Origin of the sequence: Nocardia sp. NPDC050408 (assembly GCF_044458905.1) — a bacterium.
Classification (GTDB): Bacteria; Actinomycetota; Actinomycetes; order Mycobacteriales; family Mycobacteriaceae; genus Nocardia.
The window spans coordinates 575,844-633,514 of the sequence record NZ_JBITIL010000005.1 but is presented as its reverse complement, the minus strand read 5'-3'; the positions used below and the strand labels follow the sequence as shown (position 1 = coordinate 633,514).

At 66.4% G+C, this 57,671-nt stretch carries 48 protein-coding genes (1 of these 48 only partly in view); 24 read left to right on the top strand and 24 right to left on the bottom strand.

Annotated elements, in window-relative coordinates:
- Positions 1-825, bottom strand: the 5' portion of a protein-coding gene (locus ACIBJI_RS19330) for a 5-(carboxyamino)imidazole ribonucleotide synthase (RefSeq protein ID WP_364355353.1). 351 nt of this gene lie to the left of the window's left edge; only the first 825 of its 1,176 coding nucleotides appear in the window; the start codon lies at positions 823-825; the stop codon falls past the left edge of the window.
- 90 nt (positions 826-915) lie between these two features.
- Between ACIBJI_RS19330 and ACIBJI_RS19325 the strand changes: the two genes are divergently transcribed.
- Positions 916-1,458, top strand: coding sequence for a GtrA family protein (locus ACIBJI_RS19325; protein ID WP_364355215.1), 543 nt, complete (start codon positions 916-918; stop codon positions 1,456-1,458).
- On the opposite strand, the gene ACIBJI_RS19320 is transcribed toward ACIBJI_RS19325, so the two are convergent.
- Genes ACIBJI_RS19320 through ACIBJI_RS19310 form a run of 3 tightly spaced genes read right to left on the bottom strand, consistent with a single transcriptional unit; the run spans position 1,455 to position 3,988 of the window.
- Complete coding sequence (locus ACIBJI_RS19320; protein ID WP_364355218.1) at positions 1,455-2,768, bottom strand: HAMP domain-containing sensor histidine kinase; 1,314 nt, start codon at positions 2,766-2,768, stop codon at positions 1,455-1,457. The genes ACIBJI_RS19325 and ACIBJI_RS19320 overlap by 4 nt on opposite strands.
- Positions 2,769-2,786: 18 nt before the next feature.
- Positions 2,787-3,464 (bottom strand): response regulator transcription factor, encoded by a 678-nt coding sequence (locus tag ACIBJI_RS19315; RefSeq protein ID WP_364355221.1) that lies wholly within the window; start codon positions 3,462-3,464, stop codon positions 2,787-2,789.
- Positions 3,461-3,988 carry a PH domain-containing protein gene (locus tag ACIBJI_RS19310; RefSeq protein ID WP_364355224.1) on the bottom strand — a complete coding sequence of 176 codons (528 nt, stop codon included), beginning with the start codon at positions 3,986-3,988 and terminating at the stop codon, positions 3,461-3,463. Before ACIBJI_RS19310 ends, ACIBJI_RS19315 begins: the two co-directional genes overlap by 4 nt.
- A gap of 269 nt (positions 3,989-4,257) precedes the next feature.
- Here ACIBJI_RS19310 and ACIBJI_RS19305 point away from each other — a divergent pair, with 269 nt between their 5' ends.
- Positions 4,258-5,211, top strand: coding sequence for an acyl-ACP desaturase (locus tag ACIBJI_RS19305; RefSeq protein ID WP_396957551.1), 954 nt, complete (start codon positions 4,258-4,260; stop codon positions 5,209-5,211).
- A gap of 54 nt (positions 5,212-5,265) precedes the next feature.
- On the opposite strand, the gene ACIBJI_RS19300 is transcribed toward ACIBJI_RS19305, so the two are convergent.
- Positions 5,266-6,066, bottom strand: coding sequence for a biotin--[acetyl-CoA-carboxylase] ligase (locus ACIBJI_RS19300; protein WP_364355230.1), 801 nt, complete (start codon positions 6,064-6,066; stop codon positions 5,266-5,268).
- 9 nt (positions 6,067-6,075) lie between these two features.
- Complete coding sequence (locus tag ACIBJI_RS19295; protein ID WP_364355233.1) at positions 6,076-6,255, bottom strand: hypothetical protein; 180 nt, start codon at positions 6,253-6,255, stop codon at positions 6,076-6,078.
- 270 nt (positions 6,256-6,525) lie between these two features.
- Here ACIBJI_RS19295 and ACIBJI_RS19290 point away from each other — a divergent pair, with 270 nt between their 5' ends.
- The 3 genes from ACIBJI_RS19290 to ACIBJI_RS19280 all read left to right on the top strand — a co-directional run bounded on the left by ACIBJI_RS19290 (position 6,526) and on the right by ACIBJI_RS19280 (position 9,273).
- Positions 6,526-8,166 (top strand): acyl-CoA carboxylase subunit beta, encoded by a 1,641-nt coding sequence (locus tag ACIBJI_RS19290; protein ID WP_364355236.1) that lies wholly within the window; start codon positions 6,526-6,528, stop codon positions 8,164-8,166.
- Between the two features lie 146 nt (positions 8,167-8,312).
- The gene (locus ACIBJI_RS19285; protein ID WP_364355239.1) at positions 8,313-8,633 is read left to right on the top strand and encodes an acyl-CoA carboxylase subunit epsilon; all 321 of its coding nucleotides are present in this window, start codon (positions 8,313-8,315) and stop codon (positions 8,631-8,633) included.
- A gap of 4 nt (positions 8,634-8,637) precedes the next feature.
- A complete protein-coding gene (locus ACIBJI_RS19280; RefSeq protein ID WP_364355242.1) occupies positions 8,638-9,273 on the top strand; it encodes a nucleoside triphosphate pyrophosphatase in 636 nt (211 codons plus the stop codon).
- Here the strand turns inward: ACIBJI_RS19280 and ACIBJI_RS19275 are convergent.
- Positions 9,199-9,987: a transcriptional regulator gene (locus ACIBJI_RS19275; protein ID WP_364355245.1), complete on the bottom strand. Its 789-nt coding sequence runs from the start codon at positions 9,985-9,987 to the stop codon at positions 9,199-9,201. The genes ACIBJI_RS19280 and ACIBJI_RS19275 overlap by 75 nt on opposite strands.
- A gap of 167 nt (positions 9,988-10,154) precedes the next feature.
- Between ACIBJI_RS19275 and ACIBJI_RS19270 the strand changes: the two genes are divergently transcribed.
- The 3 genes from ACIBJI_RS19270 (at position 10,155) to ACIBJI_RS19260 (ending at position 14,160) form a co-directional block, all read left to right on the top strand.
- Positions 10,155-11,069 carry a sulfurtransferase gene (locus ACIBJI_RS19270; protein WP_396957550.1) on the top strand — a complete coding sequence of 305 codons (915 nt, stop codon included), beginning with the start codon at positions 10,155-10,157 and terminating at the stop codon, positions 11,067-11,069.
- 239 nt (positions 11,070-11,308) lie between these two features.
- Entirely contained in the window at positions 11,309-13,114 is a 1,806-nt protein-coding gene (locus ACIBJI_RS19265; RefSeq protein ID WP_364355251.1) for an acetyl/propionyl/methylcrotonyl-CoA carboxylase subunit alpha, read from the top strand.
- 77 nt (positions 13,115-13,191) lie between these two features.
- Positions 13,192-14,160: a patatin family protein gene (locus ACIBJI_RS19260; RefSeq protein ID WP_364355254.1), complete on the top strand. Its 969-nt coding sequence runs from the start codon at positions 13,192-13,194 to the stop codon at positions 14,158-14,160.
- Here the strand turns inward: ACIBJI_RS19260 and ACIBJI_RS19255 are convergent.
- Positions 14,113-16,281 (bottom strand): protein kinase, encoded by a 2,169-nt coding sequence (locus ACIBJI_RS19255; RefSeq protein WP_397085092.1) that lies wholly within the window; start codon positions 16,279-16,281, stop codon positions 14,113-14,115. The two genes, ACIBJI_RS19260 and ACIBJI_RS19255, sit on opposite strands and share 48 nt — an antisense overlap.
- A gap of 178 nt (positions 16,282-16,459) precedes the next feature.
- Positions 16,460-18,181 (bottom strand): serine/threonine-protein kinase, encoded by a 1,722-nt coding sequence (locus ACIBJI_RS19250; protein WP_364355260.1) that lies wholly within the window; start codon positions 18,179-18,181, stop codon positions 16,460-16,462.
- Positions 18,182-18,375: 194 nt separating this feature from the next.
- Between ACIBJI_RS19250 and ACIBJI_RS19245 the strand changes: the two genes are divergently transcribed.
- Both ACIBJI_RS19245 and ACIBJI_RS19240 read left to right on the top strand, forming a co-directional pair.
- On the top strand, positions 18,376-18,789 hold the full coding sequence (locus ACIBJI_RS19245; RefSeq protein ID WP_364355263.1) for a DUF1707 domain-containing protein: 414 nt from the start codon (positions 18,376-18,378) through the stop codon (positions 18,787-18,789).
- Positions 18,789-19,127: a hypothetical protein gene (locus ACIBJI_RS19240; RefSeq protein WP_364355266.1), complete on the top strand. Its 339-nt coding sequence runs from the start codon at positions 18,789-18,791 to the stop codon at positions 19,125-19,127. The genes ACIBJI_RS19245 and ACIBJI_RS19240 overlap by 1 nt, the downstream gene beginning before the upstream one ends.
- A 13-nt stretch (positions 19,128-19,140) precedes the next feature.
- Here the strand turns inward: ACIBJI_RS19240 and ACIBJI_RS19235 are convergent, their stop codons facing one another.
- The 3 genes from ACIBJI_RS19235 to ACIBJI_RS19225 all read right to left on the bottom strand — a co-directional run bounded on the left by ACIBJI_RS19235 (position 19,141) and on the right by ACIBJI_RS19225 (position 22,383).
- Positions 19,141-20,352 (bottom strand): hypothetical protein, encoded by a 1,212-nt coding sequence (locus ACIBJI_RS19235; RefSeq protein ID WP_364355269.1) that lies wholly within the window; start codon positions 20,350-20,352, stop codon positions 19,141-19,143.
- A gap of 164 nt (positions 20,353-20,516) precedes the next feature.
- Positions 20,517-21,866: an L-lysine 6-transaminase gene (lat, locus tag ACIBJI_RS19230; protein ID WP_396957549.1), complete on the bottom strand. Its 1,350-nt coding sequence runs from the start codon at positions 21,864-21,866 to the stop codon at positions 20,517-20,519.
- Positions 21,867-21,930: 64 nt separating this feature from the next.
- Positions 21,931-22,383, bottom strand: a complete 453-nt coding sequence (locus ACIBJI_RS19225; protein WP_040686931.1) for an Lrp/AsnC family transcriptional regulator — start codon at positions 22,381-22,383, stop codon at positions 21,931-21,933.
- Between the two features lie 109 nt (positions 22,384-22,492).
- Between ACIBJI_RS19225 and ACIBJI_RS19220 the strand changes: the two genes are divergently transcribed.
- Complete coding sequence (locus tag ACIBJI_RS19220; RefSeq protein ID WP_364355273.1) at positions 22,493-24,022, top strand: aldehyde dehydrogenase family protein; 1,530 nt, start codon at positions 22,493-22,495, stop codon at positions 24,020-24,022.
- Between the two features lie 481 nt (positions 24,023-24,503).
- Here the strand turns inward: ACIBJI_RS19220 and ACIBJI_RS19215 are convergent, their stop codons facing one another.
- Positions 24,504-24,791: a hypothetical protein gene (locus ACIBJI_RS19215; RefSeq protein ID WP_364355276.1), complete on the bottom strand. Its 288-nt coding sequence runs from the start codon at positions 24,789-24,791 to the stop codon at positions 24,504-24,506.
- Positions 24,792-24,804: 13 nt separating this feature from the next.
- Between ACIBJI_RS19215 and ACIBJI_RS19210 the strand changes: the two genes are divergently transcribed.
- Positions 24,805-25,011, top strand: a complete 207-nt coding sequence (locus ACIBJI_RS19210) for a DUF3761 domain-containing protein (protein WP_364355279.1) — start codon at positions 24,805-24,807, stop codon at positions 25,009-25,011.
- 215 nt (positions 25,012-25,226) lie between these two features.
- Positions 25,227-28,694, top strand: a complete 3,468-nt coding sequence (locus ACIBJI_RS19205; protein WP_397085090.1) for an indolepyruvate ferredoxin oxidoreductase family protein — start codon at positions 25,227-25,229, stop codon at positions 28,692-28,694.
- 176 nt (positions 28,695-28,870) lie between these two features.
- Here the strand turns inward: ACIBJI_RS19205 and ACIBJI_RS19200 are convergent, their stop codons facing one another.
- Entirely contained in the window at positions 28,871-29,710 is an 840-nt protein-coding gene (locus ACIBJI_RS19200; RefSeq protein ID WP_364355285.1) for an SDR family oxidoreductase, read from the bottom strand.
- On the bottom strand, positions 29,707-30,645 hold the full coding sequence (locus tag ACIBJI_RS19195) for a patatin-like phospholipase family protein (protein ID WP_397085087.1): 939 nt from the start codon (positions 30,643-30,645) through the stop codon (positions 29,707-29,709). Before ACIBJI_RS19195 ends, ACIBJI_RS19200 begins: the two co-directional genes overlap by 4 nt.
- Positions 30,646-30,714: 69 nt before the next feature.
- On the opposite strand from ACIBJI_RS19195, the gene ACIBJI_RS19190 reads away from it, so the two are divergent.
- Complete coding sequence (locus ACIBJI_RS19190; RefSeq protein ID WP_397085085.1) at positions 30,715-31,344, top strand: TetR/AcrR family transcriptional regulator; 630 nt, start codon at positions 30,715-30,717, stop codon at positions 31,342-31,344.
- Here the strand turns inward: ACIBJI_RS19190 and ACIBJI_RS19185 are convergent.
- Positions 31,334-31,879 (bottom strand): histidine phosphatase family protein, encoded by a 546-nt coding sequence (locus ACIBJI_RS19185; protein WP_364355294.1) that lies wholly within the window; start codon positions 31,877-31,879, stop codon positions 31,334-31,336. The two genes, ACIBJI_RS19190 and ACIBJI_RS19185, sit on opposite strands and share 11 nt — an antisense overlap.
- Positions 31,880-32,016: 137 nt before the next feature.
- Between ACIBJI_RS19185 and ACIBJI_RS19180 the strand changes: the two genes are divergently transcribed.
- From ACIBJI_RS19180 to ACIBJI_RS19155, 6 genes are all read left to right on the top strand, one after another.
- Positions 32,017-36,858, top strand: a complete 4,842-nt coding sequence (locus ACIBJI_RS19180) for an ATP-dependent helicase (RefSeq protein WP_397085083.1) — start codon at positions 32,017-32,019, stop codon at positions 36,856-36,858.
- Positions 36,859-37,137: 279 nt separating this feature from the next.
- Entirely contained in the window at positions 37,138-37,944 is an 807-nt protein-coding gene (locus ACIBJI_RS19175) for a DNA-formamidopyrimidine glycosylase family protein (RefSeq protein WP_397085081.1), read from the top strand.
- A gap of 129 nt (positions 37,945-38,073) precedes the next feature.
- Complete coding sequence (locus ACIBJI_RS19170) at positions 38,074-38,640, top strand: TetR/AcrR family transcriptional regulator (protein WP_364355303.1); 567 nt, start codon at positions 38,074-38,076, stop codon at positions 38,638-38,640.
- Positions 38,640-39,485 (top strand): MBL fold metallo-hydrolase, encoded by an 846-nt coding sequence (locus ACIBJI_RS19165; protein WP_364355306.1) that lies wholly within the window; start codon positions 38,640-38,642, stop codon positions 39,483-39,485. The genes ACIBJI_RS19170 and ACIBJI_RS19165 overlap by 1 nt, the downstream gene beginning before the upstream one ends.
- 56 nt (positions 39,486-39,541) lie before the next feature.
- Positions 39,542-40,903, top strand: coding sequence for a hydroxysqualene dehydroxylase HpnE (hpnE, locus tag ACIBJI_RS19160; RefSeq protein ID WP_364355309.1), 1,362 nt, complete (start codon positions 39,542-39,544; stop codon positions 40,901-40,903).
- A gap of 62 nt (positions 40,904-40,965) precedes the next feature.
- Positions 40,966-41,556, top strand: a complete 591-nt coding sequence (locus ACIBJI_RS19155; RefSeq protein ID WP_364355359.1) for a TetR family transcriptional regulator — start codon at positions 40,966-40,968, stop codon at positions 41,554-41,556.
- 3 nt (positions 41,557-41,559) lie between these two features.
- Here the strand turns inward: ACIBJI_RS19155 and ACIBJI_RS19150 are convergent, their stop codons facing one another.
- Entirely contained in the window at positions 41,560-43,293 is a 1,734-nt protein-coding gene (locus ACIBJI_RS19150; protein WP_397085078.1) for a glycerol-3-phosphate dehydrogenase/oxidase, read from the bottom strand.
- Between the two features lie 290 nt (positions 43,294-43,583).
- Between ACIBJI_RS19150 and glpK the strand changes: the two genes are divergently transcribed.
- Complete coding sequence (gene glpK, locus ACIBJI_RS19145) at positions 43,584-45,083, top strand: glycerol kinase GlpK (RefSeq protein WP_397085076.1); 1,500 nt, start codon at positions 43,584-43,586, stop codon at positions 45,081-45,083.
- Between the two features lie 3 nt (positions 45,084-45,086).
- On the opposite strand, the gene ACIBJI_RS19140 is transcribed toward glpK, so the two are convergent.
- The 4 genes from ACIBJI_RS19140 to ACIBJI_RS19125 form a co-directional block, all read right to left on the bottom strand.
- Positions 45,087-46,262 carry a PLP-dependent aminotransferase family protein gene (locus ACIBJI_RS19140; protein ID WP_364355318.1) on the bottom strand — a complete coding sequence of 392 codons (1,176 nt, stop codon included), beginning with the start codon at positions 46,260-46,262 and terminating at the stop codon, positions 45,087-45,089.
- Between the two features lie 75 nt (positions 46,263-46,337).
- A complete protein-coding gene (locus tag ACIBJI_RS19135; RefSeq protein WP_364355321.1) occupies positions 46,338-47,402 on the bottom strand; it encodes a hypothetical protein in 1,065 nt (354 codons plus the stop codon).
- A gap of 73 nt (positions 47,403-47,475) precedes the next feature.
- Positions 47,476-48,462: a hypothetical protein gene (locus ACIBJI_RS19130; RefSeq protein WP_364355324.1), complete on the bottom strand. Its 987-nt coding sequence runs from the start codon at positions 48,460-48,462 to the stop codon at positions 47,476-47,478.
- 471 nt (positions 48,463-48,933) lie between these two features.
- A complete protein-coding gene (locus ACIBJI_RS19125; RefSeq protein WP_364355327.1) occupies positions 48,934-50,337 on the bottom strand; it encodes an NAD(P)H-quinone dehydrogenase in 1,404 nt (467 codons plus the stop codon).
- Positions 50,338-50,462: 125 nt separating this feature from the next.
- Between ACIBJI_RS19125 and ACIBJI_RS19120 the strand changes: the two genes are divergently transcribed.
- The gene (locus ACIBJI_RS19120) at positions 50,463-50,942 is read left to right on the top strand and encodes a gamma-glutamylcyclotransferase (protein WP_364355330.1); all 480 of its coding nucleotides are present in this window, start codon (positions 50,463-50,465) and stop codon (positions 50,940-50,942) included.
- Positions 50,943-50,997: 55 nt separating this feature from the next.
- Here the strand turns inward: ACIBJI_RS19120 and ACIBJI_RS19115 are convergent, their stop codons facing one another.
- The 3 genes from ACIBJI_RS19115 to ACIBJI_RS19105 form a co-directional block, all read right to left on the bottom strand.
- Entirely contained in the window at positions 50,998-52,128 is a 1,131-nt protein-coding gene (locus ACIBJI_RS19115; protein ID WP_364355362.1) for a M20 family metallopeptidase, read from the bottom strand.
- Positions 52,129-52,256: 128 nt separating this feature from the next.
- Positions 52,257-53,489, bottom strand: a complete 1,233-nt coding sequence (locus ACIBJI_RS19110) for a M20 family metallopeptidase (RefSeq protein ID WP_397085073.1) — start codon at positions 53,487-53,489, stop codon at positions 52,257-52,259.
- Between the two features lie 93 nt (positions 53,490-53,582).
- Positions 53,583-54,287: an enoyl-CoA hydratase-related protein gene (locus tag ACIBJI_RS19105; RefSeq protein WP_364355336.1), complete on the bottom strand. Its 705-nt coding sequence runs from the start codon at positions 54,285-54,287 to the stop codon at positions 53,583-53,585.
- 836 nt (positions 54,288-55,123) lie between these two features.
- Between ACIBJI_RS19105 and ACIBJI_RS19100 the strand changes: the two genes are divergently transcribed.
- Both ACIBJI_RS19100 and ACIBJI_RS19095 read left to right on the top strand, forming a co-directional pair.
- Positions 55,124-55,903, top strand: a complete 780-nt coding sequence (locus ACIBJI_RS19100) for a purine-nucleoside phosphorylase (protein ID WP_364346527.1) — start codon at positions 55,124-55,126, stop codon at positions 55,901-55,903.
- Positions 55,904-57,421 carry a phospho-sugar mutase gene (locus ACIBJI_RS19095; RefSeq protein WP_397085071.1) on the top strand — a complete coding sequence of 506 codons (1,518 nt, stop codon included), beginning with the start codon at positions 55,904-55,906 and terminating at the stop codon, positions 57,419-57,421.
- Positions 57,422-57,671 lie beyond the last annotated feature (250 nt).

Here is a 57,671-nt window from a genome sequence, read left to right as displayed (position 1 = left end):
GTGACCGGAGTTGTGCGGCCGCATGGCCAGTTCGTTGATCAGGATGGCGCCGTCGTTGGTTTCGAAGAGTTCGACGGCCATCACACCGACCACACCGAGTTCCTTGGCGAGGTTCAGCGCGAGCGTCTCGGCCTGCGCGCCCAATTCGTCATTCAAGTCCGGTGCGGGCGCGATCACCACGGCGCACTGACCGTTGCGCTGGACCGTCTCCACCACCGGCCAGGTCGCGGCCTGACCGAACGGCGAACGCGCCACCATCGCCGACAGTTCGCGCTTCAGATCCACCTTGGCCTCAGCGAGCAGCCGCACACCGTGCGCGAGTTGATCGGCCACGATGGTCTCGGCCTCGGCCGCCGACCCCGGCATCCAGACACCGCGCCCGTCGTAACCGCCGCGCACCGCCTTCAGCACGATCCGCCAGTCGTGTTCGTCACCGAATCGCACCGCATCGGCCACCGAGGTGACGGGCACGAAGGCGGGCACCGGCAACCCGAGCTCGGACAGCTTGGTCCGCATGGCCAACTTGTCCTGCGCGAAGACCAGCGCGTGCGGCGGCGGCTGCACATTCACGCCCTCGGCGACCAGCGCCTCCAGATGTTCGGTCGGCACATGCTCATGGTCGAAGGTGAGCGCGTGCGAGCCGACGGCGGCCTTGCGCAGCGCGGTCAGATCGGTGTGGCTGCCCAGTACGACCTCGGGGCTCACCTGGGCGGCCGGGTCATCCGGATTCTCGGCCAGCACCCGCAGCCGCTGACCGAGCGCGATGGCGGCCTGGTGCGTCATGCGTGCGAGCTGGCCACCACCGATCATGGTGACGGTGGGCATGGCGGCAGGATCGAATGAACGGCGGGTGGTCACGTCGTGCAATCTTGTCATGTCCGGGCGCCATGATCCCTACCGGTACACTCGGGCCTTGTGTCTTTCGTCGACGACGTGGTCAACGTCCTCCCCAAGCCCCTGCGGGAGATCGCATACCGCCACCACGAACTGATCAAATTCGCCATCGTCGGCGCGACCACCTTCATCATCGACTCGGGCATCTTCTATGTGCTCAAGTGGACCGTGCTGGAGACCAAACCGGTCACCGCGAAGATCATCTCCGGCGTCATCGCGGTCATCTGCTCCTACATCCTCAACCGCGAGTGGTCGTTCAAGAACCGCGGCGGGCGTGAGAAGCACCATGAGGCGCTGCTGTTCTTCGGCGTCAGCGGCGTCGGCGTCGTGCTGAGCTTCATCCCGCTGTGGATCTCCAGCTACGTCTTCGACCTACGCCAACCCGATGTGAGCTTCACCGTCGAGAACATCGCGGACTTCTTCAGCGCCTTCATAATCGGCAACCTGCTGCAGATGGCATTCCGCTTCTGGTCGATGCGACGCTGGGTGTTCCCGGACGAAATCAGCGAGCTCGTCGAGGAAATCGAGGAGCTGCTCGAGGAAGAGCAGCTCGGCCGCAGTTAGCGCGGTTCAGGCGCCGGCGCGCCGTTGGGCGTGCGTTGCGACGCACTGGATCCGAGGAACATCGCGAACAGCGCGGGACGGCGGCGCTGCAATTCCAACCGTCCACCATCGGCCTCGATGAGCGCGCGGGCCAAGGCGAGTCCGACGCCGGTGGAGCCGCCTGCGGAGAAGCCGCGGTCGAAGATGTGCGGTGCGAGTTCGTCACGGACGCCATCGCCCTCGTCGGCGACCTCGACTACCACCAAGGGCTCGCGATCGCTGACCGTGCGCACCGTGCGCACCGATACCGTGCAGGTGCCGCCACCGTGCATCAGCGCATTGTCGACCAGCACCGCGAGGGCTTCGCGCAGCCGAGAACCCGTGATCGGGGCGCGCAAGGATTCGTCGCCGATCAACCGCAGGATCCGGCCTGCCTCGGTGAACGGATGCGACCACTCCTCGACGACGCCGCGCAACTCGTCCATTACCGGCACCGGATCGCGATCGGCGGCGTCCTCGTCGCGGGAGGCTCGGACCAGATCGTCGATCGCATCGGTCAGCCGGTCGACCTGCGCCATAGCCTCCTCGGCCTCGTGCACCACGGCCGGATCGGAATGCGCCGATAACTCGTCCAGCCGCAATCGCACCGCGGTCAGGCGGCTGCGCAGCTGATGGGAAACGTCCGCGACCAGCGCATGTTCGCGCTGCAGCCGCCCGGCGATCTCGACGGTCGCCGAATCGAGCACATCGGAAACCCGGTCCAGTTCGGAAATTCCGTGCCGCCGCGGATCCGGCCGGAAGTCACCCATGGCCAGGCGGGCGGCGCGGGCCGCCACGTCACGCAGCGGGTCGGCGACCCGGCGCGCGGTGATCATCGCCACCGATACCGCCGCGCCGAGTGAGGCGAGCACCGCGAAGGCAACCACCGCGACGGCCTGGATCTGGCGCGTATGCATCGGCCCCGAAGGCACCTCCAGGCGCAACGACCCCTCGGTCCCCATCGCCAGCGATTCCACCACCGGATCGTGCACCCGGTCCGCGCCGATATCGAGCCGGGACGCATTGTCCCGCGGGGCCGGATAGATGATGGTCAGCTTGCCGTCCATGGGGATCAACGGCCGCACCGGGCGGGTGTCGAGTTCGCCGAGCACCATGCCGTCGCCGTGTTCCTGGGCGATGATCTCCGCGGCGATGCGCTCGAGCCGGTTCTCCAGATCGTTGCGGGTGATGTCCTCGACCCACAGCCACGCGGTGTAGATCAGCGGGACGCCGAGTACCACCGTGGTGATGGTCAGCACGGTGAGCATCGATCGCAGAATTCTGCGTCTCATATCAGTTGTGCCGCACCATCAATCGGTGTTCAACCGGAAGCCGACACCGCGCACGGTGACGATGCGGCGCTCGGCCATCGGTCCCTCGTCGCCGATCTTGCGGCGCAGCCAGGACATGTGCATATCCAAGGTCTTCGAACCGCGCAGCTCGGCATCGCCCCACACCTCGCGCAGGATCGTCTCGCGCGGCACCACCTGACCCGCCCGATCGATCAGCACCTTGAGCAGCTCGTATTCCTTGTTGGCCAAACCGACTTCGACGCCGTTGACCAGCACCCGCCGCGCCGCGGGCTCCAGCCGGATACCGCCGACCTCGACCGCTTCGTCACCGATTCCACTGCGCCGCAACAACGCTCGGACTCGCGCGAGCAACTCGGCCAACCGGAACGGCTTGCCGACATAGTCATCCGCGCCCGCGTCCAACCCGACAACGAAGTCCACCTCATCGGTGCGCGCGGTGAGCATCAGCACAGCCAGATCGGCGCCGCGGGCGCGCACTTGGCGGCACACCTCGAGCCCGTCCATACCGGGCAGACCGAGATCTAGGATGAGTAGATCGTGACCGCCCTCCAAGGCGCGTTCGAGCACCGCGGGCCCGAAGCGTTCCACGGTGACCGAATAGCCCTCGCGCCCGAGCGCACGCGAGAGCGGTGCGGCGATGGCCTCATCGTCTTCGGCCAGCAGTACTGCGGTCATATGCGGTGGTCCCAGCGCGGATCGTCGGCTCTGGATTCCTCGAACACCTGCCGGTAGAGCAGCGCGTGTACCTGCTGCACCTGCGGGATGTCGTCGTATTCGAGCGGTTCCTCCGAGGAAGATCCGATGATCAAGGTGCCGGTACCGAGCAACCGATCGAACAGGCCGTGCCGGAACTGCACACTGGAAATCCGGCTCATCGGGATATCGATGCCGGTGTGGGTGATCACGCCCTGCCGGATGAGCACCCTGCGGTCGGTCACGATGAAATGCGTCGACTTCCAGCTGATAATCCGTGCGACACAACGCCATCCGATGATGCCCAGCCAGACGACCAGCACCACGATCAGCAATACCGAACGGGTCGTGCCCTCGGTCCTGCGCCAGATCAGCCCCCCGGCGAATCCGGCCAGCGCGGTCGCGATGATGAGCGTCACGATCGGCCAGAACAGCATTTTCCAATGCGGATGACGATGGAGTATCAACTGCTCGTCCGGGGCGAGCACCTCCTCCGGATAACCCATGCCGGAACCCTACCGCGAGAACACGCCGGAAAGCGTGGACAGCGACACGTGCCGTGCTGCACAATCGGCACCTTGCGCCGTCGCGACCTCGAGATCCTCTCGAGAACCCTCGAGATTCCGCACAGGATCGCTCCATAGCCTCGATCCGACGGCAGCCGCTCGATCCGGCTCTCGTTCGACCAGCTCTCGTTTTGTTCTGCTCAATGCTCTGCCTGTGAAAAGACAAGTCCGGCTTGACAAGACGTCGAAAACGAACCGTGGAGGCGTGCGTGACCAAGGATCTGACCCAGCTGCAAATCCTGACCGAACTCGAACCGGTGGCCGAACAGAATCTCGAGCGCCACCTGTCGATGGCCAAGGACTGGCATCCGCACGACTACGTCCCGTGGGACGAGGGGCGCAACTTCGCCGCGATGGGCGGTCAGGACTGGGAACCGGAACAGTCCAAATTGAACGAGGTCGCCAAGGCCGCGATGATCACCAACCTGCTCACCGAGGACAATCTGCCCTCCTACCACCGACTGATCGCCGAGTACTTCTCCCAGGACGGCGCGTGGGGCACCTGGGTCGGGCGCTGGACGGCGGAGGAGAATCGACACGGCATCGTCCTGCGTGACTATCTCGTGGTGACCCGTGGCGTCGATCCGGTCGCGCTCGAACAGGCCCGCATGATCCATATGACCCGCGGCGTACCCTCACCCCAGGATTGGGGCGGATTCCTCGTCAACGTCGCGTATGTGACCTTCCAGGAGTTGGCCACCCGGGTCAGCCACCGCAATACCGGCAAGGTCTGCAACGACCCCATCGCCGACCGCATGCTGCAGCGCGTCGCCGCCGACGAGAACCTGCACATGATCTTCTACCGCAACCTCTGCGGCGCGGGCCTGGATCTTGTGCCCGACCAGGCCATAACGGCGATCACCAAAATCCTCACCAACTTCGTCATGCCGGGCTACGGCATGCCCAACTTCCGGCGCAACGGCGCACTGATGGCCAAGCACGGCATCTACGATCTGCGCCAGCACCTCGAAGATGTGGTGGCGCCCGTGCTGAATAAGTGGAATGTCTTCGACCGCAACGACTTCGGCCCGCGCGGCGAACAGGCGCGCCAGCAACTCGGCGAATTCCTGGAGAAGTTGGAAAAGGACGTGCTCAAGTTCGAGGAACAGCGCGACCGCCTGCTCGCCCGCGAGGCGGCGCGCGGCATCATGCAACCGGTCTGAAGCTCCGAATGTCGGTGCCGCACAAAAGGCTCCCCTGAATCCGCCAGGGTGCGGTCAGTATTCGGCGCGCAGGTGGGTTACATCGGCGGCGGAGACCACGTGTTCGCCGATGCGCAGGCGGCCCGCGGTGTCGACATCGGTGGCGATGCCCTCGAGGGTCTGGCCGCCGGGTAGTTCGGCGCGGACGGGTGCGCCCAGGGTGGCGCAGCGGTCGCGGTAGACGCCGATCAGATCGGTGGTGTCCCAACCGGCGTCGCGCCACGCGGTGAAGCGGCGGGCGAATTCGGTCAGCAGCGACCGCACGAGCTCGGTGCGGTCGGTTACCTTCGCACCCGCCAGCGTGAGCGAAGTGGCATGCGGCACCGGCAGTTCCGCCTCGGTGAGATCGACGTTCAGGCCGATTCCGACGACAACGGCGGGCGCCCCACCACTGGAGGCGACTTCGGCCAGGATGCCCGCGACTTTGCGGCCATCGATGAGCACATCGTTGGGCCACTTCAGATTCGCCTCCACACCGGCGGTAGCGCGCAGTGCGTCCACCACGGCGACACCGGTGAGCAGCGGCAGCCAGCCCAGCACCGCCGGCTCGATGCCGGGCAGCCGCACCAACACCGACATCGCTATCTGTGCGCGTGGCGGGCTGACCCAGCTCCGAGCGTGCCGACCCCGGCCCTGTTCCTGGGTTTCGGCGAGCAGTACCGCGCGATCGGCGTCGGCCTCCCCGGCCCGAGCGATCAGGTCCGCATTGGTGGACCCGGTCGACTCCACCACAGCGATGTGGGAGAAGAACGACAGTTCGGGCGACTCGGCGAGACTGCGCCGCAACTGCTCTGCATCCAACGGTGGCCTGTGCACACCGGCAGGCTATCCGACGAGGTCGTACTCGCGAATCGGAACCGCGACGAACATGCCGTCGCCGGATTCCGCTTCGACCTCGGCCCACTCCTGCGGGTCCAGCACGGTCGGCTCGGTTTCCACGGTCTGCCAACTGGTCCACGAGGTCGCCGTGGCGTGCTCGGCGACTCGGCTGCTCCATTCCCACATGATTTGCTCCTCAGCTAGGTGTGCGTTGTCCTCCCATGCACCTCACTGCCCCCTTATCTCGAGCTGAAATGCGAACGTCCTCAGGGTATCTGGGCACCGCGGCGCCACTCCACCGATTTTCCGGCGCCTAGCACCGCATTCGGTTCGGGAATCGACCAGGAAGTTTGCCGCCATTCGCCTGTTGGAACATGATCTAGCTGCGGTTTTCTACTGACCGGTAAGCGACACTCGGTTACCGAGAGGCACTGGCACTGGTTACACTCCGGAGCCATGACGAGTGTCCAGCACCAGCCCGCATCGGAATCGGCGGGCGCCCCCGATATCCACACCACCGCTGGGAAGCTGGCTGATCTGCGGAATCGGCTGGAAGAGGCCAAACACCCGATGGGTGAGGCCGCGGTCGACAAGGTGCACTCCAAGGGCAAGATGACCGCCCGCGAGCGCATCCTCGCACTGCTGGACGAGGGCTCCTTCGTGGAACTGGACGCGCTGGCCCGCCACCGCAGCGTGAACTTCGGCTTGGAGAACAACCGACCGCTCGGCGACGGCGTGGTGACCGGCTACGGCACCATCGACGGCCGCGACGTCTGCATCTTCAGCCAGGACGTCACCGTCTTCGGCGGCAGCCTCGGCGAGGTCTACGGCGAGAAGATCGTCAAAGTGATGGATCTGGCGCTCAAGACCGGCCGCCCGCTGATCGGCATCAACGAGGGTGCGGGTGCGCGCATCCAGGAGGGTGTCGTCTCGCTCGGTCTCTACGGCGAGATCTTCCACCGCAATATCCAGGCCTCCGGTGTGATCCCGCAGATCTCGCTGATCATGGGCCCGGCCGCCGGTGGGCATGTCTACTCGCCCGCGCTGACCGACTTCGTCGTCATGGTCGACGGCACCAGCCAGATGTTCGTCACCGGTCCGGATGTCATCAAGACGGTCACCGGTGAGGACGTCACCATGGAGGACCTCGGCGGCGCGCACACCCACATGACGAAATCCGGCGTCGCGCACTACGTCGCCTCCGGCGAGCAGGACGCACTGGACTACGTCAAGGATCTGCTGAGCTACCTGCCGAGCAACAACCGCGCCGAGGCCCCGCGCTTCCCGGCCACCGACCCGATCAACGGCGCCATCGAGGATTCGCTCACCGACGAGGACCTCGAGCTGGACACGATCATCCCGGATTCGCCGAACCAGCCCTATGACATGCACGATGTCATCCGCCGGCTGCTCGACGACGACGAATTCCTCGAGGTGCAGGCCGAGCGCGCGATGAACATCATCGTCGGCTTCGGCCGGATCGACGGCCGCAGCGTCGGCATCGTCGCCAACCAGCCGACCCAGTTCGCGGGTTGCCTCGATATCGACGCCTCGGAGAAGGCCGCGCGCTTCGTGCGCACCTGCGACGCCTTCAATATCCCGATCATCACCCTCGTCGACGTTCCCGGCTTCCTGCCCGGCACCGGCCAGGAGTACAACGGCATCATCCGGCGCGGCGCGAAGCTGCTCTACGCCTACGGTGAGGCCACTGTGGGCAAAATCACGATCATCACTCGCAAGGCCTACGGCGGCGCCTACGACGTCATGGGTTCCAAGCACATGGGCGCCGATGTGAACCTCGCGTGGCCGAGTGCTCAGATCGCGGTGATGGGTGCCTCGGGCGCCGTCGGTTTCGTCTACCGCAAACAGCTGCAAGATGCCGCGAAGAGCGGAAACGATGTCGACGCGCTGCGCCTCGAGCTGCAGAACGAGTACGAGGACACTCTCGTGAACCCCTATGTGGCCGCCGAGCGCGGGTACGTCGACGCGGTCATTCCGCCCTCGCACACCCGCGGCCAGATCGTGTCGGCGCTGCGTCTGCTCGAGCGCAAGATGGTCTCGCTGCCGCCCAAGAAACACGGCAACATTCCACTGTGATCAAGCGATAACCTCCATGGACCGCGCACACTGGTTGCAGAGACGCAATGAGTCGATTCGAGGATGAGGGTCGCTTGGTCCATATGTCTTCGAGTCGGGCATAAGGCTCGATCGCAATAGAGAGAGGATCTGGCACTGTGACGACCGTGGCAGATGAAGATGTGTTGACCGCCGTCGAACTGGATCTCACAGTCGACCCGATCGCGGACGCGGTCGAAGCGGCCGCACCGACGGCAGCCCCGGCGCCCGCGCCGGCCGAGCAGCCGTTCATCCGAGTCATCAAGGGTGCGCCGTCCGACGAGGAACTCGCGGCGCTGGTGTCGGTGCTGTCGGCGGCCGCGAACAGCGCCCCGAGTAGCGGACCGGCCGGTCCGTCCGACTTCTGGGGTCGCCCGACCATGATGCACCGCGGCACCTCGCCGTTCTCGCCGTATTCTTTCCCACAACTGTCACACCTGCGCGACTGATCGGATGACGAGACTCGTTCTCGCCTCCGCCTCGCCCGCCCGCCGCGCGGTTTTACGCTCGGCGGGCATCGAACCCGTCGTCCAGATCTCCGATGTCGACGAGGACGCCGTCGCCGCGGCACTGCCGCCCGCCACGGCGCCCGAGGTCGTCGTGGTAGAGCTCGCGCGGGCCAAGGCGCGGTCGGTGGCCGCCACGATTCCGGATTTCGGCGCGGATTGCGTTGTGGTCGGCTGTGATTCGATGCTGCTCGTCGACGGCGAACTACAGGGCAAGCCGCATACGCCCGAGGTGGCGCGTGCCCGCTGGTCCGAAATAGCCGGACGCAGTGCGGATCTCATTACCGGCCATTGCGTCTTGCGCATGCGAGACGGCGAAATCGTCGCCGAAGCCGTCGACTGCAGTTCCACCACAGTGCATTTCGCCAAGCCCGAACCCGAGGAACTGGACGCCTATATCGCGACCGGTGAGCCCTTGCAGGTCGCCGGCGCGTTCACCCTCGACGGGATGGGCGGCTGGTTCGTCGATCGCATCGATGGCGATCCGTCGAGCGTTATCGGAATCGGTCTACCACTGCTGCGCCGACTGCTTGGCGACGTTGGGATCGGCGTTGCGCAACTGTGGAGCCACTCGCCCAGCTGAGGGCGGCGCGATGCGCGTCTCCGCCCCGGCCTCCGCGCCGATCGGCACCGGAGTCGCGTCACGCTCCGGATCCCGCCGGGCCGCCATCATCTCCAATCGGACCACGCAGAGCTCCGGCTCGACGAACGGTTGCAGCCGGACATTCACCTCCCCGCGCACGCCGTTGCGGTCGAGCACCTCTTTGATCAGGCCCAGGTGCACGCCACACACCACCTCGGAATGCGTGCGCGCGAGTTCGCGCAGCGGGCAGGCGGTGAGCCGGATCAGGACCTGCTCATCGGTTTCGGCGGCCGCATCGCGCTCCGGTGCGAAACCGAGTTCGGACATCAGCGTCATGGTGACGTCCTTGGCGTCCTCCAGCGATTCGACCGCATGGTCGCCCGCGTCGAGCTTCGCGCCCCAGGCGCGTCCGGCGGCAATGGCCGCCTCCGATCGACGCCGCGGATCGGGGCCGAGCTGGTCGGCTAGGACCTGAGCCAGTTCCTGATAGCCAACCGATCGCTGGACCGCGCTGTAGCCGATACGCGGGCGCCCACGGCCGCGCGGCGGTTGTTGGAACTGGCGCACCAGCGATTCCCTGGTAAGCACATCCAGATGGAACCGAACAGTGGTGACGTGCTGTCCGGTGATTCTGGCCAGTTCTTGGGCGTCGAGAGGTTCGCTGGCGCCACGTAGGATCGCGAGCAGTCGACGCCTCGGCCAAGAATCGGACATAGCTCACCCCTCCTCCCGGGAGACTTTATCGGATGAGGGTGCGATTTATTCGCCCATTCAGCCGATTTGTGATCTGAAACGAGTTTCACTATCGCCTCACACCTAACATCGGCGTGAGACCCGAACCGCTGTAACCACCCGTCTACCTCGTGTGAAGGACCCATATCGTGCCCGTTGCCCCGGACTCTCATCCTGCCTTCGGTTCGTACGCACATCCTCACCGACTAGTAACCACAGAGTGGCTGTCGGCAAACATCGGCACGCCGGGGCTGAAGATCATCGAGTCCAACGAGGACATCCTGCTCTATGACATCGGTCACGTTCCCGGCGCCACCAAGGTCGATTGGCGGGGCGACCTCAACGATCCGGTTACGCGTGACTATATCGACGGTGACCGATTCACCGAATTGATGCGCGCCAAGGGAATCGAGCGCGACGATACCGTGGTGGTCTACGGTGATCGCGGCAACGCGCAGGCGGCGCACACGTTCTGGGTCTTCACCCTGTTCGGGCATCCGGATGTGCGACTACTCGACGGCGGACGGGACGCGTGGATCTCCGAGGCGCGCGACACCACCTTCGACCCGCCGTATCTGCTGCGCAGCGAGTATCCGACGGTCCGGCGCGACGACGGTTCGGTGCGGGCGTTCCGCGAGGATGTGCTCGCCCACCTCGGCAAGCCGCTGATCGATGTGCGCTCCCCCGAGGAGTACTCCGGTGAGCTGATCCAGCCGCCGGCCAATCCAGAGGACGCGGCCCTGCGCGGCGGACATATTCCGACCGCGGTGAACATTCCGTGGACCGAGGCCTTCCACAGCGACGGCCGCTTCCGTTCCCGCGCCGAACTGGACGATATCTATGGCGATCTGGCGGCCGCGGACGATCTGGTCGTCTACAGCCGGGTCGGCGAACGGTCCAGCCACACCTGGTTCGTGCTGACCTATCTGCTCGGCTTCGAAAGCGTGCGCAATTACGACGGGTCCTGGACCGAATGGGGCAATTCGGTTCGCATGCCGATTGCCAAGGGGTATGAACCGGGTGACGCACGGACGGCCGGTACCCGCAAGGCGCGAGCCCGATAGCCGTGCTCCGGACGCATCACAACCGAGGGCGGTATCTGATTTGCGGCGTTCCCGCGCCCTAGGTGATTACGCAGACTGCCTCCTCCGGGCCTGACCGCAACGCCGCGGGTTGTGATGTGTGACCTACTGTGGAGTAGGGCTATCCGAGTGCGGCGGTTGTTGGCAGACTGCCTACACTCGCCCGAGACGGAAGTATGTCGACCACGGGGCGACCAAGAAGATTGCTAACAGGAGGCTCAGTGCCCAGCCATGCCAGCGCGCGGATATCGAAGGTACTCGTAGCTAACCGAGGCGAGATCGCCGTTCGCGTGATCCGGGCGGCCAAGGATGCCGGTATCGGCAGTGTCGCGGTATACGCGGAGCCGGATGCAGATGCCCCCTTCGTGAAACTCGCCGACGAGGCGTTCGCCCTCGGCGGGCAGACCTCGGCCGAGTCGTACCTCGTCTTCGACAAGATCCTCGACGCCGCGGCCAAATCCGGCGCCGACGCCATCCACCCCGGCTACGGATTCCTCTCCGAGAACGCCGATTTCGCCCAGGCTGTCATCGACGCCGGGCTGATCTGGATCGGCCCCTCCCCACAGTCCATCCGCGACCTCGGTGACAAGGTCACCGCGCGCCACATCGCCGAGCGCGCGAAGGCGCCGATGGCGGCGGGCACCAAGGATCCGGTCAAGAACGCGGCCGAGGTGGTCGAGTTCGCCAAGGAGTACGGCGTGCCCGTCGCGATCAAGGCCGCCTTCGGTGGCGGCGGTCGCGGCATGAAGGTCGCGCACTCCATCGAGGAGATCCCGGAGCTGTTCGACTCCGCCGTGCGCGAGGCCACCGCCGCATTCGGTCGTGGTGAATGCTTCGTCGAGCAGTACCTGGACAAGGCCCGCCACGTCGAGGCGCAGGTCATCGCCGACAAGCACGGCAATGTCGTGGTCGCCGGTACCCGCGACTGCTCGCTGCAGCGCCGGTTCCAGAAGCTGGTCGAGGAGGCGCCCGCGCCGTTCCTGACCGATGATCAGCGCGCGCGTATCCACGCTTCGGCCAAGGCCATCTGCAAGGAGGCCGGTTACTACGGTGCGGGCACCGTGGAGTACCTGGTGCAGGGCGACACCGTGTCGTTCCTCGAGGTGAACACCCGCCTGCAGGTCGAGCACCCGGTCACCGAGGAGACCGCCGGAATCGACCTGGTGCGCCAGCAGTTCCGCATCGCCGAGGGCCACGAGCTGGCGATCAAAGAGGATCCGACGCCGCGCGGGCACGCCTTCGAGTTCCGGATCAACGGCGAGGACGCCGGCCGCGGCTTCCTGCCCGCGCCGGGCCCGGTGTCGGTGTACCAGGAGCCCAGTGGGCCCGGTGTGCGCGTCGATTCCGGTGTGGTGCAGGGCAGTGTGATCGGCGGTCAGTTCGACTCGATGCTGGCCAAGCTGATCGTCACCGGCGAGAACCGGGAACAGGCACTGCAGCGGGCCCGGCGCGCGCTGGCCGAATTCCACGTCGAGGGGCTGGCCACGGTCATCCCGTTCCACCGTGCGATCGTCGAGGATCCGGCATTCATCGGTGACGGCGAGAAGTTCGACGTCTACACCAAGTGGATCGAGACCGAGTGGGCCAACAACGTCGAGCCGTACACCCCGGCCGGTGCCATCGCTGACGAGGACGAGGATCTGCCGCGGCAGAAGGTCGTCGTCGAGGTCGGTGGGCGTCGGGTCGAGGTGTCGCTGCCGGGCAACTTCACCGTCGGCGCCGGTGCCGCGGGTGCGGGCAGCAATGGCGCCGGGGTGATCCGCAAGAAGCCCAAGCCGCGCAAGCGCGGCGGCGCCGGTGGCGGTGCGGCCTCCGGTGATGCGGTCACCGCGCCGATGCAGGGCACCGTGGTCAAGGTCGCGGTCGAGGAGGGCCAGTCGGTCGAGGCGGGCGATCTGATCGTGGTACTCGAGGCCATGAAGATGGAGAACCCGGTCAACGCGCACAAGGCCGGTGTGGTCACCGGACTGTCCGTGGAGGCCGGCGCGGCCATCACCCAGGGCACCGTGCTGGCAGAGATCAAGTAAGTAAACAGCTGGCGAAGACCGTCTCGAGCGGGCGCTGGACACCGACGTCCGCGCCCGCTCTGTCGTATCGTGGTCCGGTGACCAGCTCTGCCGTCGTGCCCACCGTCGCGGAGGTCATCCGCGGCCGACGTGAATCAGCCAGCCGTGCCGACGGGTATCGCCTCGCCTTGGTCATCGAGGGTGGTGGCAGCCGCGGCGTGTACTCCAGCGGGATGGTGCAGGCGCTCGTGGAACTCGGGCTCGCCTCGATCTTCGATGCCGTGTACGGCACTTCGGCCGGTGCGATCAACGGTGCGTGGTTCCTGTGCGGGCGGGCGCTGTCGGGCATGCGGTCCTGGACCGATCCGGTGATCATGCGACGCGCGATCGATCCGGCCCGACTGCTGCGCGGGCGGCCCGCCTTCGATCTGGACTACCTGGTGAACCAGGTTTACGACGGCATCGTGCCAATGGATTTTCCGGCAATTCTGGCCAATACCACTACCTTTCATCCGATCGGCACCGATATCCGCACCGGGCACGCGGTCGATCTGCGCCGCCACATCGTCGACAAACCCACGCTGATGACCGCACTGCGGGCCTCGGCGGGGCTGCCGATTCTCGCGGGTCCACCGGTGCCGCTGGGCGGTGCCGAATATCTCGACGGCGGGCTGTCCGAAACGGTGCCGATCCGCACCGCGGTGCGCGACGGTGCGACGCACGCCTTGGTGCTGCGCACCCGACGCACCGATGAAAAACGCCCACCCGCACCGCGTTTGCACCAGGTAGTCGGGGGCAGCTATCTGCGTGTGCGGGCACCGGGCGCTTACCGTGCCTGGCTGCGGCGGCCGCATCAGCAGGCCATCGAGGATCACGTCCTGGCGGGCCTCGCAGACGCGGCTCTGCAGATCCACCCGCCCCTCGGCGCTCCGGATGTAGACAGCGCCGCGCGCGATACCGCACTGCTCGCCGAGGCATTGACGATCGGGCGGCAAGCCGTGCACGCGTCCTTGGCGGCCTTAGTTCAGCTCGACGGTGGCGCCGTTGGAGAGCATGAAGTCGTGTAGTTCCAGCCGATTCGCAGTCGCGTCCTGCGGGACGTCGAAGACCAGCTGGGTGGTGGCCGATTGGCCGGGCTGGAGTTCGAACGAGTAGCCGTAGCGACGCTGGGTGGTCTGCCACATAGTCGCGATCGCGTTGTGGTCGACCTGGCGGCCCTGGGTGTCCACGAGACGTTGACCGACGGGCAGGAACCACTTCGCCTCGTCGGAAATATTGCGGACCTCGACCGTGACGACGGAATAGGAGCCGCTCGCATTCTGCAATCCGATCCGCGGGACACCGGAATCCACCGAGGTGACCACGAATTCGAACTTGCCATCGCGCACGGGGCTGTTCAGCCCAGCAGACACCGGCGCTGGCGGGTCGGCCGATTGCGCGGTATCGCCATCCCGCACCGCGACCGACGGATCTGCCGTGCGCGTGCCGCCGCCACTGCCGGTATTGCCGAAGGCGATCAGCGCGGCACAGCCCGCCGCCAGCATGAACGGTGTCAGGACTATGACGGCGAGTGCGCCGATAAGCCTGGACAGGAAGGGCTTACGGCGCCGACGCTGTGCCCTGCGTGGGGGTGGTGCCCGGCGTGGGGGTGGTGCGATCCATGGGCGGCGCTGTGAGACCGTCCAGCGGGGTGCAATCGGAGCGCGCCACGGTGCTCGCTTCGGTTGTGGTGCAACACGCTTGGCCGGGCGCACGACCGGTGTCGGTTGGACCGCGACACGATTCGGCGACCACGGTGAATGCTGTTGCGGTGCCGCGGGTCCCGCCGGTGCTGGTGCCAGGCGGGTTGCCACGAGTGTCGGCGTTGGGCCGGGCTCGGTCATGACCTTCGTGGGATTGAGCGGCTTCGGCGACTCGGCCAGTGGCGCTGGTGAGTCTGCCGATGGGGTCGGCGCGGGTGGTTCCACGTTTGTCCGAGCGTGGGTGTCTGCCCGGGTCGGGGCCTGCGGCTGTGCCCATGTCAGGGCCGGGGTCTGTGCTCCTGTCGGCGGGTGTGTCTCTACCCGTGTCGGCGCGGGTGTCTCTGGTCGCATCGGCGAGTGCGACCGCACCGGCGTTGGTGTCGGCTGCTCATCCGCTACCAGCTGTCGGGTCTCAGATAGCGGTGCGTGCGGTTGTGGTGCATCTGGGAGCGGAGGCTGCGACGCATGCGGCTGCGGCGTATCAGGGGGCGGCGTATCAGGGGGCGGAGGCTGCACGGACGGCTGGGCTGATGCAATCGGCGACTTGGGTGTCGGATGCTTGGGTGTCGGATGCTTGGGTGTCGGGCGCTTGGGCGTGCCGGGCGGCGATGATCGCGGTGCGGGGTGTGGGAGGCGCGCGAACGCGGTGGCCGCGTATGCGGCGGCGGCGAATTCGCGGGCGGTGGGGTAGCGCTGAGTTTGGTCCTTGGCCATGCCGCGGGCGATTACCGTGTCCAATTGCGGTGGGGCGGCCGGGTTCACGGTCGATACGCGGGGCGGGTCGGTTATCAGATGGCCGTGCATTTGGCGGGCCGGGTCGGTGTCGCCGTAGGGGCGACGGCCGGTGAGGCATTCGTAGAGGACGCAGGCCAGGGAGTAGACGTCGGAGCGGGCATCGACGGTGCCGTTGAAACGTTCCGGCGCCATATAGGCCCAGCTTCCGATGGCCATGCCGGTGGCGGTGACGGCCGTCTGGCCCGAGCTCTGTGCGATGCCGAAGTCGATGAGATATGCGTGCCCGCCGGTGCCGACCAGGATGTTCGACGGTTTGACGTCACGGTGGATCAGCCCGGCTCGATGCGCCGCATCCAGACCTGACGCGGCCTGCGTCACGAAGTCGACGGCTGCGGTGGGTGTCAAAGTGCCAACCCTGGTCAGCATTTCGGCCAGGTCTATGCCGTCGATGTACTCCATATCGATGTACAACCGGCCGTCGAGTTCGCCGAACCCGTGAATCCGCACGATATGCGGATGTCGCAGACTCGAGCCGAGCCGCGCCTCTCGCTGGAACCGCTTTCGGTAATCCGTGTCGGCGGCCACATGCTCCGCCAACACCTTCAGCGCGACCGTGCGCCCGGTTTCGCTGTCATGCGCCAGCCATACCGCCCCCATACCGCCCCGGCCGAGCAGACGGTCGAGCCGGTACTTCCCGAACTGTTCCCCCATCACTTACCTCCATCGCTGGGACGAGGCAGATGGCCGCGCCGTTGCGGAGTGGGGCGGCAACCCGATCGAAACCGCATCGCCCGAACCTAACCCGACCCTATCCCCGTCACCCACCCGCGAACAGTGTGACCTCCCCTACGTAGTTCTACTCGAGGAGCGATCCCGACTGAGGCGGCGGCTACTTGCCCGGCTTGGCGCGGCCACCGTGTCCAGGCTTGCCCTTGTTCGGCTTATCGTTGCCCGATTCGCCATTGGCCGAGCTGTTGACATGCGGATTTCCATTGCCGACGACCGTGGGTTCCGACTGCTGGCCGTCGGGTATGTCCCCGAAGGGCTGTGCGGGAGCCCAATTCGCGATACCGCCACCCACGGTCCGACATACGAGCGGTGTGCCGTCCGCCGCAATTACATTGCCGTCGACACCCGGTTCGCACGGCTGCCCGACGCCCGGAATCACCGCATTCGGGGACGCCGCCTGCGCCGGCCCGGTCGGCGCCAACGATTTGGGAACAGTTGGCGTAGTCCGAGCAGACGACGGTGCCGCATAACTCGTTTCGCCCCCAGGCCGCCCCAACCACAGCGCCAACCCGATCAAAGCGACCAACGCGGCAATAGCAACAGCCGCATGCCCAGGCCCAACTCCCCACCAACCGGCACGCTCCCACCACAGTTCAGCATCTCGCGTCGACTCCGCCCCGGCCCCGCCTACCCACGTCGGCTCAGGCGCAGGCGCAGCATCTCGTGTCCACTCGCCCACGGCCCCACCGACCGATCCCGGCTCATGCGCAGACACGGCATCACGCATGCCCTCAGCGGCCCCACCGACCCCCATCGACTCACGCCCAGCCGCGACATCCTGCATCCGCGAGGCTTCCGCCGGTCCGGTCCGCACCCCCGCACGCGCAGACCCGGCATCACGCGTCCACTCACCCGCGGCGGACTCGGCGATCTGCAGCCGCTCCATGGCGCCGGCCCGCATCGGCTCATCTGCCGGCTCGGCACTCACGCCCTCGGCCGCATGACATGGTTCGAGTAGGACATGGGTGGTCGGGACGGTTGACGCGGCGATCTCGACTGTCGACGCCTCACGGCCGGTTGCCGCGGCATAGGCGGTAGCGGCGAATTCGCCTGCGCTGGAATAGCGTTGGTTGGGATCCTTGGCCATGGCGCGGGTAATGGCGGTGTCGAGGGACGCGGGGACGGCAGGGTTCAGGGCGGCGGCGCTGGGCGGGGCGGTCAGTAGGTGGGCGCGCAGTTGCTGTGGAGAGTCGACATTGCCGAAAGGTCTTTGGCCGGTGAGGCATTCGTACAGGACGCAGGCCAGCGAGTATTGGTCCGCGCGTGCGTCGGCGATGCCGTCGAAGCGTTCCGGCGCCATATATGCCAGGGTGCCGACCACATTGCCGTGGGCCGTGATCGCGGGCTGGTCGATGCGATGTGCGATGCCGAAGTCGATCAGGTGGACGAACCCGGTCGGGCCCACCATGATGTTGGACGGTTTGACGTCGCGGTGCACCAGGCCGACCCGGTGCATGGCATCGAGCGCCATCGCGGTCTGCGCGATGATCGCCACGGCACGTGCCGGATCCAGCGGCCCGGCTTCCCGCAGCAATGCGCTGACATCGGTGCCCTCGATGAACTCCATATCGATATAGAGGCGGCCGTCGAGTTCGCCGAAGGTGTGGATCGGAACCCGGTGCGGTCCGGGGACCTGGGCCGCCAGGCGGGCCTCCCTGGTGAACCGCAGTCGGCAGGTCGGATCGGTGGCGTGCGAGCAGTCCAGCACCTTCAGTGCGACGGCACGGTCGGCGACGGTGTCCCGAGCCAGCCAGACCTGTCCGGTCCCACCGCTGCCGAGCAACCGATCGAGGCGGTAGTGGCCGAACCACGTTTTGCCCATGTCGAACCTCCTACTACCTTCCGTTCGTCTTTTAGCTACCCGAAATCCACACCGCCATCACAGAATCCGCGAATCTGGTCCGGCGGCAGGGCGATCATGACGCAACCAGTCCGCTCAGCGACGCGAAATTCGATCAGCTCGGGGTCGATGCGGCAGCACGAGAACATTCGGGGAAAGCCGCTAGCCTTGCTGTTATGAGTGACCTGCCCGAGATTCGCATCGGCACCGCGGAGCGTGAGCAAGCGATGCAGCGCCTGTCCGATCATTTCGCCGCCGGGCGGCTCAGTGTGGCGGAGTTCGATGAGCGCAGTGCCGTGGTCGCGGCGGCGCTGACCCGCGCCGACCTGGACAAAGTCTTCGTCGACCTGCCCGAACCCGCTCCCGTCGTCGCGGCGCCCGCCAAACGCGACTCCGGGTTCCTCGACGAGTGGCCGGAGCGGGTGATGGCGGTGATCCCGATCCTGGCCGTCATTCTCTTCTTCGTCACCGGCAGCTGGCTCTGGTTCCTGGCCATCCCGCTGGCGGGTGCACTGTTGTTCGGCGGTCGGCACGAGCATCAACGTCGCCGTCCACGCGACCGTCGCCGCCGCAGGGAGCTCGAGGACTGATGGAACCCGTCGAAATCAATGCGGGCACCTGGTATCTGCGGGCGCTGCGCGCCGACGACCGCATCGATGACCGCCCAGCCCTCGCCGCTGGCGGCATCACCGATCCGAACTACGTCACCCGCCGCACCGAGCAGTGGGATGACGAATCCCACTTCTCCTGGGCCGTCTGCGAACCCACCACCGCTGAACTGGTCGCCGAAATCGTCGTGACGCCCGGCGCTGACAACACTGCCGAACTCACCGGCTGGGCCCGCCCCGGTTACGAGCCCGCCCTCGAAACCGGCACCACCGCGGTCAGTCGCTTCGTAGAAGGCGGTCTCGGCCTCCGACTCCCCTGAGCCGGAAGCCAACTCAGCGCATCACACCCGTGTGTCCCGTTGAGTAACGGCCCGGCTGTGGCCAGATGGTGAGTCCGTGCGCTCCCCGCCCAACAGGTATGCGCGCCAACAGGTTCCAGTTCTCGATATCGATCGCGTACACCTCACCGTGGTGTCGACCCGATACCCAGAAAACCCGCCCGTCCGCGGACAGATTGCCCATATCCGGACTGCCACCGCCCGGGATGAACCACTTGCGCACCAACTTATTCGCGGCGAAATCCCAGACGGAGATGCTGCCCTCGTGGCGGTTGGTGATGAGCATCTGTTTGGAGTCGCGGGTGACATACAGACCATGCGCACCTTTTCCAGTCGGCACGAAACCCGTGTTCTCCCAAGTCGATGCGTCGATAGAGTAGATGCCGTCGGCGACCATATCGGCGATGAAGAAGCTGCGTCCGTCCGGGGAGAGCTTGACGTCCTGCGGCTTGCCAGCACGACCGCCCGGCAGGTCGATCATCTTGATCACCTTGCGCTCGGCCACATCGAAAACCAGCATGCGGCCGATGAATTCGCAGCTGGCCAGGGCGAATCGACCGTCGGCGGTGAAGTCCATGTGGTCGACGCCCGCGCAGTCGGGCACCGCGAGCGCGTGCATTTTCTGCCAGGTGTGCGGATCGTAGAAGTCCAGCGACTTATCCGCCTCGGCAACGACGAGCGCGTATTGGCCATCCGGCGTGAAGTACATGTTGTAGGGGTCGCGCACCGGGAAGGGCTCGCCGGGTTTGCCGGTGCGCGGATCGATCGGCAGCAGGGTGCCCCCGCCGATCGGCAGATCATTGGTGAGATACAGCGTCTGCATGTCATAGGACGGGACCACATGCTGGGGCTCCCGACCTCCGGCCGGGAAACTGTCGATTACTTGAAAGGTTGCCGGGTCGATCACCGAAACCGAATGCGATTCGCTGTTCGGCACGTAGACCAGGGGCCGATGATCGGCCACCGTCGGACTCAACGCCCGGTTCGCGGCATAGATGTCGGTCGGCGACAACGGCGGTGGCATACCGGGTAGCAGATTCTCCAGATGCGGCGGTGCCGCGCTGGTCGGGGCGGTGACGGTGGTGGGCGGCAGAGTCGTCACACCCACCGATCCGGCCTCGCTCGGGGCGCACCCGGCGACCGTCACGAGGACGGTCGCCGAGGCGAGCAATTGGGCGCAGCTTCGGCGATTGCGCTGTCGGTTCACGCGCTGCACCGTGCCAGGAGGTGGTGAAGACGAGATGACATGGGTGCGAAGCCTAGGCGCTGCCGCCGGGATTCCACAGCAATCCCCGCCAGGGCGTATCGGGTTGCCCGAATCATCCGGAACTACGTACTCGGACAGTCGAATTTCCGATTGCGGGCGGATAACTATCCGGCGTCGCTGAGTACCCGTTCGAGTGCGTCGACCGCGGCATCCAATTCCGCCTCGGTAACGGTGAGCGGCGGCCGGAACCGAATACCGCGCTCGCCGGTGCCGAGGATCAGCACATGCTCGCGTTCCCGCAGCGCGGTCAGCACCTCGTCCCGCAATTCGGCCGAGGCCAGCGTGATGGCACACATCAACCCGCGCCCGCGCGGTTCGGTGACCCGAGGGTGGTCGGCCGCGAGCTGTTCCAGACGCCGCAGCAGATGTGCGCCGAGCGGTCGTGACCGCTCGATCACCTCATCGCGCTCGAACACCTCGAGGATGCGTCGGGACCGCACCATATCGGTGAGATTGCCGCCCCAGGTGGAATTGAGCCGAGAGCTGACCACGAAGACATTATCGGACACCTCGTCCACACGCCCGCCCGCCATGATGCCGCAGACCTGGGTCTTCTTGCCGAACACGACAATATCGGGCTCGAGCCCGAGTTGTTGGTAGGCCCAAGTGGTTCCGGTCATGCCGACGCCGGTCTGTACCTCGTCGAGGATGAACAGCGCGTCGTTCTCGTGACACAGCCGCTGCACGGCCTGCAGGAATTCCGGGCGCATATGCCGGTCGCCGCCCTCGCCCTGGATCGGTTCGGCGATGAAACATGCTATGTCGTGCGGGTTTTCGGCGAAGGCGCGGCGCGCCTGGTCGAGTGCGTGTGCTTCGGCGGCGGCGATATCGACGCCGTTGGCCAGGAACGGCGCGTCGATGCGCGGCCAATCGAATTTGGGGAAGCGGGCCGTCTTCACCGGATCGGTATTGGTCAGCGACATGGTGTAGCCGGTGCGGCCATGGAAGGCTCCGGTCAGGTGCAGCACCTTGGTGCCGAGTTCCGGTGCGCGCCCGTGGGATTCGTTATGCCTGCTCTTCCAGTCGAACGCGACCTTGAGCGCGTTCTCCACCGCTAGTGCGCCACCGTCGATGAAGAACAGGTGCGGCAGCCGGGGATCGCCCAGCACCCGCACGAAAGTGTCGACGAAGCGGGCCATTTCGACGGTGTAGATGTCGGAGTTGCTCGGCTTGTTGAGCGCCGCGACGCTCAGTTCCACGCGGAACTCTTCGTCCTCGGCCAAGGCGGGATGGTTCATGCCGAGGGCATTGGAGGCGAAGAAGCCGAACATATCGAGGTAGGAGCTGCCGTCGCGTTCATCGACGATCAGGCAGCCACGGGATTTCCGTAGATCCAGCACCAGGTCGAATCCATCGGCGAGGATGTGCGCCGACAGGATCTCGTGTACCCGGGAGGCGGGGGTGACCGGTGCATTGCCACTCCCCGCGCGGGTGCGCTCCAGTTCGATGGTCACATCAGTAGGGTACGAAAATCTTTACGAAAATTCTATGAAATAACGGACTAATTACGGCCACAGGCTATCTGTCGTAGAATGTCTGCAAGATGATGGTGCTTCGAGTTCGCACGTTGGCGGTCGCCCTGATCTCCTGCAGCAACTGCTCGAGGTGCCGGGGAGAGGCCACCCGCACCAGCAACACGTAACTCTCGTCACCGGCCACCGAGTGGCATGCCTCGATACCCGGGATATGTTGCAGCACGGCAGGCGCGTCATCAGGTTGCGAAGGGTCGAGAGGAGTGATGGCGACGAATGCCGACAACAGTTGCCCGAGCGCCTCGGGATCGACATGTGCGGTGTAGCCGCGGATCACCCCGCGCGCCTCTAGTCTGCGGACCCGCGATTGCACAGCCGAGACCGATAAACTCGCCTTTTCGGCCAGATTCGACAGGGTGGCGCGACCATCGGCCATCAGTTCACGAATCAGCAGGCGATCGATGTCATCGAGTACGGGTCTTGCCGGTGTATCCGCCATCAGCGAAGGCTAACCCAGCGGAGGCTACTCGTGGCGAAAACTTTTGCTCGTTAACTCACCGTACCCATCCGATACTGTTCGCCGACCCAAAGTTACAGCGGAGCAACCGATGACAGACATGCTCGAAGACCACCTGACCAAGGACCTGGCTACCCGTGCGGCGGAACTACTGCACACACTCGGCGCGCAGTCACCGGTCGCTGGCGAACTGTCCGCGCGGACGCCGATCACCGGTGGCACGCTCATGACGCTGCCCGCCGACTCCCTCGACGACGCGGATGCGGCGATCGGGAGGGCGGCGGCGGCCTTCCGCGGCTGGCGCACCGTACCCGCCCCGGTCCGGGCCGGGGTGGTGCGGCGACTGGCCGAACTACTCACCGCGCACAAGGCCGAACTCGGCGAACTGGTCACCCTGGAGGCGGGGAAGATCCGTGCCGAGGCGGTCGGCGAGGTGCAGGAAATGATCGACATCTGCGAGTTCGCGATCGGGCTGTCGCGCCAGCTCTACGGCAAGACCATGCCATCGGAGCGGCCTGGACATCGGCTGATGGAGACCTGGCATCCCCTCGGCGTGGTCGGGGTGATCTCGGCGTTCAACTTCCCGGTCGCGGTGTGGGCATGGAATACCGCCGTCGCGCTGGTCTGCGGTGACACGGTGGTGTGGAAGCCGTCGGAGACGACACCCCTGACTGCGCTGGCCTGCCATACGCTGCTGCGCCGGGCGGCGGCCGATGTCGGCGCGGATCCCGAAGTGCACCAGCTGATTCAAGGTGGTGCGCAGGTCGGGTCCCGGCTGGTCGACGACGAGCGGGTGGCGCTGGTGAGCGCGACCGGTTCGGTGCGGATGGGTCGCATGGTGGCGCCGCGGGTGGCCGCTCGGTTCGGGCGATGTCTGCTGGAGTTGGGCGGTAACAACGGCGCGATCGTCACGCCCACAGCGGATTTGGAGCTGGCGGCGCGCGGCATCGTGTTCGCGGCGGCGGGTACGGCCGGACAGCGCTGCACAACCTTGCGTCGATTGATCGTGCACGCCGATGTCGTCGGGCCGCTGCTGGATCGCGTAGCCGGGGCATATCGTCAACTGCGCGTTGGCAATCCGCTCGACGACGGTGTGCTGGTCGGCCCGCTGATCAACCGCCGCGCCTACGAGGAAATGCGTGCGGCAATCGATCGTGCGCTCGGCGATGGCGGCGAATTGGTCTGCGGTGGTGAGCGAGTCGACGGGTTCGGCGACGATGCCTGCTACGTGCGTCCCGCGATCGTGCGCATGCCCGCCCAGACCGCCGTGGTCCGCGAGGAAACCTTCGCACCGATCCTCTACGTGCTGACCTACCGCGACTTCGACGCCGCCATCGACCTGCACAACGGTGTGCCGCAAGGCCTTTCCTCGGCCGTCTTCACCGCCGACCAGCGCGAAGCCGAACGCTTCCTTGCCGCCGACGGCTCCGACTGTGGTATTGCCAATGTCAATATCGGCACCTCCGGCGCGGAAATCGGCGGCGCGTTCGGCGGCGAGAAGCACACCGGCGGCGGCCGGGAATCCGGGTCGGACTCGTGGAAGGCATACATGCGGCGGGCGACCAACACCGTGAACTACTCCGATCAGCTGCCACTGGCGCAGGGCATCCAGTTCGGTTGAGCCACAACCCGCCCCCCGCCGCTTGGGCGCCTAGGTGAGGTCGACGGTGCCCGCTCGGGATAGCTCGCACGAGCCACCGGGCCCATGGTGTGTCCGGGCTGCCGATGGATTGGGCATCCACGGTCGAAGGTCGCGATGTGTTGATCCAAGTCGCCGATGACCTCGTCATGAACTGCTTTGTCGGCGACCGATCCGTATTAGGCGTTCGGTACCCGTTCGACGAGGGACTGTAGTTCGCTCGTCAATCGAGACTGTGTCCGCGGGTTCTCGGAGATCGCGACGCAGAGGCCGCAGTTTCGAAATCCTGCCCTTGCCACTGACGGTCCGAGCCGGCCGGTTTCCAAACCGACTGGCCTGGACCCTTTTTCATCGGTAAGTGTTTTGCGGTGAGTCGCTGCGAGTGTCGGTAACGGGATGTATGCCAGAGCGATGGAGCGAGTAGTCCAGGCACCCAAACCTTTCAGATCGCCCTGGCAGAAATTCAGTAGGGGAACATGAGGAATCGCTTCACCACCTTCGTCGGCACGGGCATCGCCTTCGCGGGTGCGCTCACACTGCTGCTCAGCGGCTGCGCGCCGCAATCGAGCGGCCCCGGCCTCACCGCCGCTACGGCGTCGATCACCACGTCGAAGGCCACCTCGACACCGCCCGCGACAACATCGCCGCAGCCGACTACGACCACCACGGCGGCGTCGACCGCAGCGCCGACCACGTCGGTATCGCCGCCCGCGCCGGCCCCGGCACCGATCGCCTCAGCCCCACCCCCCACGTACCAACCACCGGTGGCAGCCGCCCCACTTGCACAATCCCAGCAGACCTGCGGCGACGACTCATACCTCAACTCGGACAACCAATGTGTCCACCGCCCCCAGTCCGCCCCCGCCGCCCCGCCCGGAGCCACCGCCCGCTGCACCGACGGCACCTACAGCTACAGCCAACACCGCTCGGGCACCTGCTCCCATCATGGTGGCGTAGCCGCCTGGCTGTAACGCCTGACGCAGCTCATACCGGGTCATCGTGGGCGGGATCACATTTCACCTCGCATCCTGCATAGCCGGTGTCCACCGATCGAGCTTCAAATTGCGCAGTCTGCTCAATGTGTCGCACATCAGTTGTGCGTTCAGCTCTTCAAGTACAGGATTGCGGCAACAAATGCTCAACACAGCGAAGCGCCCGATCGGCGCCTCGCGGATGGGTGGACTACATGACCGAGCTCGCCGACCGCGAACTGATCCCAGCCCCCTACGACCTCGCCGACCGCTACCGCGTGGGTGCGGGCACCGTTATCCTCACCGGCGTCCAGGCGATCGCTCGACAGCTGGTCGAGCAGCATGTTCGCGATCTGCGCGCCGGACGCCGGGTCGGTACCTTCGTCTCCGGATATCAGGGCAGCCCGCTGGGCGGTGTCGACAAGATGCTCAGCGGGATGCCGGATGTTTTGGCCGAGCACGATATTTCGTTTGTCCCCGGTTTGAACGAGGAGCTTGCGGCAACCTCGGTGTGGGGCAGCCAGGCGGATCTGCCCGCCGGCGCGGCGACCCATGACGGCGTTGTCGGAGTCTGGTATGGCAAGGGCCCAGGTCTCGACCGCGCGACTGATGCACTGCGGCACGCCAATATGTACGGCGCGAATGCGCGTGGCGGCGTGCTGTTGCTGGTCGGCGATGATCCGGCATCCAAGTCCTCGACCGTGCCGGCGGTGAGTGAGCGTTCGCTGGCCGCAATGGGTATTCCGGTGCTCTTTCCGCGCAACGCCCGCGAGATCATCACCATGGGCTTGCACGGTGTCGCCCTCTCGCGCGCATCGGGATGTCTGGTCGCGCTGAAAATTGTCGCCGACGTGGCCGATGGCGCTTGGACAGTCGACGGCAAGGTTGGCGATATCGACATCACTATTCCCGAGATCGACTGGGAGGAAAGGCCGTTCACCTACCAACAGCGCCCGATGGCCGCGCCGACGGACAGCGTGCTCGCCGAGGCCGATCTGTACGGACCGCGCTGGAAGATGGTGCAGGCCTATAGCGCACTCAATGAACTCGACGTCATCGAGGTGAATCCGACGCGTGCCCGCATCGGAATCGCCGCCACCGGAACCACATTCGACGCGGTGCGCCAGGCACTGATCGATCTCGGCGCCGACGACGACGCGCTGCATCGTGCCGGGGTCCGACTGCTGCGCATCGGCATGCCGTATCCCATTGCTCCCGAACGCGTCCGGCAGTTCGCCGACAGGTTGGAGCGGATCGTGGTCGTCGAGGACAAGACCGCGTTCATCGAAACGCAGATCCGCGAAATCCTGTATGGCTCTGTCGATGCGCCCGAGATCATCGGCAAGCGCGATGCCGAGAACCGGCCGCTGTTCGCTCATGACGGCGAGCTCACCTCTGGTCGGATCGTCGCACCGCTGCGCCGTGCGCTGCAGGGTCGGCTGGAGATGAAACGCACCTTGCCGCAACCACTGTCACTTTCGGTTCTGCCCGCGAAGCGGGCCGCGTACTTCTGCAGCGGCTGCCCGCACAACCGGTCCACCGCCGTGCCGGAAGGGTCGATCGCCGGTGGCGGCATCGGCTGCCACACCATGGTGACCATGTCCGGCCGCGACGACAGCAAGGTGACCGGGCTGACCCAGATGGGCGGTGAAGGTGCGCAGTGGATCGGGCAGGCCCCGTTCACCTCGGTGCCGCACCTGTTCCAGAACATCGGTGACGGAACGTATTTCCACTCCGGACAACTCGCGGTGCAGGCCTGTATCGCCGCGGGCGTGAATATCACCTACAAGCTGCTCTACAACGATGTCGTCGCGATGACCGGCGCGCAGGACGCCGAGGGAGCACTCGCGGTGCCCATGCTGACCCACAAACTCAGCACCGAGGGCGTGCGACAAATCATCATCTGTGCCGATGAACCCGAGAAGTACCGCAAGCGCGACCTCGCCGCCGGAACCCTGCTCTGGCACCGGGATCGGCTCGACGAAGCCCAGCGCACCCTGCGCGCAATTCCCGGGGTGACCGTGCTCATCTACGACCAGCACTGCGCCGCCGACGCGCGCCGCCAGCGCAAGCGGGGCACGCTGCCGGTTCGGCGGACCCGGGTGGTCATCAACGAGGCGGTCTGCGAGGGCTGTGGCGATTGCGGTGTCAAGAGCAACTGTCTTTCGGTGCAGCCGGTCGAAACCGAATTCGGCCGCAAGACCCGCATCGATCAGACCTCCTGCAATACCGACTACAGCTGTATGGACGGCGATTGCCCCTCGTTCGTAACGGTCGAGCTTCCCGCGAAAGCCGAGAAGCGAAAGGCGACTCGACGCCCCGAGCCGCCGGTACTACCCGACCTGCCGAACGGCGCGCCTGCGACGACCCAGAATGTATTCCTCGCCGGTATCGGCGGCACCGGAATCGTGACGGTCAACCAGGTGCTTGCGACCGCGGCCTTACGCGCCGGGTACGAGGTGGCGAGTCTGGACCAGATCGGCCTGAGTCAGAAGGCTGGACCGGTCGTATCGCATCTGCGCTTCGCGAGTGGCGAATTGGAACCGGCGAACCGGCTTACGCCGGGTTCGGCCGACTGCATCGTCGCATTCGACCTGATCACGGCCACCGATAACAAGAATCTGGCCAACGGGTCGAAGCAGACCACCCTGTCCGTCGCCTCGACCAGCAAGACCCCCACTGGCGAAATGGTCTACGACAAGTCCGTCGCGTATCCCGAAGAGCGCGACCTGCTTGCCCGACTCGAGCAAGTGTCGCGCTCGGTGCGCTCGTTCGACGCGCTGGCCGCGTCCGAGGTGCTGTTCGGCAACACCGCGGCCGCCAACTTCCTGCTCGTCGGCGCCGCCTATCAGATCGGTGGTCTGCGCATACCCGCGTCGGCGATCGAGGAGGCCATCGAGATCAACGGTGTTGCGGTGCATGCCAATATCGCGGCTTTCCGTTGGGGACGGGTGGCAATCGCGCGGCCGGATGAATTCGCCGCTGCCACCACACCCAAGACGCACAAGCGACCCGAGATCGCCATTCCGTCAGATCTTTTCGATGGTGTGACCGCGTCAGGTGAGACGAGGCGACTGCTCGAACTGCGTGCCGTCGAGTTGATCGGCTTCCAGGGCGTGCGGGTGGCCCGCGCCTACGTCCGTACCGTGCAACGCATTTGGGATGCCGAGCGGCGTATCACCGACCGGACCGAGTTCAGCGAGCAAGTGGCCCGTGGCCTCTACAAGTTCACCGCATACAAGGACGAATACGAGGTCGCGCGGCGCCTGACCGACCCGGCCTTCCTCGACCAGGTCAGCGAGCGAATTCCCGACGGCGCCAACCTCACCTACCGCCTACACCCGCCGATCCTGCGCGCCATGGGCCGCAAGAAGAAGATCGGTCTCGGCCCACGCAGTCACGTCGCCCTGCGTGTACTCGCCAAGGGAAAGCGCCTGCGCGGCACCAAATTCGACCCATTCGGCTATGCCCATGTCCGCCGCGTCGAACGCACTCTGCTCAGCCACTACACGGAAATGGTGACAACACTGGCCGCAAACCTCGGCCCAGCGGACTACGACCGCGCTACCCGGGCCGCCGCACTCCCCGACATGGTCCGCGGCTACGAGGACATCAAATTGGCCAACGTCGAGCTCTACCGAAACGCCCTGCGCGACCTCAGCATCGAACCACCTCAGGTGTAACCGCAGAGGTAGCTGTCTCGGCACCGGGCACCCGCTTATGGGTGCCCGGTTGTGACGGGGTGTGCCCGGTCGGTTCAGATATAGGTGCCAGGTGCCGAGGCATCGGGTGCAGGCGATTTCGACTGCGGAGCAGATGCAGCCTCGGGGCAATCGTTCTCTTGCCGGATAAGATCCGACTATTCGGTGATCGAACGGACCTGTTGTTCGTACTTCGCGCGGGTTTCGGAGTCGGCTGGGTGGAGAGCGCGGTTGCCATCGAGGAGTCGGCGAACAAGGCGGACTGCGCGCTCGGGAGCGGCGGCCAGGGCAATGTCGATGGGGCCCAGGTAGTTCGGGACGGCCACTTCGGCCTTGCGGGTTTCGCAGGTTTGCAGGATGGCGGCGGCGACGTCTTCGGGGTCCACCGTCGGCATACCCTTGCCGAGGGACAGACCGGAGGAGAGGCGGGTGCGCACAGCCGAGGGCATCACGCAGCTGACGCTGACGCCCTGCGGTGCGAACTCCAAACGTGTTGCGGCGGATAGGCCTACGGCGGCGAATTTGCTGGCGTTGTAGACGGCCAAGCCCGCGACCGGGATCTTGCCCGCGAGCGAGGCGACGTTGACGACGTGGCCGCGGCGGCGCTCGATCATGCCGGGCACCACGGCGCGCATGCCGTGGATGAGACCCCAGACATTGACATCGATGGTGGCGCGGCCGACCGCGTCGGGCTCATCGAGGAACGCGCCCGCGGGCATGACACCCGCATTGTTGACCAGAACATCCACCGCGCCGAAGTCTGCGACGACCTTGTCCCATTGGTCGCGGACACGGACATCGAGCTCATAGGCACGCGCGCCGATCGCGGCAGCGGCGGATTCGGCTGCGACAGCGTCGACATCGGCAATGGCGAGTTCAGCGCCCTCGGCCGCGAACAGTTCCGCGGTCGACTGTCCGATGCCGCGGCCCGCGCCGGTAATCAGCACCCGCGCGCCCTTCAGGTCGATACCCGGATAACCGTGACCGAGAATATTCATGCGAATGCTCCTTGTTCCAGCGCTCGGCGGGTGCTGCGCAGGCTGTGTTCGAGGGTTTCGAGACGACGACGGCCGTCCATGAAGTTCGGTCCCATTACGGCGAGGTCAGCTGCGGTGGCACCGATCACGAGGACGCGCGTACCAGCCGCACGCAACACCGCGACCTCGGCAGCGAGCTGGGCGCTCATGCGATTGCGCAGCTGCCGCTCCAGGAAATGACCGGGACCGGTCGCGGGGACTTCTTCGACGGAGGCCATGGGCGCGAGCACCAGCACCTCGTCGAGTTGTTGTGCGGCAAGCAGGTCCACTGATGCGGTCGAGCCCGCACCACCATCGATGAAGCGACGTCCGGCGATCGATACGGGCGGGAACCAGCCGGGAACCGCCCACGACGCACGCAGCGCCGCACCCAGGTTCGCCGATGGCGCGTCGGGCGAGCCGAATGGAACCCGTTCTCCCGTCGCGTAATCCATGGCGACCAGCCAGGTCGCGGGGTGAGATACCCAGGACCGGCCGGGATTCAGGCGATCGGCAAGGTGCTGCAGCCAGCTCGCATCGCCACCGCCGATCGGCAGCAGGCCGCTGCCCGCGGTGAGCAACCGCTGACCGGTCGCGGGCGCACGCAGGCTCAATGCCAACTCACCCAGCCGCGGTCGAGGCAGCGGCGGGAACCGCCCGGGCTCGGAACGCATATGCGCCAACAGAATCGGATTCGTCGAGGTACCGCGCTGCATCGCGACGAGTTCATCCACGCCGATGCCGCTGCCGAGCAGGGTGACCGTCTCGGCACCCGCCGATGTGCCGAGCAGCACATCCGCCTCGCGCGGCTCCCAGTCGAGTACCTCGCGGGTGGCGGCCAGCGCGGCCACGATCCAGGCGAACCCGAGCGTTCCGCCGCAGCCTACGGCCATGCCGCGCCGATTTTTGTTACCCATGGTTCCACACACTAGCAGGATTCAAATACCTTCAGTATCTGAAAGCCACCGGTACGTAGAATCGGCGGCATGGCACGTCTGACCCGGTCCGAAAGCCAGGCCCGCACCCGGGCCGACCTGATCGCGACCGCACGCGATCTCTTCCTGGCCGAGGGCTATGTGAAAACCAGCCTGGAGCGGGTCGCCGAGGAGGCGGGCTACTCGAAGGGCGCGGTCTACTCGAACTTCCGCACCAAGAAGGAACTGTGCCTGGAGGTGCTCGGGCTGATCCACGCGACGAAATTCGGCGAGGTGGCCGATCTGATCGCGGCGGGCGAGACGCTCGACGACCAGCTGGCTCGATTCCACGAATGGGCCGAGCACACCATCGGCGATGTCGGCTGGACCATGCTCGAATTCGAATTCGCCACGGTCGCCCGCGACGATCCGGAACTGCAGGCCGCGCTGGTCTCGAGCCTGGCCATGATGCGCGGCGCTGTCGCGGCGCAGGTGCAGACGCTTTCGGACATGACCGGAATCCCGCTGCCGATGCCCGCCGAGGATGCCGCGACCGCAATCCTGAGCATGGGTATCGGGCTCGGCATGCAACGAGCCGTCGATCCGTCGATTCCGGTGCGCTTGATCACCGATGCGGTACGACTGCTCGTAACTATGGGCGAAGGGCCACTGCGCGCGATGAGCCCGGATCTCACGCGGTGAAGTGCAACGTCCATTCGCCGCGATAGTGCAGCCGGGTGACGCTGCCCGGCGGAATGTCGATCCGCCAGAACGATTTCGGCGGCGCGTCCAGGGTCACCAGCAGTGCCGCGCGGATCACCGCCGGATGGGTGACGGCGATGGTTGACATGCCCTCGGAAGCGATTTCGGCCATCCAGTACCTGGTCCGCTCGACCACATCGGTTACGGATTCGCCACCGTGACCACGGAACTGCGGGTCGGTCAGCCAGGCATATAGCTCATCCTGCGGCACCGACATCAGTTCGCCGCCGCGCCACGCGCCGGCATCCAGATCGCGCAGCCGGGTGTCCTCCTCGCCCGGAAGCCCCATCAGCGCAGCCGTTTCCACGGTCCGGCGTTCGGGTCCGGTGAGTACCCGCGCCGCGGTCAGGCGGCCACACGCGGCGATTGCTCGGCGACCGGCCTCGGTCAGCGATTCGTCTACTGGAAAACGTGCCTTTCGCATCGCCTCGGTCATGCCATGGCTGACCAGGTCGAGTCTGAGCACCTTTTGCACGGTTGGAAGCGTACGGCGCGACGCTGGCGGCCGTACTTCGATTGCCACCCCTTCGCTCGGGCCAACAGCCATTTGCCGGACTCGAGGTATTCCGGCCGCCGCTGCTGGTTGTCGGTGCCCGGGTGCACACTGATGCCATGGCCCAGTTCTCCACCGCGACCCAAGAGTGGTTCGACGGCGCATTTCCCGCGCCGACGTCTGCTCAGCTGGGCGCATGGAAGGCCATTGCCGCAGGTGAGCACACCTTGGTCGTCGCGCCAACCGGTTCGGGTAAGACGCTGTCGGCCTTTCTGTGGGCCATCGATCAACTCGCGACCCGACCGAAACCCGAGGGCAAGGTCGGCACCTCTGTGCTCTATGTGTCACCGCTGAAGGCATTGGCGGTGGACGTCGAACGGAATTTGCGCGCGCCGCTGGTCGGGGTCACCCAGACCGCGAAACGGCTCGGCCTGGACCCGCCGATGATCACCGTGGGTGTTCGTTCCGGCGACACCAGTGCGGCGCAGCGGCGATCGATGCAGCGGACGCCGCCCGACATTCTGATCACCACGCCCGAATCGCTGTTCCTGATGCTCACCTCGGCGGCCAGGGAGACGCTCAGCGATATCGGCACGGTGATCGTGGACGAGGTGCACGCCATCGCGGGCGGTAAGCGCGGCGCACATCTGGCGCTTTCGCTGGCACGGTTGGATCTGCTGACCGAGCGGCCCGCGCAGCGGATCGGGCTCTCGGCGACGGTGCGCCCGCCTGAGGAGGTCGGGCGATTTCTGGTTGGAAATGCGCCGATCACGATCGTTTCGCCGCCCGCTCCCAAGACCTTCGATCTGTCCGTGCGTGTGCCGATCGCGGATATGACCGAGCCGGGCGATTCCGATCAGCCCGGATCCATCTGGCCGCATGTGGACGAGGCGATCGTCGACCTGGTGCTGGACCACCGGTCTTCGATCGTCTTCGCGAATTCGCGCAGGTTGGCCGAGCGGCTGACCGCACGGCTCAATGAGGCCTATGCCGCGCGGCTGGGCGAGGCCGTCGAGACTGTGTCCGATTCGCCGCGCACGGGGCCCGCCGTGGTTACGCAAGCTGCCTCCTCCCGGCCTGACCCGCGCGGCGGGCACAAACCGCCCGCCCAACTCGGCGCATCGACCGAAGTGATCCACGGCGCGGATCCGCTGTTGGCCCGGGCGCACCACGGGTCGGTGAGCAAAGAGCAGCGGGCGCTGATCGAGGACGATCTCAAGAGCGGACGGCTGCGCTGTGTGGTGGCTACCAGCAGTCTCGAACTCGGAATCGATATGGGCGCGGTCGATTTGGTGGTGCAGGTGGAGGCGCCGCCTTCGGTGGCCAGTGGGCTGCAGCGAGTCGGGCGAGCGGGGCACCAGGTCGGTGAGATTTCGCGCGGGGTGCTGTTCCCGAAGCATCGCACCGACGTCATCCACTGCGCGGTCGCGTCACAGCGGATGACTGCCGGGCAGATCGAGGCCCTGCAAGTTCCCGCGCACCCCCTGGACATCCTGGCCCAGCAGACCGTCGCGGCCTGCGCGCTCGAACCCATCGATGTCGACGCTTGGTTCGAAACCGTGCGCGGCACCGGCAATTACGCTTCGCTGCCCAGATCGGCGTATGAATCGGTGCTCGATTTGCTCGCCGGTCGCTATCCGTCGGACGAGTTCGCCGAATTGCGACCCCGGCTCGTGTGGGACCGCGACGCGGGCACGCTAACCGGTCGGCCGGGGGCGCAACGACTGGCCGTCACCTCGGGTGGCGCGATTCCGGATCGCGGCCTGTTCGCGGTCTACATGGTCGGTGAAAAGGCCTCCCGGGTGGGCGAACTCGATGAGGAGATGGTGTACGAGTCGCGGGTCGGCGATGTATTCGCCCTCGGCGCGACCAGCTGGCGCATCGAGGAGATCACCTTCGACCGGGTGCTGGTCACGCCCGCGTTCGGGCAGCCGGGACGGTTGCCGTTCTGGCATGGTGACGGACTCGGTCGGCCCGCCGAACTCGGTGCGGCGCTAGGCGAATTCATCCGCAAGGCCGGTGCGCAATCGCCGAAGGGTTCGAACCTCGACCCCAAGAAGAACTCCCCAGCGGATCCGGCAGTCGACGCACTCCTACGTGGTGCAGGCCTCGACGAGAATGCCACCGCGAATCTGGTGACGCTGCTCGATGAACAACGCACTGCCACTGGACAATTGCCCAGCGATAGAACCCTGATCGTCGAGCGCTTCCGTGACGAACTCGGCGATTGGCGACTGGTGCTGCACTCGCCGTACGGCTTACCGGTGCATGCGCCATGGGCGTTGGCGATCGGTGCGCGGCTGCGGGAGCGGTTCGGCGTGGATGTCGCGCCGAATGCCTCCGATGACGGAATCGTGGTGCGACTGCCCGATACCACCGACGATCCACCCGGTGCTGAGCTGTTCGTGTTCGAGCCCGATGAGATCGACGAGATCGTCACCGAGCAGGTCGGCGGATCGGCGCTGTTCGCATCGCGATTCCGGGAGTGCGCGGCACGGGCGCTGCTGCTGCCCCGACGCGATCCGGGTAAACGTGCGCCGTTGTGGCAGCAGCGGCAGCGGTCGGCGCAATTGCTCGATGTGGCGCGGAAGTTTCCGGACTTTCCGATCCTCTTGGAGACGGTGCGCGAATGTCTGCGCGACGTTTACGATCTTCCGTCGCTGCGGGATCTGCTCGGACGGGTGGCGCGTCGCCAGGTGCGATTGGTCGAGGTGGAGACCGCGACACCGTCACCGTTCGCCAATTCCCTGCTGTTCGATTACATCGGGCAGTTCATGTACGACGGGGACAGTCCGCTGGCCGAACGTCGGGCGGCCGCACTATCGCTCGATTCGAGTCTGCTCGCCGAATTGCTCGGGCGGGTGGAACTGCGGGAGCTGTTGGACGCCACCGTCATCGAGCAAACCGAGCGGGAATTGCAGCGGCTCACACCCGAACGGTCGGCGCGGGATGCGGAGGGGCTGGCCGATCTATTGCGGCTGCTCGGACCGCTTACTGCCGAGGAAGCCGCGCAGCGGTGTGGCGGCGTTCAACTCGACGACGCAGAACCCACCGGTAATCCGGCGGAATGGTTCGCTGGCTTGGTGAAATCGAAGCGCGCACTCGAGGTTACGTTCGCCGGACGGACCTGGTGGGTCGCCGTGGAGGATGCCGCGCGCCTGCGCGACGCGCTCGGCGTGCCGCTGCCCATCGGCACCCCGGCCGCATTCATCGAACCGGTCGCCGATCCGCTCGGAGACCTCGTTGGGCGCTATGCCCGCACGCACGGACCGTTCACCACCGAGGCCGTGGCCGCTCGTTTCGGACTCGGCACCGCGGTCGCCGCGACGGCACTGCATCGGCTGGTCGCGGAAAAGCGCGTGGTAGAGGGCGAATTCACGCCGGCGGCCAGCGGCCCGGAATGGTGCGACAGCCAGGTGCTGCGCCGATTGCGCCGCCGATCCCTCGCGGCCGCCCGACACGAGGTCGAACCCGTCGCGACCGCCGCCTTCGGCCGATTCCTACCGTCCTGGCAACACATCGGTACCGGTGAATTGCGCGGCGTCGACGGGGTCGCGGCAGTGGTGGAACAGCTTGCGGGAGTGCCGATTCCCGCGTCCGCATGGGAATCGCTGGTATTGCCCGCGCGGGTGCGCGATTACTCCCCCGCCATGTTGGACGAACTGATGGCCACCGGTGAGGTCATCTGGTCCGGGCACGGCGCCATCACTGCCAAGGACGGCTGGATTGCCCTGCACCTGGCCGACCAGGCGCCGTTCACGCTGACGCCCGCCGACGAGATCGAACTGTCCGAGGTACACCTGCGCCTGCTCAACGCATTGGGCGCATCGATCGCCCCATGGACGCCTATCGATGCCGATACGGAGGAACCACCCGCAGGGCCAGACCAGGTCGTCTCGCTGGATGATGCAGTACAGGATGTTTCAGCGATGCCGGGCATTTCCGCGAATCGAGGCACCTCGGCGACCACCAACGGCTCAGCGCGCCGAAACAGTTCGCCACCGCGACTTCCGCCGGTCCTGCACGGCGGCGGCGCATACTTCTTCCGTCAACTCTCCGATGCCACCGGACTCCTCGACGACGCTCGAGTCGCGACCGCACTGTGGGAGCTCGTCTGGGCAGGCGTCGTCTCCGGTGACACCTTCGCCCCGGTCCGCGCCCTGCTCTCAGGCACGGCCCGGACCACAACCGCACATCGCACACCCCGGCGCGCGCCACGCGGACGGGCCTATCTCCCACGACCGAATATGCCGACCAGATCCGGACCGCCCGCCGTGGCGGGCCGCTGGTCACTCCTGCCGGAACGGGTGGCGGACAACACCCTGCGCGCCCACGCAACGGCGGACACCCTGCTGGAGCGGTACGGCGTGCTGACCCGCGGCTCGGTGCAGAACGAGGGCGTGCCCGGCGGATTCGCACTCATGTACCGCGTGCTCACCGAATTCGAGGATCGCGGCCGTTGCCGCCGCGGCTATTTCATCGATTCGCTCGGCGGTGCACAATTCTCGACCACCGATGTGGTGGACCGACTACGCTCCTTCGACACCGAACGCACCCGTCCCGGCAGCGGCGGACAACGCCGGAGCACCGCATCAGCCTTGGCGGCAAGCGATCCCGCGAACCCCTATGGCGCGGCACTTCCCTGGCCGAAGGGACCGGCCGAGGGCGCAGGTCACCGTCCAGGACGCAAGGCCGGTGCGATCGTCGTGCTCGTCGACGGCGAACTCACGCTCTATCTGGAGCGCGGCGGCAAAACCCTACTCACCTTCACCGAGGACCCGAACCTCCGCCAAGCCGCGGCCACCGCCCTGGCCGATCTGGTGCGCGACCGCCGCGTCGACTCGCTCGTAATCGACCGAGTCGACGGAGAAACCGTGCACGGCAACACCTTCGCCGGTTTCCTCACCGAGGCCGGATTCTCCGCAACCCCAAGAGGCCTCCGATTGCGGAGCAAGCCGTGACCCGACGACGACGAACCCACGCAAAGCGGCACGGTTCCGGCACGCGTGGCGACGGCCCCTCGCACACCGCGAAGCGAGACCGAATTCTCCGCGACACCACGCGACCTGCGATCGCGAAGCAAGCCGTGACCCGACGACGAACCCACGCACGACGTGCCCGTTCCGGCACGCGCGGCGACGGCCACTCGCACACCGCGAAGGGTGAATTGCGCGGCGATGAGCGGACGCGCACTGCGGAGCAGACAATGACCCCGGCCCGAATCAATCTATGGTCGAGCCATGCCTGAAGGCGACACCGTATTCCTGACCGCGGCCAGGCTGCGGCTCGCGCTGGAGGGAAAGACACTGATCCGCAGCGATTTCCGGGTGCCGCGCTATGCGACGGTCGATCTGGTCGGGCAGCGGGTCGACGGTGTCGCCAGCTATGGCAAGCATCTTTTCGTCCGCACCGACGAGGTCAGTGTCCACACGCATTTGAAGATGGAGGGCGAATGGCGGACCTACTGCGCCGGTGAACGGTGGACGCGGCCGCCGGTGACCGCCCGGCTGGTGCTCGGCACCGATGACACCGAGGCGGTGGGCTTTTCGCTCGGTACCGTCGAGGTGTTGCGACGCGCGGACGAGCACACCGCCACCGACCATCTCGGGCCTGACCTGCTCGGCGCGAACTGGGATGTGACCGAGGCGCTGCGACGGCTGGAACGGCATCCGGCCCAACCCATCGGCCTCGCCCTACTGGACCAGCGCAATCTGGCCGGTATCGGCAATATCTTCCGCAGCGAAATCTGCTTCCTGCGCCGCGTCCACCCGGCCACACCGGTCGCCGATGTCCCCGACCTGCTCGCCCTCGTGCACGAGGCCCATCGCGTGCTCACCAAGGCCGCAACCGAACCGCCGTGGCGGGCACTGGCCTACGGGCGCGCCCGCCGTCCGTGTCAGCGCTGCGGCACCCGCATGGTCGTGCATCTACTCGGCGAGACCGAACCCCAGCCCGGTCGAACAGCCCGAAACCCCCAGTCCGACCGCATCATCCAGCGCGAACGCGGCATTTACTTCTGTCCACGCTGCCAACCCGAACCCGCCTGATCGAACCGAGCGGGAACGAGTTGCCACTCAGTAGCTATCACCCTGAATCCACTGCTACCGACCATCTCGAATATCCGCCAGTTCCCGAACTAACTAGACCGGTCGTCATAGTTCACGTACCGTGAGGGCGTGGCACCTCGCACCGACTCCCGCCAACGCTTCATCGACGCCGCGGCCGACCTCTTCCACACCCAGGGCTATCACGCCACCGGCCTGAATCAACTCGTCAGCGCGGGCGGCGCCCCCAAGGGCTCGCTCTACTTCCACTTCCCGGGCGGCAAGGAACAACTCGCCGCCGAGGCCATCACCCAATCGAGCAGGCAATTGCGCGACCAGCTCGACGCGATCCTTGCCGACGGCGGCGATATCGCCACCGTCTTCGACGTCCTCACCGCGCTGCTCGTAGAGTCCGATTTCGAACGCGGCTGCCCGATCGCGACCATCGCACTCGACGCTGGGCGCGAAAGCGAAACGATCAGGCAGGCCTGCGTCACCGGTTTCGAATCCTGGCGCGAATCGATCGAAAAGTACCTGCGGGACAAGGGAATCGGCCGAGAGCGGGCCACCGAACTGTCTACCGTCGCCCTCGCCACGATCGAGGGCGCCCTGATGCTCGCCAAGACCAAACGCGATGTCGCGCCGCTGCGCGCGGTCGCCGCCCATCTGCGTACTACCTTCGAACGGGAGCTTTCCTGATGCGCGTGCACCACCTCAATTGCGGCACCATGCGCCCACTCGGTGGCCGTCTCCTCGACGGCACCGGCAGCATCTTCGGCCGCGCCGAAATGGTCTGCCACTGCCTGCTCCTCGAACTCGACTCCGGACTCGTCCTGGTGGAGACCGGCGTCGGCGAACAGGCGGTCCATCGGCCCGAGGAATGGCTCGGCCGTCGCTTCCTGCGGCTCACCAATCCGGTCCTCGATCTCGCGCAGACCGCCGTGCACCAGATCGAGGCACTGGGTTACCGACGCGAGGACGTCCGCGACATCGTGCTCACCCATCTCGATCTCGACCACGCGGGCGGACTCGCCGACTTCCCGCATGCGCGGGTGCACGTATACGCCGAGGAACTGCGCGCCCTACAGGGCGGACATACGCGGGAAGAACGCTTGCGCTATAAGGAACCTCAGTTTCGGCACGGTCCACGCTGGGAGTCGTACGCGGATACCGGTGCCAGCTGGTTCGGCTTCGACGCGGTGCGCGAATTGACCGGCCTGCCCCCGGAAATCCTGATCATCCCGCTCGCTGGGCATACCCGCGGTCATGCGGGTGTCGCCGTCGATACCGGAAGCGGCTGGCTGCTGTCCGCGGGCGACTCCTACTTCCATCCCGGCGTACTCGACCCGGTTCGGCCGCGACAACCGTTCGGTACGGCCATGTTCGAGAAGAATGTGCAGACACTTCCCGCCGCCCGCATCGAGAACCAGCAGCGGCTGCGCGAACTGGTGCGCGACCACGGTGACGAGGTCACGGTGTTCTCCGCGCACAGCTCGATCGAATTCCATGCCATGCAGCAGATCGCCGTTCGACCAAACCCTTGACGGCCCAGGCACTCCCGATTAACTTGCAGAATGTAAGTTAATATAGGGAGTGCAATGTGAACGATCTGCGGCGGTACGTGGTCATCGGGGGTGGACTGGCCGGGCTGGCGTCCGCGGTCTGGTTGGCCGAGGCGGGTAAGCAGGTCACGCTGCTGGAACGCCGCGGCCGACTCGGCGGCCGGACACATGCGATGAAAGTCGAAGCGGCCGATGACCTTCCCGATAACGGCCAGCATGTGATCGCCAGCGGTTATGACCATCTGTTCCGCTACCTGACCAGCGTCGGCACCCGCCAGTACGTCGCCTTCCCGCACGGCGGGACGCTGCGCTGGCCGGGCGGGCGCAGCGTGTTCATGTCGACCAAGGGCTGGGGCGCATGGCGCACGCTGTTCGGCGCACATCCCGACGCGAGCCTGCTCGATCGGCTGCGCGCCGCCCGAGCCACGGTGCGACTCGGCTGGCAGAGCCTGCACCAACCCGCTGACCTCGCCGATCTCACCACCGAACAGTGGTTCAACCGGGTGGGCATGCCCGCTCCGGCGCGAGAAGCGTTGTGGGACTGGCTCGCTCTCGGCCTCGCGGCCGAGCCCGTCCAGCAGGAATCGGCCAAGATCCTCGCCGATTTGCTGGCCACCGGCATCCGGCTCGGGGTCGAACACCGTCGGGCGGTCACCATCGGCTACCCGACCACCGACCTCGATACCCTCTACATCGCCGGGGCCCAAAAGGTTTTCGAGAAATACGGTGTCGAGGTCCGCCATCGCGCGGTGGCCCGCCGCATCAATATCGAGAATGGTGCGGTGACTGGGGTGGTACTCGCCGATGGTTCGGTCGTCCCGGCCGATGCCGTTGTCTGCGCGGTACCGAATTCGAATATCGGCGGACTGCTGGATGAATTGCCGGAACATTCCGAAATCTACGCCGCCGCAGATAAATTGGGATATACACCGATCGTCAGCACCAACCTGTACCTGGACCGCCCGCTCGGCACCGAGGCCGAATTCGAGGCACTGATCGGCGGCACCGGCGTCATCGACGAGGTCTTCGACCGGCAGTTGATGACCGGGCGCAGCACCGACCGGGCCTGGCTGTACTGCCTGACCACCAGCGGCGCGTACGAGCAGATACACAAGACCAACGAGCAGATCATCGACGAACAAATGCGCCTGCTGCGCCGCTACTACCCGGCCGCCGAAAATGCGAAAGTCGTTCAGGGACACGTAGTTCGAATGCCGAAAGCGACGTTCTCGCAGGTGCTCGGCACGCACGGCCTGCGCCCGGATCAGCGCACCTCGGTGCCGACGCTGGTACTGGCCGGTGATTGGACCGCGACCGACTGGTCGGCGACCATGGAGAGCGCGGTGCAGAGCGCTGCCAAGGCGGTGGACCTGCTACTTGCGCTACCGTCTTTGCCGTGACCACGGAGCGCTCGACCTCTGAGCACCCCACTGCGAAGTCCTGTTCCACGCCCAAGCGCCGCATGTCCGCGGCCGAGCGGCGCGCGCAGCTACTCGATGTGGCGCGCGCTATTGTCGCCGTCGACGGCTTCGGCGCCGTGAGTATCGATCGGGTCGCGCGCGAGGGCGAGGTGGCACGGGCACTGGTGTATCAGCAGTTCACCGATCTGTCCGGGCTGATGACCGCGCTGGTGGATCGCGAATCGGCCATCGCACTGGCCGGTATCGGCAGTCTCGACTGGGCGGACACCGATGACGATGCGGATCGGATCGGCCGCGGCATTCTCGCCTATCTGCATGCCGCGCCGACCAGTTGGCGGATCATCCTCAGCCCACCCGACGGCGGACCGCCGGATCTGCGCGACCGGCTCGAAGTCGGCCGGGCCTATGCGCGGGCGATCGGCGCGCGGCATCTGTCGCGCCATGCGGGAGTCACCGTCGATCCGGATGGTGCGACCGAGCGCATCATGCTCGCGGCATTGGAGGAATTGGCTCGGCTGCATCTGGCCGACCCGCAGCAGTACCCGGATGAACTGGTACTGCGCTATATTCGGTCGCTCTTGGCCTGGGCCACCCAGGTCGAAACCCCGAAAAAGCCGCCAGCTGTCGGTTAGCCCTCAGCTGTCCAACGGGACCGGTTCCAGGATCTCCGGGCGCGGTTCGGGGGCCGCGATGCGAAGGGCATCGGCGGAGGGGTCGTCCGGCTGGGTCTGGGAGCGGATCTCCGCGTCGACGCGGGCCTGGTAAGTGCTTACCTCCCGGTCGATTTCGTCGTCGTCCCAGCCGAGTATCGGTGCGACCAGATGGGCTACCTGTTCGGCGCAGTTCGCGCCGCGATGCGAGTATTCGATGGAGATCCTCGTCCGGCGGGCCAGAATGTCGTCCAGGTGCAGTGCGCCCTCCGCGGCGGCCGCGTAGGCGGCCTCCACCTGCAGATATGATGGCGCGTCCATAATCGGCTGCAGTAGTTCGGGTTTGCCGTCGGCCATGGCCATGACCTCGTCGATGAGTGAACCGTAGCGCTCGAGCAGATGCTTGACCCGGTACGGATGCACACCATAGGCCTCGGCGAGTTGCACCGTTTGATTGATCAGCGCGAAGTAGCCGTCGGCACCGAGCAGCGGAACCTTATCGGTGATGGACGGCGAGACGCGCGCCGGAATATCCTGCGCCGCTTCATCGACCGCGTCATAGGCCATCACCCGGTAGGTGGTGTACTTGCCGCCCGCGATGCCGACAAGCCCCGGCGCAACGCGGGCGACTGCGTGTTCGCGCGACAGCTTGGAAGTCGAATCGCTTTCTCCCGCAAGCAAAGGCCGCAGACCCGCGTAGACACCGTCGATATCCGCGGGGGTGAGCGGGGTAACCAAAACCTGGTTGACTCGGTCCAACAGATAGTCGATATCGGCCTTGGTTGCCGCCGGATGGGCGAGATCCAGATTCCAGTCGGTATCGGTGGTGCCGATGATCCAGTGCGCGCCCCACGGGATGACGAACAGCACCGAGGTCGCGGTGCGCAGGATAATCGCGGCATCGCTGACTATGCGGTCGCGCGGCACCACAATGTGCACTCCCTTGGACGCGCGCACGTGAAAGCGGCCGCGATTGTGCGAAAGCGCTTGGACCTCATCGGTCCACACACCGGTCGCGTTGATCACCACATGCCCGCGGATCTCCCCGGTGCGGCCGTCCTCGCTATCGCGCATCTTCACCCCCACGACCCGATCCGCCTCGCGCAGAAAGCCGACGACCTGGGTGGAAGTGCGGATAACCGCGCCGTAGTGCGCGGCGGTGCGGGCGACGGTCATGGTGTGGCGGGCATCGTCGACGACCGTGTCGTAGTAACTGACGCCGCCGATCAGCGAGTCGGGGCGCAAACCGGGCGCCAGCCGGAGTGCCCCGTGCCGGGTTAGATGATGTTGGCCGGGAACGGATTTCGCGCCGCCCATGGTGTCGTAGAGCACCAGCCCGGCGGCCACGTACGGACGTTCCCAGCCGCGGCGGGTGAGCGGGTAGAGGAAGCGCAGCGGCTTCACCAGATGCGGTGCGAGCCGGGCCAGTGCGAGTTCACGTTCCCGCAGCGCCTCGCGGACCAGCCCGAATTCCAGTTGCTCCAGATAGCGCAGCCCGCCGTGGAACATCTTCGAGGAGCGGCTCGAGGTGCCGGAGGCGAGATCGCGCGCCTCGACCAGCGCTACTTTGAGACCGCGCGTCGCCGCGTCGAGCGCGATACCCGAGCCGACCACGCCACCACCAACGACGACCACGTCGAAGTGATCCTTACCGAAGCGCTCCCATGCCGTCGCGCGCTGCTCGGGGCCGAGGAACTGCGATTGCGGTTTCTTGGTCATGCTCGACTCCTCCAGCCGACCCCGGCGTCGGGGTTCAGACGACGTTTGTGGTCTTTCGGGCACACGATCGGGCTGCTCAGTCCGGCGGGCGGTCTTCTGTTTTCCAGGCTAAAGGAACCGGCGACGATCCCAAGTCGGGGCCGAAGCCGTGTCGCCCGCGGCCGATAACCCGCGCTACTCGCCGGTAACCGATCCCAACACTAGTCCGACAACCTGCTGGTCGCGAGGTGATGCGTGGCGCGCTCCGCTGTTTTCCCCGATGGCCACGTCGGTTTTAGTAGCCTGCACGAATGCGTCGCTATGTGGCCGCCATTGATCAGGGCACGACCTCGAGTCGGTGCATCATCTTCGACCGGCAGGGCCGCGTCGTCGGTGTCGCGCAACGCGAGCACGAGCAGATCTTCCCGCGGCCGGGCTGGGTCGAGCACGATCCGGAAACCATTTGGCGCAATACCGAATTCGTGCTCGGCGAGGTGCTGCGGAGCACGGGGATCTCCGCCGCGGAGATCAATGCGGTCGGCGTCACCAATCAGCGCGAGACGACCGTGGTGTGGGATCGGGCCAGCGGCAAGCCGATTCATAACGCGATTGTCTGGCAGGACACCCGCACCGACCGTCTGGTCACCGAACTGGGCGGCGAATTCGGCGCGACACGCTACCAAGACCGCACCGGCCTCCCGCTGTCCACCTACTTCGCCGGTCCGAAACTGCGCTGGATCCTCGACAATGTCGAGGGCGCGCGAGCCAGGGCCGAGTCCGGCGAGCTGTGTTTCGGCACCATCGACAGCTGGGTGCTGTGGAAGCTCACCGGTCAGCACATCACCGATGTGACCAATGCGTCACGCACCATGCTGATGGATCTGCGTACGCTGCAGTGGGATTCACAGATATGCACGGAATTCGGGATACCGCGTTCGATGCTGCCGGAGATCCGCAGCTCATCGGAGATCTACGCGGAGATCGGCTCCGGCCCATTGGCGGGCATACCTGTCGCGGGCATTCTCGGCGACCAGCAGGCGGCGACCTTCGGCCAGGCCTGCCTGTCCCCCGGCGAGGCCAAGAACACCTACGGCACCGGCAATTTCATGCTGCTCAATACCGGCACAACACCGGTGTTCAGCAAGCACGGCCTGCTCACCACGGTCTGCTACCAGCTCGGCGATGAGGCGGTGGTCTACGCACTGGAGGGGTCCATCGCGGTGACCGGCTCACTGGTGCAATGGTTCCGGGACAATCTCGGCATCATTTCCGCCGCCGACGAGATCGAGCCGCTGGCGCGCAGCGTCGAGGACAATGGCGGCGCCTATATCGTCCCCGCGTTCTCCGGCCTCTTCGCGCCGCGCTGGCGACCGGATGCCCGCGGCGTCATCGCGGGCCTCACTCGCTTCGTCAACAAGGCGCATCTGGCGCGAGCGGTGTTGGAGTCCACCGCATTTCAGACGCGGGAGGTCATGGACGCGATGCGCGCCGACGCCGAATCCCAGCAGCTGCGACTGGAACTGACCACCCTCAAGGTCGACGGCGGGATGGTCGGCAACGATCTGCTCATGCAGTTCCAGTCCGACATCCTCGATGTGCCGGTGGTCCGTCCGGTCGTCAATGAAACCACCGCGCTGGGTGCGGCATATGCGGCCGGACTCGCCGTCGGACTATGGGAGAGCACCGATGACATCCGCGCCAACTGGGCCGCGGATAAGACCTGGCAGCCCGCGATGTCGGCGACGGACCGCGAAACCCACCTCGCCGCCTGGAACAAGGCCGTGGAGCGCACCTACAACTGGGTGGATTGACGACTATTCGGCCGCGCGAGCCAGCCGGTCGATCGCCTCCGCCAACGTCGCCGCGTCCGAAGTGGTGAAGCACATGCGCATGGAGTGGCTGTAGTCGGTGTCGACGGCGAAGGCCGAGCCGGGGACGAAGGCCACGCCGTGCTCCAGGGCTCGCGGCAGCAGCCGATCGGTGTCGGTGCCGTCGGTGAAATCCGCCCATACGAACATGCCGCCGGCGGCATCGGTGCAGGTAAGGCGTTCGCCGAAGCGGGTGCGTACGCCGTGCACGAGCGCCTTGGCGCGGTCACCGTAGGCGGTACGGACCGTGTCGACATGGCCGGTCAGCCAGGTCTCGTCGGTTAGCAGGTCGGCGGCGATCTGGTGGGTCAGCGCCGAACCGCACAGGTCAGCGCCCTGTTTCAGCAATTCGACCGCGCGGCAGATCCGCTCCTGCGCCACCATCCAGCCGACCCGCAGCGCGGGCGCGAGGATCTTCGAGGCGCTGGAAAGCCGAATCACGTTGCGGGAGTAGGTTGCCACGGGATCGGGCGAAGGCCGGTCGAACCAGAGCTCACCGTACGGATCGTCCTCGATCACCCAGAAACCGTGGCTGTCGGCGAGTTCGGCCAACTCACGACGACGCGGCGGACTCATGGTGACGCCACCCGGATTGTGGAAATTGCTCACCGTGTGCACGACCGCCGGACGCTCACCGCGCGCCAACAGTTCCTTCAGCACATCCAGCCGCATTCCCTCGGAATCCAAAGGGACCGGCACAATTCGCGCCCCGGCCGCCCGGAACACTTGCAGCGCACCGACATACGCCGGATCCTCGACAACAACCAGTGCACCCGGGTCCAGCAGCACCTCGGCGAGCAGCGAAAGCGCCTGCTGCGAACCATGAGTCACGAAGATCTCGTCGAGCCCCACCGTCCGGCCCAGCTTCGCCGACTCCCGCTGCCGCAGCACATCGCGAAGCGGAACCCACCCGGCCGACTCGGTGTACTGCAACACCGCAGAACCACGCAGCGCCGCATCTGCCGCCGCGGCGAGCCTTTCTCTCGGCATCAACTCCGCATCCGGCAAACCGCCCGCGAGGCTGATCACCTCGTCGCGCGCGGTCAGTTTCAGCAGGTCGCGAATCGCCGAGCTCTTCAGTCCGCCCAGTTTGGCCGCGAGCGGTGGATTGGTCGGCGACATGGAAAACCTCCCGAAATCAGCAGCCCACGTACCCTATCATGGGATGAATTTCAGCTGTAGGAAGCCATCGAGAGCTCAGACGCGCTCCCGGATGGCGAAGATCACGCTCTTGCCGTCCCGGACCACCGTGATGATGGTCTGCCGGTAGACATTGGTCGTGCCATCGGGCCGATGTTCGGTCAGATCCACCTCGAAGGTGTCGGCAGCGACCTCGGCAATCCGCAGGCAATGCGTGGTGCCGACCGGGATCTGTTCATTGATCGCCTGCTGGATGACCTCGGCCATCGACACATTCTCGGCATCCGGCGCGACGAATCTGCGCGCCCGCTCACCATTGCGGTCGACGTAGAACTCGTACTGGAAGCCGAGGATCGCACCCGGGCCGCTCGAGGTGTCGCCCTGCCCGTTGCCGCGGGTCACCTTGCCGTCTTTGCTCGCAGGGCAGCTCAGCGCGGCGGAGGTACTCGGCGGTGCGGGCGGCGCCGCCTTCGGACTGCCGTTGTCGTCGCGACTGACCGCGACGAAGGTCACCACCAGCGCCAGAACCACCACGAGCGCGGCGAGCACACCGAGCGCGATCCACCGGCCGCGCGAACTGTGCCGGGTCGGGGTCGCGGTGATGGTGTCGGAGATCAGCTTCGGCGCAAGACGCTTCGCGATCGGATCGTCGGCCCAGGACAGACCCGGCGGCTCGGACGGCGGCTTCGGCACGCCGCCGGATTCGGTCGGACTGTTCCACCAGGTGTCGCGCTGGCTCGCGGCAGGTGTCGTATGCCGCACGGTGGCCTCGTTGGGGTCCGGTTCGACCGGCGGTTCCGGTCGCCGCGGCGGCGGTGGCGGCGCATCGCCGAACACCGTCGTATCCGGCGCGCGGTACTGCGGGGGTGGTGGCGGCACCGTCGGCGGTTCGTCGGCGGGCCGCCAGATCAGCTCGGGATGATCGGTGGCAGGCTCGGGCACCGACCACTGCGGTCGCGCCTGACCGCCCGTCGGCGGACCGAATTCGCCTACCGGCGGGCCGAATTCGGAGACCGGCGGGCCGAATTCGGAGACCGGCGGGCCGAAATCGTCCAACGGGGGTCCGAATTCCGACCCGGACTGGTCGGATTCGTTGTCCCTGCCATCACCCTCGGAGCCCACACCAAATCCTTTCCCCAGGACACACGTGTGGGGCGGTCGAGAACGACCGCCCCACCCGTCGAATCAGCTCGTGTCAGTACTGGAGTGACCCACCCCACTGGGTGGTGACCCCGGCGACGTTGACCGTTTGCGGAGCCAGTTCGCCTGGCGGCACCGGAAGTTTAACTTGTGCGGCGGCCTCGAGGGCAGCCGCGCCGCCCGGCTGTTCCCGAATCCAGTGCTCGACAGCGGCCTTGGCCAGGTTGGCCTGGGTGGTGTCGAGGATGACCTCGGTCTTGTTGTCGGCCAGACCCTCACCACCGGTGTAGGAGGTGACCTTGACGCTGTTGGCGCCGACGTATTCGACCGACACACCGGCCTCGCCCTGACCGGTCGGGGTGCGGTACCCGATGGTGCCGACGTAGCCCGCAGCATTGTTGAAGTGGTGGGTGTTGGCCACGTAGCCGGGCGCCAGCGAGCCACCGTCGATATTGGCGCCGATCTCCTGGTGCGGGCCGTCCATCTCGACGACCGGTGCGGCGGGCGCCTGCTGGAAGCGCGGGGCCTCCCAGCGCGGCTGCTGCACCAGCGTGTCGGGCTGCGGCTGCTGCGGGGTCCGCGCGTTCGGACCGCTCGGGGTGTTCGCACCCGGTGCGGTGGTTCCGGGCTGCGCGGGCTTCGGAGCCTCCGCACCAGGCGCCGTCTCCGGCACCACGGCGGGGACATCGGGTCCGGTCTGGCCCGGAACCGGCAGCGGCGCGACGCGCGGGGTGGTGACACCCGGCTGAGTCGGCGTCGACAGCTTCGGATCCCTTGGCTGATTCGGCATGACCTGGTTCGGATCCGGCGTGGTGACACCCGGCTGGCTCGGCGTCGGCGTCGGCTTGGCCTCTGGCTTACCCGGATCCGGCTTGGTGGTCTCCGGCTGGCCCTGATCCGTCGGCGCGGTGCTGCCCGGATCGGCAGGCGCGGGCGCCGGAGTGGTCGGTGTGCTCGGCTGATCCGGAACTGCCCCCGCCGGCGCCGCGAAGAGCGTGGCCACGGCCGCCGCGGTGGCCAGCGGCAACGATGTGCTCGCCATCGCTCGCTGCGTCCGACTCGGCTTACGATGTTTCACTTTTCGCAATCCCTTTCCCGGGTGCGACCGACTCGGTCACACACAGTTTTCCCTGGTGAGACGCTTGGCCCCTGAGACAGGAGCGGCGAACGACCATGCGGCCGTTCGCCGTTCCCGCTGGAAAGGATCGATCCCCCCACACAGAACCCTCGCGATCGCCCGCCGATCGCATCTCTGCGGGAAGTGAACCACATGCGCGCCGGACTGGCAACGCGGTGAAAGTCCAGACAAGACAGTAAGACTCGGGGCACTCGAGATCGACCGCATAATCCGGCCGCAACGGAGCGAGTCTTACGAGCGACGTTCGCGGCCCGTCTCGCGTCCGAGTCGTCGAAGTGCATGCACCGCAGGCGCGAGTCTCGACGGCTCGGACGCGAGACACCGGGGGGCCGCGAACACGCAGCGCCGAAGGCGCTGCAAATCAAACACCGCCTGTTAATCCAGGTCGTCGTGACGCATCAGCAGCCGGGCCGCCTCGGTGACCGAGCCGGTCAGCGACGGATACACCGAGAACGTCTGGGCGAGATCGTTGACGGTCAGATTGTTCTGGACCGCGAGCGCGATCGGCAGGATGAGTTCCGAGGCGATCGGGGCGACGACCACACCGCCGATGACCACACCGGTCGCGGGCCGACAGAAGATCTTGACGAAACCCCTGCGCAGACCCGACATCTTGGCGCGCGGGTTGGTGTTCAGCGGCAGCATCACCGTGCGCGCGGGCACCTCGCCGTTATCGATGGCGGTCTGGCTCACGCCGACGGTCGCGATCTCCGGGCGGGTGAATACGGCCGAGGCGACCGTCTTCAGCCGGATCGGGCTGACGCCCTCACCAAGCGCGTGATACATCGCGATGCGGCCCTGCATGGCGGCCACCGAGGCCAGCGGCAGCAGGCCGGTGCAGTCGCCCGCGGCGTAGATGCCCGGCACCGAGGTGCGCGACACCCGGTCCACCCGCAGGTAGCCGCCGCGGTCGAGTTCGATGCCGACCCGCTCCAAGCCCAGGTCGTTGGTATTCGGGATCGAGCCGACGGTCATCAGCGCATGCGTACCCGTGACGGTTCGGCCGTCGGAGAGCTTCACCACGATGCCTGCGGCGGTGCGCTCTACCGCATCGGCGCGGGCGTGCTTGACCAGTTCGACACCGCGTTCGGCGAGTGCGTCCTCGAGCACGAGCGCGGCATCGGCGTCCTCACCGGGCAACACCCGGTCACGGCTGGAGACCAACTTCACCCGCACACCCATTTCGGTGTACGCGGAAACGAATTCGGCGCCGGTCACACCGGAGCCGACCACGACCAGGGTCTCTGGAAGTTCCTCCAGGTCGTAGAGCTGACGCCAGTTCAGGATGCGCTCACCATCGGGCTCGGCGCCGGGCAACACGCGCGGGCTCGCGCCAGTGGCGATCAACACTACTTCGGCCTCGATGGCCTCCTCGGTGCCATCGGGCAGGAGCGCGCGCACACGGTGCGCGGCCAGACCGGCGGCCGGATCGCTGAGCTGTCCGTGTCCGGTCAACACGGTCACACCCGCGGCCTGCACCTTGGAGCGGATATCGGAGGACTGGGCCAACGCCAGCGCCTTCACGCGCGCGTTCACCTCGCCCAGTTCGATCTGGGCCTGGCTCGGATCGAGGGTAATGCCCAGGTCACGGGCGCGACGCAGATCGGTGCGCACGCCGGTCGAGGCGATGAAGGTCTTCGACGGTACGCAGTCCCACAGGACGCACGCCCCGCCGATGCCGTCGCTATCGATCAGGGTGACCGTGGCTCCGTGTTGGGCCGCCACCAGTGCCGCTTCGTAACCGGCCGGTCCGCCACCGATGATCGCTATGCGGGTCATGGATACCTCCGCTCGAGCTATTCGACCGGGATCTCCGGTGCCGGTAAACAACGTTAGCTGGCGAACACACGGTCATCTCGCCGGGATAGAGACGATGCGCGCAAGTTATTGGATACCCTTGCGTCGTGCCGATCTACGCCGCCTACGGGTCCAACATGGACTCGTCCCAGATGCTCGAGCGCTGTCCGCACTCCCCCATGTACGGGACAGGCTGGTTGGAGGGCTGGCGCCTCACCTTCAGCGGTGACGACATCGGCTGGGAGGGCCCGCTGGCCACCGTCGTCGAAGAGCCGGGCGAGCGGGTATTCGTCGTGCTCTACGACGTATCGCCCGAGGACGAGCAGCGCCTGGACCGCTGGGAGGGTTCCGATTTCGGCATCCACCGCAAGATCCGGCTGCGCGTGGTGCCGAGCGCGGGCAGCGGTTCCGAACCCATCCTGGCCTGGCTATATGTACTCGATGCCTACGAGGGCGGGCTACCATCGGCGCGTTATATCGGCGTGATGGCCGATGCGGCCGAAAAGGCTGGCGCGCCAGCGGAATACGTGCACGCGCTGCGCACCCGAAACAGCAAGAACGTCGGACCTGGATTCTTCGGTAGCTGAACAGACGCGGAAGCGGCCGACCCCCATCGAGGGTCGGCCGCTTCCTTTGTCTTCGTCAGCTCGCGTTGAACACGATATTGCTGAGTACCCGGACACCGACGGCAAGCGCGCGCTCGTCGAGGTCGAAGGTCGGCTGGTGCAGATCCAACTGTTCGCCGTGCCCGGACCAAACGCCGAGGCGAGCCATCGCGCCCGGCACCTCCTCCTGGTACCAGGAGAAATCCTCACCGCCACCGGACTGCAAGGTGTCGGCGAGTGCGTCCGGGCCGAGCATGCGGATCGCGTCTTCGAACATCCTGGTCGAGTGCTCGTCATTGACCACCGGCGGCACACCACGGCGGTAGTTCAACTGGTAGCGCACCCCGGTCGGGGCGAGCAGGCCGTCCACGATCTCGCGCACCATCGGCTCCAGCAGCGACCAGGTCGCGTGATCGCCGGTGCGCACGGTGCCGGTGAGCATGCCGGTCTGCGGTATCGCATTGGGCGCCTTGCCCGCGCTAACCGCCCCCCAGACCATCACTGTGCTGGTGCGCGGGTCGATGCGGCGGCTGAGCAGCCCGGGCAGGCCGGTGATCACGGTGCCGATGGCGTAGACCAGATCGCTGGTCAGATGCGGACGCGAGGTGTGCCCGCCCGGCGAATCGAGAACCAATTCGATGGTGTCGGCCGCCGAGGTGATCGCACCGACCCGGATGCCCACCCGGCCGACCTCGAGGCGCGGATCGCAGTGCAGTGCGAAGATCCGGTCGACGCCCTCCATCGCCCCGGCGGCGACCATATCGATGGCACCGCCGGGCATCACCTCTTCGGCGGGCTGGAAGACGAATCGCACGCCGACCGGGAGTTCCTGATCGGCCAGTGCGAGCGCGGTGCCCAGCAGAATCGTGGTATGCGCGTCGTGCCCGCAGGCATGCGAGACGCCCGGGACGGTGGAGGCGAAGCTGAGTCCGGTGAATTCCTGCAGCGGGAGTGCGTCCATATCGGCGCGCAGTCCGATGCGCGGTGCATCCACCGGACCGATGTCACAGAGCACTCCGGTGCCGTTGGGCATCTTCTGCGGCGTCAATCCCGCCTTGGTCAGCCAGGCCGAGACGAACTCGGTGGTGGCGAATTCGGTGCGGGAGAGCTCCGGGTTCGCGTGGATATGCCGGCGCCACTGGATGAGGTCGACCGTGTGCTCGGCCAGCCAGGAATCGACCGCATCCGGTCCGACTTCCGCGGTATCCGATTGTGCTGCGCTCCCGTGGCCCCCCGTGGGCACGCGCGTCGCCGACACCGAGCGTGTCGCGTGCGCCGCGGAACGGCCAGTAATGCTCACCGAATGTCCTCCTGTCGTTGAACGAGCCGTTGCAACAACCTGTCCCTATGTATTTGATCGCGAGCTACGGCGATAGCGGTACGCGTGAGCGCGATCGCACCGTCGGTTACCGCACGATCGGCCGAGGCGTTGACACTCGCCGCGGCGAAGCCGGGCTGATGCGTCACCGCCCCACCGGCATCTATGCCGATGACCGGATGTATGCCCGGTATGACGTTGGTGACGTTGCCCATATCCGTACTCCCGAGCGGTCGCTGCGCCTCGAGTTCTGGTGCGATCGGCACCCGGCCCAAGTCGACGATCTGCTCACGATAGGCAAACAGTAATCCCGAATCGGGCGTCAGCTCGGTATATGTCGGCGCAACCGTCCGGATTTCGTGAGTGCAGCCGGTTGCCAGCGCACCCGCCTCGAAACAAGCCGACGCTCGTCGCATCAGATCGTCGAGGGATGCGGAGTCGACTGCGCGTAGGTAATACAGCAGTTCCGCACGTCCGGGAACGATGTTGGGGGCTACGCCACCGTCGCTGACTATACCGTGCAGTTGCTGTCCGGGTCGGAGATGTTGACGCAGCAATCCCAGAGCAACCTGCGTGACGGTCACTGCGTCACCCGCGTTGCGGCCCAATTCCGGGGCCGCACTGGCATGCGCCTCGTGGCCGTGGAAGACCACCGACAGATCCGCGAGCGCCAGCGAGCGCGCGTCGACGATATCGATCGGACCGGGGTGCACCATCATCGCCATCGCGACATCGTCGAAGACGCCGCGCTCGAGCATCAGCACCTTGCCGCCGCCGCTCTCCTCCGCCGGTGTGCCGAAGACGACGACAGTAATGCCGAGGACGTCGGCCACCTCGGCGAGGCCGAGTCCGGCGCCGACCGCGGATGCCGCGATGATGTTGTGTCCGCAGGCGTGCCCGATCTCGGGCAGTGCGTCGTATTCAGCGCAGATACCCACCGTGAGCTCGCCGGATCCGTAGGTCGCGCGGAATGCGGTAGGCAGGTCGGCGACGGGGGTCTCGATCGCGAAACCGCGCTCGGCCAGCGGCGCGATGGTCTTGGCGACGCTGCGGGTTTCCTCGAACGCCAGTTCCGGTTCGGCGTGGATCGAATGCGAGAGCGCGATCAGTTCGGGCGCGGCGGCCAGGATCGCGGCGTCCGCCGCCGCACCCGGGTGCGCGACGTGGTGGTCCGTGCGTGATTCGGGGTGCCCGCTGCGCGGTGGTGGCATGGCACACAGTCTGGCACTGCGCACAAGATCGGGCGCACCCTGCGCCCAGGGGCGATGTTGCCGCGCGGCGCAAGGGTTGTGATCAAGTTGCGGTTATCCCGGGGCGAACGCCAGATTCTCCGGAGTGGTCGGGATCGCGAGCCCGGCCAGCGCCTTGGCGTGCAGCGACCGCTTGATCACCGGCAGATTGGGCTTGCGATTTGCCGCGAGGGCGCCTGCGCGCTCGATCGCGGACTTCAGCAAAACATCAGCATCCGCCTTCGCGTCGACAATTCCCGCAGCGATGGCCTCGTCGGCGGCGAAGCGATGACCGGCGGTCATGGCCTGTACGCACACCTGGTTGGTGAGACGCTCGGTGAGCAGCGCGTTCATGCCGACGGTGAACGGCATGCCGAGGTGCACCTCGGGCAGACACCAGAAGCCGCGGTCGGCGCGCATCACCCGGAAATCGTGCGAAGTTGCCAGCATCGCGCCCGCACCGAAGGCATGACCGTTGACCGCGGCCACCGTCGGCAGCGGGAAGGTCAGCAGGCGGGTGTAGATGCTGTGTACCCGGTCGAGGTAGCCGTGCATCTGATCCAGGTTGCCGAACAGCCAATCGGTATCGAGCCCGTTGCTGTAGAACTTCCCGCTCGCCGTGGTGACCAGCGCCGCCGGCCCCTCGGACGCCTCGACCTGGTCCAACAGCCCGTGGAACGCATCGATCCAATCCGGATGGAAACGGTTCTCGCTGTCGGTCTGCCCCTCGTTCCCGAGGTAGACGACGAACACATCCCCTTCACGTTCCAGATACGGCATGCGTGCAGCGTAACGGGTGCGCAGCGCGACACCTACTCGCGGGTAGCTAACACTCGGCGGGTTGCGCGACAGCAAGCCGTGCTGCCGTCTCAGCTCCCACGGCGCAAGTCTGACGAGCGCCTTCGCGGCCCGTCTCACACCCCAATGGCCGAAACACATATGACACAGGCGCGGAACTCAAACCCCCGGCACGAGGGCATCAGCCGCTGAACAATCCGCCCTCAGCGACCACAACGAAGCGAGCCCTTACGAACGACCCGTTCGCGACCCGCCTCCCACCCCAATGGCCGAAGCACATATGACACAGGCGCGGAACTCAAACGCCCAGCATGACGGAATCGGGCGCTGAACAATCCGCCCTCAGCGACCACAACGAAGCGAGCCCTTACGAACGACCCGTTCGCGACCCGCCTCACACCCCAATGGCCGAAGCACATATGACACAGGCGCGGAACTCAAACGCCCAGCATGACGGAATCGGGCGCTGAACAAACCGCCCTCAGCAACCACAACGAAGCGAGCCCTTACGAACGACCCGTTCGCGACCCGCCTCACACCCCAATGGCCGAAACACATATGACACAGGCGCGGAACTCAAACGCCCAGCACGCGTGCATCAGGTGCTGAACGTCCCCGCCATCACCAACCACCACGGAGCGAGTCTTACGAGCGACCGTTCGCGGCCCGTCTCGCGTCCGAGCCGTCGAAGCGCATGCGACGAAGTCGCGAGTCTCGACGGCTCGGACGCGAGACACCAGGGGGCCGCGAACCCGCCGCGCCGCAGGCGCGGCAATTAGACCCAGCCGCAGGCGCGGCAAATCAGATACGGTGACGGCATGCTTGCCGAACAGGCCGCGAGGGCGATCGCCGAACGTACGGGAGTGGAGCGGCACCGGGTTGCGGTGGTGCTGGGATCGGGCTGGCAGGAGGCAGCCGCGGAGATCGGGACGCCGTCGGCGTCGGTGCCGATGCCGGAACTGCCCGGGTTCGGGACGCCAAGTGCGCAAGGGCATGTCGGGATTGTGCATTCGGTTGCCGTTGATAACACGCCTGTGCTGCTGCTGATGGGGCGTCAGCATCTGTACGAGGGCTATCAGCCGGGCGATGTCGTGCATCCGGTGAGCGCGGCGATTGCGGCGGGCGTGGAGACCGTGGTGCTCACCAATGCGGCGGGCGGGATCCGGGACGGACTGCGCGTCGGCGAGCCGGTGCTGATCAGCGACCATCTCAATCTCACCGGCCGCACGCCGCTGGCGGGTGCGACCTTCGTCGATCTCGTGGATGCGTGGGATCCTGAATTGCGTGCGCTGGCGAGGGAAATCGACCCGAGTCTGACCGAGGGCGTGTACGCGGGCCTGACCGGACCGCAGTACGAGACGCCGGCCGAGATCCGGATGCTGCGCACTATCGGCGCGGATCTGGTGGGCATGTCGACGGTGCTCGAGGTGATCGCGGCCCGTTCGCTCGGGGCCCGAGTGCTCGGTATTTCGCTGGTCACCAACCTCGCCGCGGGCGTCACGGGTGCGCATCTCTCGCACGCCGAGGTACTCGCCGAAGGACGTGCGGCCGCACCGCGTCTCGGCAAACTGCTGCGCGGCGTACTGGAACGGCTCTAGATGCTGCGCTTCGGTACCGCCGGGCTCCGTGGGCCGCTGCGAGACGGGCCCGACGGCATGAACCTGGACACGGTGAGCCGGGCGACCGCCGGACTCGTGGACTGGTTGCGCGGTCGCTGTCTCGGCGGCGGCGCGGTGGTTGTGGGGCGCGATGCCAGGCACGGCTCCGGCGAATTCGCCATCGTGACCGCGGAAATCCTTGCTGCCGCGGGCTTTCCGGTGACGCTGCTGCCGCGGCCGCTGCCTACCCCGGTCGTCGCCTACGCGGTGCGTGAGCTGGGAGCCGTTGCGGGAGTGCAGATCACCGCATCGCACAATCCGGCGACCGACAACGGCTACAAGGTGTATCTGGACGGCGGTTCGCAACTGATCGCACCGGCCGACACCGAGATCGAGCGCTGCATCGAGGCCGTCACCGACCCGATCGCCCGCACGCCCGTCACACCGGCCGCAGATGATGTGGTGCGCCGCTATATCGATCGGGTGGCCCGGCTGCCCGAGTTGATCGGCGGTCCCGGTGAGCGCTCCGATGTCCGGATCGCGTTGACGCCGCTGCACGGGGTCGGCGGCGATACGGCGGTGGCTGCCCTCACCGCGGCGGGGTTCAAGCATGTGCACGTGGTCGGTGCGCAATTCGCGCCCGATGCCGACTTTCCCACCGTCGCCTTCCCGAATCCGGAAGAGCCCGGCGCCACCGACCTTTTGCTCGCCACCGCCACCCGGATCGGCGCGGATCTCGCCATCGCGCTCGACCCGGACGCTGATCGCTGCGCCATCGCCATACCCGAGAATCACGACCCGGACGGCGACGGTGGCTGGCGCATGTTGCGCGGCGACGAAACCGGTGTGCTGCTCGGCGATTACGTGCTGCGGACCGCGCCGCCGGATGCACTGGTGGCGACCACCATCGTGTCGTCGCGACTGCTCTCGAAACTCGCGGCCGCCCGTGGCGCGCGGTACGCGGAAACGTTGACCGGTTTCAAATGGCTGGCCCGCGCGGGCGATGGTCTGGTCTACGCCTACGAAGAGGCAATCGGCCACTGCGTGGACCCCGTCGCGGTCCGCGACAAGGACGGCATCTCCGCGGCGGTGCTGGCCGCCGATCTCGTCGCCCGTCTGAAGGCCGCGGGCCGCACCCTCGCCGACGAACTCGGCGACTACGCGGTCGAATTCGGCCTGCACGCCACCGACCAGGTGTCGCTGCGCCTACCCGACCCGGCAGCGGCCGCGGACCTCGTGAACCGGCTGCGCATCGCCCCGCCCGACGAAATCGCGGGCGAGCCGGTCGAATACACCGATCTGCTCCAGGTGCGCGGCCGAATGCGCACCGACGCACTGATTTTCGAGGGCGCCAGCTCTAGGATCGTGGTCCGGCCGTCCGGCACGGAACCGAAACTCAAGTGCTATTTGGAAGTGGTCGAGCCGGTCGCCAGCCGGGACGTACTCGCGCCCGCGCGAACCTCGGCTGAGCGACGGCTTGCCGAGTTGCGGGAATACTGCGGGCGACTCGCGCGATAGCCGACGGGGCGGCTTGGCCTGCTGCCGGACTCTGTTGGCCACGCGGTCCTGTCGTCCGGCACCGACTTCTCGAGGTTTGCCGCCCCCGGATAGCTCGCCGTTGCCGTGCTGGTCCCATCGCGTGCCACACCCGGCTCACCTTCCAGCTAACTCGTTGTCGAGGGTAGTCAATTGGTGGCTGTGGGTGGGTTTTTGAGCAACCATTCGACTACCCTCGATGGGGTGAGCCGCCATTTGGCTCGGCTCGATG

Bases quoted from the DNA above. Each gene is read 5' to 3' on its own strand.
- ACIBJI_RS19280 (WP_364355242.1), top strand. From the start codon at position 8,638: ATGACGAGACTCGTTCTCGCCTCCGCCTCGCCCGCCCGCCGCGCGGTT.
- ACIBJI_RS19200 (WP_364355285.1), bottom strand. From the start codon at position 29,710: ATGAATATTCTCGGTCACGGTTATCCGGGTATCGACCTGAAGGGCGCG.
- ACIBJI_RS19290 (WP_364355236.1), top strand. From the start codon at position 6,526: ATGACGAGTGTCCAGCACCAGCCCGCATCGGAATCGGCGGGCGCCCCC.
- ACIBJI_RS19225 (WP_040686931.1), bottom strand. From the start codon at position 22,383: ATGGCGGATACACCGGCAAGACCCGTACTCGATGACATCGATCGCCTG.
- ACIBJI_RS19295 (WP_364355233.1), bottom strand. From the start codon at position 6,255: ATGTGGGAATGGAGCAGCCGAGTCGCCGAGCACGCCACGGCGACCTCG.
- ACIBJI_RS19320 (WP_364355218.1), bottom strand. From the start codon at position 2,768: ATGAGACGCAGAATTCTGCGATCGATGCTCACCGTGCTGACCATCACC.
- ACIBJI_RS19125 (WP_364355327.1), bottom strand. From the start codon at position 50,337: ATGACCCGCATAGCGATCATCGGTGGCGGACCGGCCGGTTACGAAGCG.
- ACIBJI_RS19250 (WP_364355260.1), bottom strand. From the start codon at position 18,181: ATGGGCAAAACGTGGTTCGGCCACTACCGCCTCGATCGGTTGCTCGGC.
- ACIBJI_RS19110 (WP_397085073.1), bottom strand. From the start codon at position 53,489: ATGCCACCACCGCGCAGCGGGCACCCCGAATCACGCACGGACCACCAC.
- ACIBJI_RS19165 (WP_364355306.1), top strand. From the start codon at position 38,640: ATGCGCGTGCACCACCTCAATTGCGGCACCATGCGCCCACTCGGTGGC.
- ACIBJI_RS19315 (WP_364355221.1), bottom strand. From the start codon at position 3,464: ATGACCGCAGTACTGCTGGCCGAAGACGATGAGGCCATCGCCGCACCG.
- ACIBJI_RS19275 (WP_364355245.1), bottom strand. From the start codon at position 9,987: ATGTCCGATTCTTGGCCGAGGCGTCGACTGCTCGCGATCCTACGTGGC.
- ACIBJI_RS19155 (WP_364355359.1), top strand. From the start codon at position 40,966: ATGTCCGCGGCCGAGCGGCGCGCGCAGCTACTCGATGTGGCGCGCGCT.
- ACIBJI_RS19180 (WP_397085083.1), top strand. From the start codon at position 32,017: ATGGCCCAGTTCTCCACCGCGACCCAAGAGTGGTTCGACGGCGCATTT.
- glpK (WP_397085076.1), top strand. From the start codon at position 43,584: ATGCGTCGCTATGTGGCCGCCATTGATCAGGGCACGACCTCGAGTCGG.
- ACIBJI_RS19195 (WP_397085087.1), bottom strand. From the start codon at position 30,645: ATGGGTAACAAAAATCGGCGCGGCATGGCCGTAGGCTGCGGCGGAACG.
- ACIBJI_RS19310 (WP_364355224.1), bottom strand. From the start codon at position 3,988: ATGGGTTATCCGGAGGAGGTGCTCGCCCCGGACGAGCAGTTGATACTC.
- ACIBJI_RS19140 (WP_364355318.1), bottom strand. From the start codon at position 46,262: ATGTCGCCGACCAATCCACCGCTCGCGGCCAAACTGGGCGGACTGAAG.
- ACIBJI_RS19190 (WP_397085085.1), top strand. From the start codon at position 30,715: ATGGCACGTCTGACCCGGTCCGAAAGCCAGGCCCGCACCCGGGCCGAC.
- ACIBJI_RS19105 (WP_364355336.1), bottom strand. From the start codon at position 54,287: ATGCCGTATCTGGAACGTGAAGGGGATGTGTTCGTCGTCTACCTCGGG.
- ACIBJI_RS19100 (WP_364346527.1), top strand. From the start codon at position 55,124: ATGCTTGCCGAACAGGCCGCGAGGGCGATCGCCGAACGTACGGGAGTG.
- ACIBJI_RS19130 (WP_364355324.1), bottom strand. From the start codon at position 48,462: ATGGCGAGCACATCGTTGCCGCTGGCCACCGCGGCGGCCGTGGCCACG.
- ACIBJI_RS19175 (WP_397085081.1), top strand. From the start codon at position 37,138: ATGCCTGAAGGCGACACCGTATTCCTGACCGCGGCCAGGCTGCGGCTC.
- ACIBJI_RS19095 (WP_397085071.1), top strand. From the start codon at position 55,904: ATGCTGCGCTTCGGTACCGCCGGGCTCCGTGGGCCGCTGCGAGACGGG.
- ACIBJI_RS19240 (WP_364355266.1), top strand. From the start codon at position 18,789: ATGGAACCCGTCGAAATCAATGCGGGCACCTGGTATCTGCGGGCGCTG.
- ACIBJI_RS19255 (WP_397085092.1), bottom strand. From the start codon at position 16,281: ATGGGGGAACAGTTCGGGAAGTACCGGCTCGACCGTCTGCTCGGCCGG.
- ACIBJI_RS19220 (WP_364355273.1), top strand. From the start codon at position 22,493: ATGACAGACATGCTCGAAGACCACCTGACCAAGGACCTGGCTACCCGT.
- ACIBJI_RS19150 (WP_397085078.1), bottom strand. From the start codon at position 43,293: ATGACCAAGAAACCGCAATCGCAGTTCCTCGGCCCCGAGCAGCGCGCG.
- ACIBJI_RS19245 (WP_364355263.1), top strand. From the start codon at position 18,376: ATGAGTGACCTGCCCGAGATTCGCATCGGCACCGCGGAGCGTGAGCAA.
- ACIBJI_RS19205 (WP_397085090.1), top strand. From the start codon at position 25,227: ATGACCGAGCTCGCCGACCGCGAACTGATCCCAGCCCCCTACGACCTC.